Source organism: Paenibacillus sp. FSL R7-0345, assembly GCF_038595055.1.
GTDB lineage: Bacteria > Bacillota > Bacilli > Paenibacillales > Paenibacillaceae > Paenibacillus_AQ.
Genome location: NZ_CP152002.1, coordinates 2181273 through 2238943 on the forward strand (window position 1 = coordinate 2181273; position 57671 = coordinate 2238943).

Annotated in this window: 47 protein-coding genes (2 of these 47 cut by a window edge); 31 read left to right on the forward strand and 16 right to left on the reverse strand. The window is 52.2% G+C overall.

The window, feature by feature from the left end:
* Positions 1-174, forward strand: the end of a protein-coding gene (locus NST84_RS09070; protein ID WP_342565268.1) for a pullulanase. It extends 7413 nt beyond the left edge of the window; only the last 174 of its 7587 coding nucleotides appear in the window; its start codon lies off the left edge, out of view; its stop codon occupies positions 172-174.
* Positions 175-711: 537 nt separating this feature from the next.
* Here NST84_RS09070 and NST84_RS09075 read toward each other — a convergent pair.
* Positions 712-2457 carry an alpha-glycosidase gene (locus tag NST84_RS09075; RefSeq protein WP_342565269.1) on the reverse strand — a complete coding sequence of 582 codons (1746 nt, stop codon included), beginning with the start codon at positions 2455-2457 and terminating at the stop codon, positions 712-714.
* An 807-nt stretch (positions 2458-3264) separates the two neighbouring features.
* On the opposite strand from NST84_RS09075, the gene NST84_RS09080 reads away from it, so the two are divergent.
* From NST84_RS09080 to NST84_RS09105, 6 genes are all read left to right on the forward strand, one after another.
* A complete protein-coding gene (locus NST84_RS09080; protein WP_342565270.1) occupies positions 3265-4590 on the forward strand; it encodes a maltose ABC transporter substrate-binding protein in 1326 nt (441 codons plus the stop codon).
* Positions 4591-4707: 117 nt separating this feature from the next.
* Complete coding sequence (locus tag NST84_RS09085) at positions 4708-6021, forward strand: ABC transporter permease subunit (RefSeq protein WP_342565271.1); 1314 nt, start codon at positions 4708-4710, stop codon at positions 6019-6021.
* Positions 6018-6863, forward strand: coding sequence for a sugar ABC transporter permease (locus tag NST84_RS09090; RefSeq protein WP_342565272.1), 846 nt, complete (start codon positions 6018-6020; stop codon positions 6861-6863). The genes NST84_RS09085 and NST84_RS09090 overlap by 4 nt, the downstream gene beginning before the upstream one ends.
* Positions 6864-6959: 96 nt before the next feature.
* A complete protein-coding gene (locus NST84_RS09095; protein ID WP_342565273.1) occupies positions 6960-9014 on the forward strand; it encodes a methyl-accepting chemotaxis protein in 2055 nt (684 codons plus the stop codon).
* 202 nt (positions 9015-9216) lie between these two features.
* On the forward strand, positions 9217-10140 hold the full coding sequence (locus NST84_RS09100; protein WP_342565274.1) for an AraC family transcriptional regulator: 924 nt from the start codon (positions 9217-9219) through the stop codon (positions 10138-10140).
* 108 nt (positions 10141-10248) lie between these two features.
* Positions 10249-11754, forward strand: a complete 1506-nt coding sequence (locus NST84_RS09105) for an alpha-glucosidase/alpha-galactosidase (protein WP_342565275.1) — start codon at positions 10249-10251, stop codon at positions 11752-11754.
* Positions 11755-11832: 78 nt separating this feature from the next.
* Here the strand turns inward: NST84_RS09105 and NST84_RS09110 are convergent, their stop codons facing one another.
* From NST84_RS09110 to NST84_RS09135, 6 genes are all read right to left on the reverse strand, one after another.
* Positions 11833-12414, reverse strand: coding sequence for a DUF2812 domain-containing protein (locus tag NST84_RS09110; protein WP_342565276.1), 582 nt, complete (start codon positions 12412-12414; stop codon positions 11833-11835).
* A complete protein-coding gene (locus NST84_RS09115; RefSeq protein WP_342565277.1) occupies positions 12411-12740 on the reverse strand; it encodes a helix-turn-helix transcriptional regulator in 330 nt (109 codons plus the stop codon). The genes NST84_RS09110 and NST84_RS09115 overlap by 4 nt, the downstream gene beginning before the upstream one ends.
* 171 nt (positions 12741-12911) lie before the next feature.
* On the reverse strand, positions 12912-14072 hold the full coding sequence (gene yhbH / locus NST84_RS09120) for a sporulation protein YhbH (protein WP_342566381.1): 1161 nt from the start codon (positions 14070-14072) through the stop codon (positions 12912-12914).
* Between the two features lie 108 nt (positions 14073-14180).
* Complete coding sequence (locus tag NST84_RS09125) at positions 14181-15836, reverse strand: DUF11 domain-containing protein (RefSeq protein ID WP_342565278.1); 1656 nt, start codon at positions 15834-15836, stop codon at positions 14181-14183.
* A 26-nt stretch (positions 15837-15862) separates the two neighbouring features.
* Positions 15863-22582 (reverse strand): hypothetical protein, encoded by a 6720-nt coding sequence (locus NST84_RS09130; protein WP_342565279.1) that lies wholly within the window; start codon positions 22580-22582, stop codon positions 15863-15865.
* A gap of 179 nt (positions 22583-22761) precedes the next feature.
* Positions 22762-23406: a methyltransferase domain-containing protein gene (locus tag NST84_RS09135; protein ID WP_342565280.1), complete on the reverse strand. Its 645-nt coding sequence runs from the start codon at positions 23404-23406 to the stop codon at positions 22762-22764.
* A gap of 164 nt (positions 23407-23570) precedes the next feature.
* On the opposite strand from NST84_RS09135, the gene NST84_RS09140 reads away from it, so the two are divergent.
* Both NST84_RS09140 and NST84_RS09145 read left to right on the forward strand, forming a co-directional pair.
* Positions 23571-25163, forward strand: a complete 1593-nt coding sequence (locus NST84_RS09140; RefSeq protein ID WP_342565281.1) for an amidohydrolase — start codon at positions 23571-23573, stop codon at positions 25161-25163.
* Between the two features lie 130 nt (positions 25164-25293).
* Positions 25294-26184 carry a hypothetical protein gene (locus tag NST84_RS09145; RefSeq protein ID WP_342565282.1) on the forward strand — a complete coding sequence of 297 codons (891 nt, stop codon included), beginning with the start codon at positions 25294-25296 and terminating at the stop codon, positions 26182-26184.
* Positions 26185-26263: 79 nt separating this feature from the next.
* Here NST84_RS09145 and NST84_RS09150 read toward each other — a convergent pair whose 3' ends face one another.
* Positions 26264-26725: a hypothetical protein gene (locus NST84_RS09150; protein WP_342565283.1), complete on the reverse strand. Its 462-nt coding sequence runs from the start codon at positions 26723-26725 to the stop codon at positions 26264-26266.
* A 169-nt stretch (positions 26726-26894) separates the two neighbouring features.
* Here NST84_RS09150 and NST84_RS09155 point away from each other — a divergent pair, with 169 nt between their 5' ends.
* Complete coding sequence (locus tag NST84_RS09155) at positions 26895-27272, forward strand: DUF423 domain-containing protein (protein ID WP_342565284.1); 378 nt, start codon at positions 26895-26897, stop codon at positions 27270-27272.
* Positions 27273-27370: 98 nt separating this feature from the next.
* Here the strand turns inward: NST84_RS09155 and NST84_RS09160 are convergent, their stop codons facing one another.
* The gene (locus tag NST84_RS09160; RefSeq protein WP_342565285.1) at positions 27371-27901 is read right to left on the reverse strand and encodes a hypothetical protein; all 531 of its coding nucleotides are present in this window, start codon (positions 27899-27901) and stop codon (positions 27371-27373) included.
* 205 nt (positions 27902-28106) lie between these two features.
* On the opposite strand from NST84_RS09160, the gene NST84_RS09165 reads away from it, so the two are divergent.
* The 10 genes from NST84_RS09165 to NST84_RS09210 all read left to right on the forward strand — a co-directional run bounded on the left by NST84_RS09165 (position 28107) and on the right by NST84_RS09210 (position 39973).
* Positions 28107-28409 (forward strand): DUF1805 domain-containing protein, encoded by a 303-nt coding sequence (locus NST84_RS09165; protein ID WP_342565286.1) that lies wholly within the window; start codon positions 28107-28109, stop codon positions 28407-28409.
* Positions 28410-28670: 261 nt separating this feature from the next.
* Positions 28671-29135 carry a Dps family protein gene (locus NST84_RS09170; protein WP_342565287.1) on the forward strand — a complete coding sequence of 155 codons (465 nt, stop codon included), beginning with the start codon at positions 28671-28673 and terminating at the stop codon, positions 29133-29135.
* Positions 29136-29359: 224 nt separating this feature from the next.
* On the forward strand, positions 29360-29917 hold the full coding sequence (locus NST84_RS09175) for a DUF1802 family protein (protein WP_342565288.1): 558 nt from the start codon (positions 29360-29362) through the stop codon (positions 29915-29917).
* Positions 29918-30149: 232 nt separating this feature from the next.
* On the forward strand, positions 30150-30932 hold the full coding sequence (gene sufC, locus NST84_RS09180; protein ID WP_342565289.1) for a Fe-S cluster assembly ATPase SufC: 783 nt from the start codon (positions 30150-30152) through the stop codon (positions 30930-30932).
* 30 nt (positions 30933-30962) lie between these two features.
* Positions 30963-32264 (forward strand): Fe-S cluster assembly protein SufD, encoded by a 1302-nt coding sequence (sufD, locus tag NST84_RS09185; protein ID WP_342565290.1) that lies wholly within the window; start codon positions 30963-30965, stop codon positions 32262-32264.
* Entirely contained in the window at positions 32261-33487 is a 1227-nt protein-coding gene (locus NST84_RS09190; protein ID WP_342565291.1) for a cysteine desulfurase, read from the forward strand. Before sufD ends, NST84_RS09190 begins: the two co-directional genes overlap by 4 nt.
* Positions 33474-33911 carry a Fe-S cluster assembly sulfur transfer protein SufU gene (gene sufU, locus NST84_RS09195; RefSeq protein ID WP_342565292.1) on the forward strand — a complete coding sequence of 146 codons (438 nt, stop codon included), beginning with the start codon at positions 33474-33476 and terminating at the stop codon, positions 33909-33911. Before NST84_RS09190 ends, sufU begins: the two co-directional genes overlap by 14 nt.
* Before the next feature lie 18 nt (positions 33912-33929).
* Positions 33930-35327: a Fe-S cluster assembly protein SufB gene (gene sufB / locus NST84_RS09200; RefSeq protein ID WP_039871626.1), complete on the forward strand. Its 1398-nt coding sequence runs from the start codon at positions 33930-33932 to the stop codon at positions 35325-35327.
* Between the two features lie 1006 nt (positions 35328-36333).
* Positions 36334-38109 (forward strand): ABC transporter ATP-binding protein, encoded by a 1776-nt coding sequence (locus NST84_RS09205; RefSeq protein WP_342565293.1) that lies wholly within the window; start codon positions 36334-36336, stop codon positions 38107-38109.
* The gene (locus NST84_RS09210) at positions 38099-39973 is read left to right on the forward strand and encodes an ABC transporter ATP-binding protein (RefSeq protein ID WP_342565294.1); all 1875 of its coding nucleotides are present in this window, start codon (positions 38099-38101) and stop codon (positions 39971-39973) included. The genes NST84_RS09205 and NST84_RS09210 overlap by 11 nt, the downstream gene beginning before the upstream one ends.
* A 55-nt stretch (positions 39974-40028) precedes the next feature.
* Here the strand turns inward: NST84_RS09210 and NST84_RS09215 are convergent, their stop codons facing one another.
* The 4 genes from NST84_RS09215 to NST84_RS09230 form a co-directional block, all read right to left on the reverse strand.
* Positions 40029-40514, reverse strand: a complete 486-nt coding sequence (locus NST84_RS09215) for a VOC family protein (protein WP_342565295.1) — start codon at positions 40512-40514, stop codon at positions 40029-40031.
* 80 nt (positions 40515-40594) lie between these two features.
* A complete protein-coding gene (locus tag NST84_RS09220; protein ID WP_342565296.1) occupies positions 40595-40843 on the reverse strand; it encodes a hypothetical protein in 249 nt (82 codons plus the stop codon).
* Positions 40844-41000: 157 nt separating this feature from the next.
* Positions 41001-42044, reverse strand: coding sequence for an HD-GYP domain-containing protein (locus tag NST84_RS09225; protein WP_342565297.1), 1044 nt, complete (start codon positions 42042-42044; stop codon positions 41001-41003).
* Positions 42045-42124: 80 nt separating this feature from the next.
* Positions 42125-42838: a molybdenum cofactor biosynthesis protein MoaE gene (locus NST84_RS09230; RefSeq protein ID WP_342565298.1), complete on the reverse strand. Its 714-nt coding sequence runs from the start codon at positions 42836-42838 to the stop codon at positions 42125-42127.
* Between the two features lie 139 nt (positions 42839-42977).
* On the opposite strand from NST84_RS09230, the gene NST84_RS09235 reads away from it, so the two are divergent.
* From NST84_RS09235 to NST84_RS09275, 9 genes are all read left to right on the forward strand, one after another.
* Positions 42978-44417, forward strand: coding sequence for a bifunctional UDP-sugar hydrolase/5'-nucleotidase (locus NST84_RS09235; RefSeq protein WP_342566382.1), 1440 nt, complete (start codon positions 42978-42980; stop codon positions 44415-44417).
* Between the two features lie 81 nt (positions 44418-44498).
* Positions 44499-45326 carry an undecaprenyl-diphosphate phosphatase gene (locus tag NST84_RS09240; protein ID WP_342565299.1) on the forward strand — a complete coding sequence of 276 codons (828 nt, stop codon included), beginning with the start codon at positions 44499-44501 and terminating at the stop codon, positions 45324-45326.
* 97 nt (positions 45327-45423) lie between these two features.
* Positions 45424-46524 (forward strand): HD-GYP domain-containing protein, encoded by a 1101-nt coding sequence (locus tag NST84_RS09245; protein ID WP_342565300.1) that lies wholly within the window; start codon positions 45424-45426, stop codon positions 46522-46524.
* Between the two features lie 272 nt (positions 46525-46796).
* Positions 46797-47933, forward strand: a complete 1137-nt coding sequence (gene yfkAB, locus NST84_RS09250) for a radical SAM/CxCxxxxC motif protein YfkAB (RefSeq protein ID WP_342565301.1) — start codon at positions 46797-46799, stop codon at positions 47931-47933.
* A gap of 18 nt (positions 47934-47951) precedes the next feature.
* Positions 47952-49310 carry a hemolysin family protein gene (locus NST84_RS09255; protein ID WP_342565302.1) on the forward strand — a complete coding sequence of 453 codons (1359 nt, stop codon included), beginning with the start codon at positions 47952-47954 and terminating at the stop codon, positions 49308-49310.
* 183 nt (positions 49311-49493) lie between these two features.
* Complete coding sequence (locus NST84_RS09260; RefSeq protein ID WP_241781541.1) at positions 49494-49718, forward strand: spore coat associated protein CotJA; 225 nt, start codon at positions 49494-49496, stop codon at positions 49716-49718.
* 4 nt (positions 49719-49722) lie between these two features.
* Positions 49723-49992, forward strand: a complete 270-nt coding sequence (locus NST84_RS09265; RefSeq protein ID WP_068720479.1) for a spore coat protein CotJB — start codon at positions 49723-49725, stop codon at positions 49990-49992.
* A 33-nt stretch (positions 49993-50025) separates the two neighbouring features.
* Positions 50026-50595 carry a manganese catalase family protein gene (locus NST84_RS09270; protein WP_342565303.1) on the forward strand — a complete coding sequence of 190 codons (570 nt, stop codon included), beginning with the start codon at positions 50026-50028 and terminating at the stop codon, positions 50593-50595.
* A gap of 108 nt (positions 50596-50703) precedes the next feature.
* Complete coding sequence (locus NST84_RS09275) at positions 50704-51528, forward strand: protein kinase (RefSeq protein ID WP_342565304.1); 825 nt, start codon at positions 50704-50706, stop codon at positions 51526-51528.
* A gap of 67 nt (positions 51529-51595) precedes the next feature.
* Here the strand turns inward: NST84_RS09275 and NST84_RS09280 are convergent, their stop codons facing one another.
* Positions 51596-51808, reverse strand: a complete 213-nt coding sequence (locus NST84_RS09280) for a hypothetical protein (protein ID WP_342565305.1) — start codon at positions 51806-51808, stop codon at positions 51596-51598.
* A gap of 174 nt (positions 51809-51982) precedes the next feature.
* Positions 51983-52525, reverse strand: coding sequence for an NADPH-dependent FMN reductase (locus tag NST84_RS09285; protein ID WP_342565306.1), 543 nt, complete (start codon positions 52523-52525; stop codon positions 51983-51985).
* A 390-nt stretch (positions 52526-52915) separates the two neighbouring features.
* On the opposite strand from NST84_RS09285, the gene NST84_RS09290 reads away from it, so the two are divergent.
* Positions 52916-54052 (forward strand): response regulator, encoded by a 1137-nt coding sequence (locus tag NST84_RS09290; protein WP_342565307.1) that lies wholly within the window; start codon positions 52916-52918, stop codon positions 54050-54052.
* A gap of 328 nt (positions 54053-54380) precedes the next feature.
* Positions 54381-56825, forward strand: a complete 2445-nt coding sequence (locus NST84_RS09295) for an S-layer homology domain-containing protein (RefSeq protein ID WP_342565308.1) — start codon at positions 54381-54383, stop codon at positions 56823-56825.
* Positions 56826-56934: 109 nt separating this feature from the next.
* Here NST84_RS09295 and secA read toward each other — a convergent pair whose 3' ends face one another.
* Positions 56935-57671, reverse strand: the 3' portion of a protein-coding gene (secA, locus tag NST84_RS09300; RefSeq protein ID WP_342565309.1) for a preprotein translocase subunit SecA. The gene runs 1636 nt beyond the window's last position; only the last 737 of its 2373 coding nucleotides appear in the window; the start codon falls outside the window, past its right edge — the gene reads right to left on this strand; it ends in the stop codon at positions 56935-56937.

Consider the following 57671-nt stretch of genomic DNA (forward strand, 5'->3'; position numbering starts at 1 on the left):
GCTTCCGCAGGCTTTGCGGATGCTGGCAGTATCAGCCCATGGGCAGCGGTGTATGTGAATACAGCCGCAGGTCTTGGACTGGTGCAGGGCAGAGAAGGCAACCAGTTTGCGCCTAAGGCCAATATGACCCGCGCAGAAAGCGCCCAGGTTATTTACAAGTTGCTGGCTAAGTGAAATCAATAGCTGATTAAATGAACGAGCAAAGCAGCGATCCCAATGTACCGGGGACCGCTGCTTTGCGTTGTATGGATTAGTCATGATGAGAAAAAACCTGATTAGAGGGATCTGGATAAAAGGATCTGATTATGAGGGTCTGCAGATGCTGCAGATAAATACCAAATGCTATTCTGTGGTAGATGAGCTTATCTCGGCCGACGCGTAACAGCACTCTTCGATTGTTGAAGAGTGCTGTTTGGCTTGGATTTGTTTCGGGAAGCCAGCTTGATCAATGCAGGGAGAATGCTGCCTGCACGGCAGGTGCTGACTTAGCTAAGTGGATTTTCGCAGCTTAATTCATAAACATTTGCCTTGTTTGAGATTTTAGGTGGAAAAACGCCACTTAATTTTGCAGAATGAGCTCCGGAAGGCGGGTTTCGCCTGAATTAGATGGCATTTTTCCACTTAGGCATCAGAGATATTGGAAAATAATAGAATTAAGTGCCGAAAATCCAACTAGTTTACCGGCCAGCTCTTGAGTGGCAGACGGCAGTCTTACAAAACCGCCTTAATCGCCGTGTACCCGTATGCCGGGAGCTTCACAGACAATGTGCCGCGTTCCGCGCGCAGGGAATCGCCGGTGAACAGGTTCTCCCAGCTGCGCTCCTCGACGCTCAGCCGGAAAGTCTGGGCAGTTTCTTCCGTATTCATCAGGACAATGATGATTTCATCGCCCATGCTGCGTTCGAAGGCAACCTTGCTTCCGCCGCGGCCGGCTTCAAGGAATCTGAAGGATCCGCTGCGCAGGGAAGGATGACTGCCGCGGATCGAAATCAGCTTCTGATAGAAGCTGAACAGATCATGATCCTGCTTGGCCGGGTCCCATTCCATGCATTTGCGGCAGCCCGGATCGTTATCACCGTCCAGGCCGACTTCATCGCCGTAATAGATGCAAGGCGTGCCCATGAAGGTGAACTGGAACAGCGCAGCCAGCTTGAACTTCTTCTTGTCGCCGCCGGCGAGAGTCAGGAGGCGCGCGGTATCATGGCTGTCCAGCAGGTTAAAGGCGACTTCGCTGGCCTGCAGCGGATAACGCGACAGCTGCTTGCCGATCGCATTGGCAAAAGCTTCAGCATCAAGCGAGCCGTTGATAAAGAAGTCAAGCACAGCATCCGTGAACGGGTAGTTCATGACTGCGTCGAACTTATCCCCCTCCAGCCACGGGGCAGACTCATGCCAGATTTCACCGAGAATGTAGGCGTCGGGGTTGGCGGCTTTGACAACTTTGCGGAATTCGCGCCAGAAGCCGTGATCCACTTCGTTGGCCACATCCAGACGCCAGCCGTCGATGCCAACCTCTTTGATCCAGTACTCGGCAACCTTCAGCAAGTATTCCTTTACCTCAGGATTCTCTGTATTGAGCTTAGGCATATGCGGCTCAAACGAGAAGGCATCATAGTTTGGAATGTTGTCCACAACCTGAAGCGGGAATTCGCGGACATGGAACCAGTCCTTGTAACGGGAGTTTTCACCGTGCTCCAGCACATCCACGAATGGGGCGAAGGTTCTTCCGGAATGGTTGAATACTGCGTCCAGCAGTACGCGGATTCCGCGTTCATGGCAGGCGTTGACCAGCTTTTTGAGCGTCTCCACATCGCCGAAATGCGGATCAACCTTCATATAGTCTTCCGTATCATATTTATGATTGGTGGTTCCGGCAAAGATTGGTGTGAAATAGATGCCCGTAATCCCCAGCTCTGTCAGATGATCAAGGTGATCAATCACACCCTGCAGATCTCCGCCGAAGAAGTTGTCCGGTGTAGGTGTTCCGCCCCAGGGAAGGACATTTTCCGGATTCAGGCTGGCATCACCGTTTGCAAAGCGCTCCGGAAAGATCTGATAGAATACAGCATCTTTAACCCAGGCCGGAGGAGTAAACACATCGCCGCGGTTTATGTAAGGGAATTCAAACAGCCGGTTAGGATTGCCCGGGCGCTCTGTCTGGAAGTCACTCTCCGTCATCCAGATCCGCTCATGCCCCTTTTGCAGCAGAAATCCGTATTTCAGGCGGCGGTATAAGGGAACGGATTCACATTCCCAGTAATCGAACATCGCATCACTGGTGAACAGCTTCATTGGAATCAGCTCTTTGGTAGTATCCCATGCATATTTATCCCCGGCCCAGGCGAATACTTCTGTCAGATCTCCTTTTTTGGCACGCAGACGCAGATGAATGGTTTCATAGTCATAGGCATAAGACCAGTTTAAGCGCGGGCGGTGATATACAGCTTCAAGTAACATGATAATTCCTCCTAAATTAAATGATTTGTGAGCTTGGCTTCCCGGAATACTTCGTACAAAACTTGCTTGGGAAGCATGGGCTTAAGTTTTGTGAGCATAGCGCCTTGAGATTCTTCGTACAAAACTGCGATAAAATGGGAAAGGAGCGCATTATGCCTGTATGGCACTTTTTTTGCGCCACAGTTGCACACAATTTTATGAAATGTGCCCACAGCAAAAAGGCACAACTCCAGTCTAAGCTTGTCCGAGGTTGTCCCTGATCAGTAACATGGCCTTTTAGTTGTTGTAAGAACAAGGGCGCGTGCTTTCACTGCCGCCGGAGGGCGGGCTGCTCATAATGGTTTGGATTATAGCATGGAATAAATGCCCGTACAATACTCTTGTTCAAACCATTGCACTATTTTTCACGAGTGACACTGCCATTCTGTCATGAAAATAAGGCGGCGTGTAAGCATATTGCTATATTTTGCTGAAGGAGCTGCCGGATTTGGCTGATCTTCAGGACAAGTATGGCGTATACAGAAATAAATAAGAGGAATCGTGTGAATTCTAGAGAGAAAGGATGATTAACTCGTGTTAATTAGCCAAAATGGTCAAATATACACTGTGCAAACGTTTTAACAATTAACATTACTGTTGTATTATGAATTTATGAATGAAGCGCTTTCTAGAACTTGTTGAAGCGTATTCAGAAGGATGGTTAGCAGACACATACATTTTTTTTGAAACTTCTGAAATCGTTTGCGCATGTTCTGCAGCATCATCTTAATCACAAAAGCGATATACAAATCGGGAGGGGTTAAAGTAATGAAGTTGAAACAACTCATGGTCATCACCGCAGCAGTCTCAATGGCAGCGTCCATTACCGCATGCGGCTCCGGCAACAACAATAACGGGGGAAATGCAGCAGCGACGAATGCGCCTGCAGATACTGCAGCCACTAACGCACCTGCTACAAACAGCGGTGAAGCTGTAAGCGGTGAGGTTCTGCCTGAAGATGGCGCATCGCTGGTTGTCTGGGAAAGTAAAGAAGAAAGAAAGTTTGCTGAAGAAGTTGCTAAGCAGTTCACAGAGAAATACAATGTTCCGGTTAAGATTGAGGAAATTCCGCCGCCAGATCAGGTGGGCAAACTGACTCAGGACGGACCTTCCGGACTGGCAGCAGACGTTATTCTGATCCCGCACGATAACCTTGGTAAAGCCGCAAGCGCAAGCCTGCTGCTGCCAAATGATATTTTTGCCGAGCAGACCAAAGCTGAGAATACCAAAGCTTCAATCGTAGGCTCCTCCTATGACGGTGAGCTGTACGGATACCCAAGAGCGGCTGAAACGTATGCGCTCTACTACAACAAGACACTGCTGCCTGAAGCACCGAAAACCTTTGATGACGTTCTGGCATTCAGCAAAACTTTCACTAATAAAGACCAGAACAAATACGGCATTATGTGGGAAGTCGGCAACATGTACTACGGCTACACCTTCATTGCCACTACCGGCGGCTACCTGTTCGGTAAAGACGGTACTGACAAGGATGACATCGGTTTGAATAACGAAGGTGCTATCGAAGGTCTGACTGCATTCGCCAAGCTGAAAGAAGCACTGCCGATCAAGAGCGGTGATATCAGCGCTGACATTAAACGCAGCTTGTTCACTACCGGCGATGTAGCGATGGACATCACCGGTCCTTGGGAACTTGCAGCATATAAAGAAGCACTTGGCGACAACCTGGGTGTTGCTCCGGTTCCAACGATTAATGGCAAACCGGCCATTACATTCTCCGGTATCAAAATTTTCGGGGTTAACGCTTATACGCAGTATCCGAACGCAGCCAAGCTGTATGCCCGCTTTGCTTCCAGCAAGGATTCCCAGCTGACTCTGAACAAGCTGGTCGGCTCCATTCCTACCAACAATGAAGCACTGGCAGATCCGCAGATCACTGGCGACCCTTATGTATCCGCCTTTGCTGAACAGGCTAAGAGCTCGCAGCCAATGCCTTCGATCCCTGAAATGGGTAACGTATGGGCTCCTGTAAATGCGGCGCTTCCGGAAATCTGGGATAACAATGCTGATCCAAAAGCAGCAATGGACAAAGCAGTTCAACAGATCAAAGATCTCAACAACGGTGCCCAGTAATACCCTGAATGCTTAGCAATTAACAACCAATAGCAAACTGTGGAATCAAATCGCCCGCCGAAGGTTCACCGGCGGGCAGTTTCCTGAATTCCGCGCGGAGAGGAGAACGGAAGGGAAATGCAGCGACACCGTACGAGAGCCGCAATACTGTCGACCGTATTTATGGGATTGGGACAAATATATAACCGCCAATTCATCAAGGGTCTTATCTTCTTGGCCGTAGAGGCACTAGGCCTTATTTATATGATTAATAACTTGGGAAGAGCTCTTTGGGGCATTGTGACACTGGGAGATTCTCCAAGCCGGCTTGAAAAAGTAAACGGTATTGCCAAAATGGTTGCAGGTGACCACTCGATCTTTATTATGATTGAGAGTTTGATTACTCTCCTGTTCTTTGTCATTTTGCTGTTTGCCTGGGTTACAAACATTAGAGATGCCTATAAGATCGGAGCGGCACGGGATGCCGGTCTTGAATCCAATACATTCAAACAAACGATCCGTTATATTCTGGATTATAAATTTGCCCAATCGTTTCTGATTCTTCCCGGCATAGGCATTCTGTTCTTTACGATTATGCCGATTATCTTTATGATCATGCTTGCCTTCACCAACTTTGCCGCACCGGATCACATCCCGCCTGCCAGGCTGGTGGACTGGGTCGGATTTGAAACCTTCCGCAATTTGCTGTTCCTGAAAACATGGAGCGAAACTTTCTATGGAGTATTAACATGGACGATCATCTGGGCGGTGCTCTCGACGGTTACTACATACTTCGGCGGCGTGCTTGTGGCGCTGCTGGTTAACCAGAAAGGGATCCGTTTCAAAGGCTTCTGGAGAATTATTCTGATTGTTCCTTATGCTGTGCCGCAGATGATCTCGCTGCTGCTTATGCGTAACCTTTTCAACGGACAGTTTGGTCCGATCAACCAGTATCTGGGGTATTTCGGGCTTGGCGGACTGCCTTGGCTGACCGACCCGTTCTGGGCTAAAGTAACGGTTATCCTCGTCAATATGTGGGTAGGGATACCGGTATCCATGCTGCTGGTAATGGGTGTACTGACTACCATTCCGCGTGATATGTATGAAGCTGCTGAAGTAGACGGTGCTACGAATTATCAGAAATTCCGGATCGTCACACTGCCGATGATTCTTTTCTCAACCGCACCTACACTGATTATGCAGTTTGCCGGTAATATCAATAACTTTAATGCCATTTACCTGCTTACAGGCGGCAGCCCGGTTAACGGTAACTATCAATATGCCGGCTCAACTGACCTGCTGGTTACATGGCTGTACAAACTAACGTCTGACCAGAACAAAAATAATATGGCTTCCGCAATCGGGATTATCATCTTTATCATTGTAGCCGGATTCTCCCTGTACAATTACCGCCGGACCAAGTCATTTAAAGAGGAGGATATGATCCAATGATCGGACGCAAACTCGCAAACTTTGTACGCCTGGCTGGCAGCTATATCATTCTGATTGTTTTGGCGGTTGCAGCGCTGTATCCGGCTCTGTGGATTCTTTTGGCCTCCTTCCGTCCGGGTAAATCGCTGTACAGCAAAACGCTGATTCCTGAGAAGTTCACACTCTCCCATTATAAAGAGCTGTTTACTTCAGATGTTTACATGTTCGGCACCTGGTACACCAACACATTGAAGATTGCCGTATTCTCCATGCTGATCGGTGTTTTGTTAACACTGCTTACAAGCTACGCTCTGTCAAGATTCCGGTTCAAAAGCCGCAAGACTACGATGTCAACACTGCTGATTCTCGGTATGTTCCCGGGCTTCATGAGTATGATTGCCATCTACCTGCTGCTGAAGGAATTTAATCTGCTCGATACGCATCTGGCTTTGATTATTGTATATGCAGCGGGAGCGCCGCTGGGCGGGACGCTGATAGCCAAGGGCTTCCTGGATACCATACCGCGTTCGCTGGATGAAGCGGCACGGATTGACGGAGCGAGCAACTTCGGGATTTTTACCCGGATTATCCTTCCGTTATCGCGTCCGATGATCACCTATATGGCACTGACCCAGTTTGTCGGCCCATGGGTGGATTTCATCTTCGCCAAGCTGGTTCTGCGGACCAAGGAAAACTGGACCGTTGCAGTCGGCATGTGGGATATGGTTAACAGCCAGCAGAATTCGAACTTTACGCTGTTCGCAGCCGGCGCGGTAATGATCTCCGTTCCGATTATGATCCTGTTCGCATTCCTGCAGCGGCTTCTGGTTGACGGTCTGACCGCCGGCGCCAGCAAGGGATAAAAATTACAGCTTCACATTTCCATGAAAACAGGGTACACCTTTATGCAGTTCAGTAAGGGGGTACCCTGTTTATTTCTGTCATGAGGAGAGAACCTGATGAAACGGCCGCGAAACGTACAATTGAAATCGGTAGGCGTCAAATTGTTTGTTATTCTCTTCAGTACCATTGTCCTGCTGTCCACCGTGCTGGGATTGACCTCTTATTATGCAGCTAAAGGCATTATTACGGATGAAGTAGCAGCAGCCTCATCGCAGTCTATTGTTCAGGCAGCGGATAAGCTGGATTTTTTATTTGCGGAATATGAAGCGCTCTCAAGACAGTTTGCTGTTGATTCTACGCTAAAAGCCGACATGGAGCTGGTGAACAATTCAGAGGCCGGAACGGTGGCCAAGGTGGCAGCCGAAGACCGCATCCGCCGTAAACTCGACTCGGTAAAAGGGTCAGACGACCGGCTCGTAGCCATAAGGCTCGTCTCCCGGAGCCTGGTGGATGCAGAATCCTATAAATCGGCTGGAGTCAGTGCTGTCCGCAGCGGTGAGGATATTCAGGCAAGAATCAACAGGATCGATGAGGGTAAGGGCCAGCCGGTCTGGTTCCCCGTGCTGGATAAAGGGTTCTTCGGAATGTACAGTGAGTCCTCCATGACGATGGGCCGGCTGCTGCGCAATATCCAGAACCCGGCGGCCGAATATTATATGCTGGTAGAGATTAAAGGAAGCGCCTTGACGGATGTGCTGTCCAATCTGCATATCGGGCAGTCCGGGGAGATCCGGATTCTGGACCCGCAGGGCAGCATTGTATATGGAGCGGAGAATGCGCTGCTTGGACAGGCCTCATACATACAGGTGAACGGAGAACAACCGGACGGGCAGGAGCAGTCCTTTACAGCCAATGATGAACAGGACAAGTCCCAGCTCGTAGTCTACCAGCCGCTGGCTACTGGAGGATGGACCTTGATCGGCTACGCTCCGGTCAGAGATTTTACCAAATCGGCTGACAAGCTGCTCTATATAACCTTCGCAGTAGTGCTGGCAGCAGCCCTGATCGCGCTGCTGATCGGTTATGTTCTTGTCCGCCTGATCGGACGTCCGCTGGGCAAGCTGGCCCGGCTGATGGAAGAGGGAGAGCAGGGCAATCTCCAGGTACGGACAAATTTCAAAGGCCAGGATGAGATCGGGCGTCTGGGCCACAGCTTCAATAAAATGATGGAGCAGATCTCCCTGCTGGCCAGCCAGAGCAGCAGGTCGGCTGCGGAAGTGCTGGCAACGTCAGAGCAGCTGGTCACAGCTTCCGGGGCAACCGCAAGCCACGCGAGAGAGGTGGCCGAAGCGACCGGGGAGATTGCGCAGGGTGCAGCCAGTCTGGCGGCGGAAGCAGAGGCCGGCAACCGGAATGTGGAGCGGATGGGCGGCAAAATGCGCGAAGTGGCCGGGATTAACACCATTATGGACAGCTCTGCGGAGCGGGTGCTTGCTGTCAGTGAGCAGGGAGCCGGGCTGATGAAAATGCTGGTAGCCCAAAGTGAGTCAACAGTGCAGATGATGAATCTGATTCAGGAAAACTCAGCCAGACTGCAGGAAAGCACGCATCTGATCCGCAATATCCTGAGTCCGATGATTGCCGTCACCAAGCAGACGAATATTCTGGCATTGAATGCTTCCATCGAAGCAGTCCGGGCAGGAGCAGCCGGCAGAGGGTTTATTGTCATTGCGAACGAGATCAGAGGGCTGGCGAACCAGTCCAGCCAGTCGATTCAGTCTGTTTCCGGCATTATAGAAGAGATCAGCCGGCATATTGAAAATACGGTTAAGGTCGTAAGCGAGGCTGACCCGCTGTTCCGGGAACAGATTACATCCGTGCGGGAATCTTCTGTTATATTTGAGAGTGTACGCAGCGAGATGGAGGCTTTGCTTGAGTTAATCAGCCAATCATCATCATCCGTTGCTGAACTGGACAGCTACCAGCACCAGTTAGGCGAATCCATGGCCAGTGTCACCTCCGTTGTGCAGCAGACCAGCGCCTCTACCCAGGAGGTGGCCTCGATGTCATCGCAGCAATTCATCGTCAGCGAGGAGCTGGTTGCCCTCTCGGCGAAGCTGGAGGAGCTGGCTGAGAATCTCAAGCAGTCGCTGGTTTCTTTTGAGGGCTGACTGTCCCAAATGGATAATAACGGCTGAACCGGGAACAAGCGAACTATTTGCCTAATATAACAAGCCTCTGTCTCCGTAACCATTACGGCAGATTTGAGGCTTGTTTGCTGACCAGGTGATATTGTATTGTACGGAGTACAGCGCAGCTAAGCTAGCGGCATACCTGCAAGTACCGTCTGCAGCCTGAAAAGGAGTGAACAGCATGAGTGAGCTAAGCGGAAGCCTGTTTCAGCAGTCTCTGCTTGAGAAGGAATACAGTCCGCATTTTTTTGCCTACTATTATAAGCAGTGGGATCAATATACGATGCCGTTCCATCAGCATAACTCGACGGAAATTATGTATGTCATCTCCGGGAGCTGTGCGGTCGATGTGCGCAGCGCAGGACAAGCGGATCGGTTCAGGCTGAAGCGCAGTGAGCTGATTATACTCGACGCCAATGTCCCGCACCGGCTGATGGTTGAGCCGGGCAGCGGCTGCCGGATGCTGAATGTGGAGTTTGGCTTTGCGGAGTACAGGGGCGTTGCGCCGTCACTCAGCAGGCTGGCCTGTGAGGAGGAGGAGCTGGCTGATTTTTTGCAAAAACCGTTCATCAGCCTTGTGCTGTCTGATCCGGAGGAGGTCTTTCATGTGCTGAAGGCACTGGTGCTGGAGCTGGATCAGTACGGCAAGGAGGGCGGCAGCCTCGTTCAGCTGCTGTTCGCTGAGCTGCTGCTCCGGCTGTCCAGGCTGCACCGCGAACGGCTGATTGCCAGCCAGCAGCCCTCCCAGCTGTATGTACGCCGGGCAATCGAGTTTCTGCACCAGAATTATGACCGCAGCATTCAGGTCAAGGAGGTCGCAGCGGCTGTCAATGTACACCCGGGATACCTGCACCGCATTTTTAAGGCACAGACCGGCAGAACGCTGACCGATTATCTGAACCTGCTGCGGATGGAGAAGGCCAAGATGCTGCTCGGGCAGAACGAGATTCCGGTAGCCGAAATTGCTGACTATGTCGGAATCAGCAGCAGGCAGTATTTTCATCTGCTGTTTAAAAAGTATGCCGGCATCACCCCGGTCGAATTCCGCAACTCCATTGAACGTTATTCCTGGAGTGAAATCAGCTCGTTTACGGATGAAAGGTGAGGATTGTTGACAGTCTGACTGCAAACCGGTCATGATATTGGTTACGCTTCCGTTAGTCTCCTTGCTACAATGGACAGGTAGAATAACCTTTAACGGAGGATGATAACGATGTCTTTTAAAGTGACCTTTATCGGGGCGGGCAGTATCGGATTCACCCGCGGACTGCTGCGAGATCTGCTTACTGTAGCGGAATTCCGCAATATTGAAGTATCGTTTATGGATATTAACGACCACAATCTGCAGATGGTGACCGAGCTGTGCCAGCGGGATATCACAGAGAACGGCCTGCCGATCCGGATCAAGCCCACCACGGACCGCAGAGAGGCGCTGAAGGATGCCAAGTACGTATTTTGTACAATCCGCATGGGCGGGCTGGAGGCTTTTGCCACCGATGTGGATATACCGCTGAAGTATGGTGTTGACCAATGTGTGGGCGATACGCTGTGTGCCGGAGGGATCATGTACGGACAACGCGGGATTGCTGAAATGCTGGAAATCTGCCGCGATATCCGTGAGGTTGCCTCGCCCGATGTACTGCTGCTCAATTACTCCAATCCGATGGCGATGCTGACCTGGGCCTGCAACCAATACGGCGGCGTCCGGACGATCGGCTTATGCCACGGCGTACAGCACGGACATCACCAGATCGCTGAAGTCTACGGACTGGAGAAATCCGAGGTGGACATTATCTGTGCGGGCATTAACCATCAGACCTGGTATATCTCGGCGAAGCATAAAGGCAAGGATCTGACAGCAGGCCTGCTGGAAGCCTTTGAGCGTCATCCGGAATTCAGCCGGACAGAAAAGGTACGGATTGATATGCTGCGCAGGTTCGGCTACTACAGTACGGAATCCAACGGCCATTTGAGCGAATATGTGCCGTGGTACCGCAAGCGCAGCGGTGAAATTATGGACTGGATCGATCTCGGCAGCTGGATTAACGGTGAAACAGGCGGATACCTGCGGGTGTGTACGGAAGGGCGTAACTGGTTCGAGACTGATTTTCCTAACTGGATGAAGGACCCGGCACTGGAGTATACGGCGGAGCACCGCGGGGAAGAGCATGGCTCCTATATTATAGAAGGACTGGAGACCGGCCGGGTGTACCGGGGACACTTCAATGTTGTGAACAATGGCGTAATCGCCAACCTGCCGGACGATGCCATTATTGAAGCGCCGGGCTATGTGGATCATAACGGGATCTCGATGCCGCTGGTCGGCGGGCTGCCGCTCGGTCCGGCCGCTGTCTGCAACGTCAGCATATCGGTACAGCGTCTGGCGGTGGAGGCAGCCGTGCACGGGGACGACCAGCTGCTGCGTCAGGCGTTCATGATGGACCCGCTGGTCGGGGCAGTCTGCAATCCGAAGGAAATCTGGCAGATGGTCGACGAAATGTTAGTTGCCGGGGAGCAGTGGCTTCCGCAATATAAGACGGCAATTGCTGCTGCCAAGGAACGTCTGGCTTCAGGGAATCTGATCCCTACACGTACAGACAATGAGGGAGCTGCACGCCTCAAAGTGAAAACAGTGGAGGAAATGCAGCAGGACCGCGATGCCGCCAATAAAAATGCCGGTGAATCCGACAAGGGCAAGGACCGCGAGAAGGTGCATTAAATCGAATAGAAGGCCGGAGGCAGGGACGTCTGCTTTCGGTCTTTTTTTACATGAGAGAACTTTGCCTTGACGGATATCTCACTCCCGGATCAGCTGGTCATGTTGCAGCTTGGTAATCTTTTTGCGGATAGGCATACTGATCCAAAGAAAGAATACGCCCAGAACGATGAGCAGCAGGCCTACGACAAGGTTAATCCGGTTAATGGCAGTAGGATTGTTCACGAACATGAGGGATATATTGAAAAAGCCGACAATCAGCTCCATCACCGCCACGGAAAGCCATAGACTGTTAATTCTTTTATAGTGTTTGATTTTGGAATCAATATCGGAATAGATGGTGAATGCGCCCTCGGACGCTTTCCTTCTGAAGATTACCCAGCGCAGGTTATTGTATTTCAGCTTGCCCCATAACCAGTTGCCAGTGGGCACCTGCTCCGCTCCGGCCTCCTCCATAAACTGCAGATATTCAGCAGCCTCGGCTCCCTTCGGATCATTCTTCAGCAGCTCAATACGGTAGATATATTCTCCCTTGCCGCTTTCCTCAAATGTGTAACGTGCCAAGGAGTATTCGCTTAGCGCGAGCCCTTGGGCGGCCATCTCATTCAGCCATTGCTCTTCTTTTTCAAAATCACTGAAAAATCTGCGTTTTACGAGACTCATTCCGGTTCGCCTCCTATAAGCTTTTTACCGTTTGCCAGCAGCTCCTCAAGTCTGGCCATCTCAGTCCGGACAGCAGTCCGGCCGTCCTCTGTAATCCGGTATTCCTTCTTGCGGGAATCCTGCTCCCCCTGCAGCAGCTCGATCCAGCCCCGTTCCACCAGTGTGCTCAGCGCACCGTATAATGTGCCTGCGCCCAGCTCAACCCGCTGATTGCTCAGCAGCTTCACGTTCTGCATAATGCCGTAGCCGTGCATCGGGGTGAACAGGGATAAGAGAATATAATATACGCCTTCTGTTAAAGCTCCGTAATCTTTGTTATCCGGCACTCCCGTTCACCTCTCTTCTTGCTATACCGTTCGGCGCTATAACGTTTTACGTTATATCGTCAACCGATATATTGACTATATCGTCTGCCGATATAGATGTCAACAGGCAACAGCACAGCAAAAAACCTCATCCGCAGAGGGAGGAGGTTTGTGTTTTTATCGTAACTGAGCTTACTTCACCGGAGTTCTTTTGCCAAAAAAGGTCTTGAGCGCCTGATACACTTCTTTTTTGTCCTTGATGACATAATGCATGAACTGCTCCTGCTTCATATGGCGGTAGGCGGACATCAGCGTGCTGCTGCGGTTGTACTGGTTCACCTCGCCATAGCCGAACATGTTGCTGCGCTTCAGCAGCTCGCCGATCAGCTTGACGCAGCGTTCGTTATCCGAGGTCAGGTTGTCGCCGTCGGAGAAGTGGAACGGGTAGATATTATATTTTGCCGGCGGATAGCGGCTGTCGATAATCTCAATCGCCTTCTGGTAGGCCGAGGAACAGATCGTGCCGCCGCTCTCGCCCCGGGTGAAGAAATCATGCTCGCTGACTTCCTTGGCTTCGGTATGATGGGCCAGGAAGACGATATCAACCTTCTCGTACTGGCGGCGCAGGAAGCGGGTCATCCAGAAAAAGAAGCTGCGGGCGCAATACTTCTCAAAGGTACCCATACTGCCCGACGTATCCATCATTGCAATGATAACGGCATTAGAGTGGGGGATCGTAATATCATCCCAGGTTTTGTAGCGCAGATCATCCGGGCTGATGCTGTGGATGCCCGGCCGGCCGCTGCTGGCGTTACGCCGCAGGTTCTCCAGCAGGGTACGCTTCTTGTCGATGTTCGACATCATGCCTTTTTTACGGATGTCGTTGAATACAATGGATTTGACCTCGATCTCTTCCTTATCCTTGGGGGCCAGATGCGGAAGTTCCAGGTCCTGAAACAGAATATCCTCCAGATCCTCCAGATTGACCTCCGCCTCAACCGTGTCCTGGCCCGGCTGATCACCGGCCTTGTCGCCTTTGCCCGGCTGGGAGGACTGGGAATCACGGCCGAGCACATCGCCCACCTGGCTGTCGCCGTCGCCCTGGCCGACGTGTTTCTGTTTGCGGAAGTTATAAATAATCCGGTATTCATCCAGACTGCGGATCGGTACTTTTACAATCTGCTTGCCGTCGGACATGATAATGTTCTCTTCGGTAACAAGGTCGGGCAGATTATCCTTAATGGCTTCCCTGACCTTCTGCTGGTGACGTTCCTGATCCTGATGGCCTTTACGGTGCAGGGACCAGTCTTCTTTTGAGACTACAAACGCGTACGGTTCCGGTGATTGCGGCAGGATGACCACCTCCCATGAAATATAATTCAGTCGATGCACAAGCCTTAGTCCGCTGAAAGGGTTGTAACTAAAGTATATTCATGGGAGTGGGGGATATGTGAACTGTCTTTACTCGCTGATCTCTTCAATAATCAGGCGGTAAGCGTTGGATCTTGCTTCACCTGAATAACGGCGGTCTTCAATGGTATACGTATACAGTGCTGTTGCATAGCCCTGGAGGGTATTGCCCATGTAATCGATATTGATTCTGACCCTGTAGGTCAGGTGGACCGTCTGTCCCGGCTCAAGAACACCGAGCGGTACAGCGCCGCTGTATGAATTGCCAGGTACCGTGACTGAGCTGATCGTTACAATATCCGGTTCAATAACCGTGCCCTGCGGCACAATCCGGATTACGGTTACATCAGCAGGATAATTTCCGCTGTTCATTACATGGATATTGAACTCGGCAATGCTTCCATGTTCGACAATTGGCGGCTCACCGGTCATCTGAATGGTGATAATCGGGGCGTACAGCAGGGTAATCACGGTGTTGGACCGGGAATACTGTCTGACATTCCGGCCGTCCGGCAGTGTATAGGTATATCCGGCACTCCCCTGGTTGCGGATTGCCGGCAGCTCACGGATATCGGTAGCGGCGGGTACAGACACGAGAAACCCTACATGAACTATGGCTCCCGGTCTTAAGGTGCCAAGCGGAATGCCCTCCCCGGGACGGACACCCGGCCGGGGCACCCCGTTTACCTGTATGCTGTCCCAGATAAACAGGGTACCGGCGGGGATAGTATCGGCAAGAACGGCTTCAACAGCCAGGTTGCCGCTGTTGGTAACTGTAAATTCATAGCGCAGGTTATCGCCCGGAGTGGCACTGTGCCGGTCTACCTTAAGACTGACATTGATGCCTGCCTGCACAACGGCCACGTTTACTGTGTTGCTTTCCACCAATTCGGGATCCTCGTCGACGACGTAGGAGAGTGCCGCATTCGTTACAAGTACGGATTCCGGCGGGACTGTGCTGACCCGTACCCGGAAGGAGATTTCCGCAGCGGCGCTGGCGGCCAGGGTTCCCAGCGGAATGCCGGCAGCAGGGTCCGCTTCCGGTGAATAGACTCCGCCGGCGATTACGCTTCCGGGGATAAACACGGTCCCCTCCGGCACAGGGATGACTGCAGAAACAGCGGCTAAAGGCCGTACCCCCTCGTTTCTCAGCAGGAGCGTGTAGGTGATCACATCTCCGATGAAGGAGGTCGGGGTGTTGACAGTAAGCAGAATGGAGAGCTGATAGGACAGCAGAGGTACTGTGACAATGTTCGAGCGGATTTCCCCCTGTATCATTCTGCCGCCCGCAGTAAGAAAGGAGTATTGGCCGGTTGCGGCATTCTGCAGCTCAAGTGACGGCGGAAGCGAAACGACGATCACCTGGAAGGCTACGGTAACCTGGCTTTGCGGGGCAACCGCATCAAGCGGAATGCCGCCTTCTGGAGATACACCGGGCAGCGGCACACCATCTCTTATGACGCTGTTGGCAATAAACGATACCCCTGCGGGAAGGGCATCCATAACGGTAACCAGCGCAGGAAGATTGCCGCTGTTGCTTGCCGTGATGGTATAAACCAGTGTTTCCCCGAGGGAAACACTGGTTTTGTCTGCGCTTTTGGCCAGAGAGAGAACAGGACCTACAACCTGGGTATTGACGGTGTTGGAAAAAGTAATTCCGTCAATCCCCGCCGCTGAGCTGAACAGCACCATGGATTGATTCGTCACGACGGGTTGCAGATTCGGTCCGGGTGTCATATGGCGATTACCTGTACCTGGAAGGTTACGGTTGATGAAGCTCCGGCTGCAATCGTGCCGATTACGATACCGGCCGCAGGGTTGGCAGTCGGGCGCTGAACGCCGTCAACGGCCACGCTTCCGATGACGAACTGGCTGCCTGCCGGAATCGGGTCGACCAGTACAACATTATTGACCGCAACAATACCGTTGTTGGTGACAACGATTGTGTAATTGATGATGTCGCCGACCACCGCATCTATTGCCGGAGTACTCTTAACTGCTGTAACATCCGGAGAAGATACCGGAATCACAAGCACGTTGGACAGTGAGGAACCGGAAAGCAGACGTCCGTCCGGCGGAGTGAAGGTGAAGGTGGCCGCCGCCTGGTTGACGAGCTGCTGCGGTGAAGGCAGGGAGGCCACGGTTACCTGCAGCGTAACGGTTATGGTAACGCTGGCTCCGGCTGCAACCGTACCTACGGCGATTCCCGCCGTTGGATCTGCACCCGGCTGCGGTACGCCATTGATCAGAACGCTGTTTGGCACAAATACAGCGCCAGGAGGAATCGCGTCTGTTACAGTGACATTGGCCGGCAGGTTGCCTGTGTTGTTCACATTCAGGAAGTAAGTGACTGTATCGCCGACAGTGGCGTTAGCTGTATCTGCACTCTTAACGACATTGATGAACGGCTGGTATACCGGTGTAATCAGGTTGTTGGAATAGGATGCACCGGAGAATGCGCCGGAGGTGAAGCTTACCGAAGCCTGATTGTTCAGGACGGTACTTGCAGGCAGTGCGTTAACAAGGATATTGAAGGTAATGGTGGACGAAGCTCCCGGTGCAATCGTGCCGACTGCGATACCATTAGCCGGATTAGCTCCCGGTACCGGGGTACCGTCAACATTTACGCTGCCGGTGACAAAGGAAGCACCTGCAGGTATCGGGTCACTGAGCACGACGTTGTTGATCGGCGCGATCCCGTTATTGGTGACGACGACTGTGTATGGAACGGTATCACCGATGACGGCATCGATAACGGCAGTGCTTTTGACGACCGCAACGTTAGGTGAAGATACCGAAATCAGATTAATGTTGGAGGCTGCAGTCTGGTTGAAGGTCCGGCCGTCAGGCAGCGTATAAGCCAGGGAGAGAATAGCCTGATTGCTCAGCTGCTGGCTTGGCGGCAGGGTATCGATCAACACAGAGAAGGTAACGGTCAGGGAAGCCCCTGCGGCAATGGTGCCGAGCGGAACACCGGTGGCCGGATCGCTGCCCGGAACCGGCTGGCCGCCGACCAGGACACTGTTGGCTACAAGGACGGTACCGGCAGGAATCGTATCCGTCAAAGTGCCTGTGGCCGGATAATTGCCGGAATTATTAACAGTAACAGTATAAGTAATGGTATCACCGACAGTTGCACTGGTGACGTTGGATGATTTAACGGCGGCGACAATCGGCTGATAAACCGGTGTAGTAACAATATTGGAGAAGGCTGCATTGGCAAGCGCTCCGGAAGTGAAGCTGACGGAGGACTGATTGTTAAGCAGTCCGGTTGCCGGCAGTGAAGTTACGCTGACTGTAAAGGCAACTGTGACAGAAGTGCCGGGTGCAATGCTGCCGATATTCACGCCGGTAGATGGTGAGGCGCCCGGACGCGGCACGCCGTCCACCAGCACACTACCAGTTGTAAAGGCAGTTCCCGCTGGAAGCGCATCTGTGAACACAACATTATTGACAGTGGCGATCCCGTTATTGGTCAAAACTACTGTATAAGTGATGGAATCTCCAACAGTCGTAGCGGTAGTAGCGGTACTCTTGACCACGCCCAGATTCGGGTTGGACACCGGAATGGTGAACGTATTCGACGTCGCCGACCCGCTGAGTGTCCGTCCGTCCGGTAAGGTGAAGGTATAAGCGGCTGTTCCCTGATTGACCAGAAGCTGCGGTGAAGGAAGAGAGGTAATAACAACCGAGAACTGTACCACTACGGTTCCAGCGGCAGGAATAGTCCCGGCAGCAATTCCGGCAGCAGGATCAGCCTGCGGCAGCGGCAAGCCGTTAATCAGCACGCTGTTCGGTACGAAGGTTGTGCCGGCAGGGATGTTATCGGTCACGGTCAGAGCGGCAGGATAGTTTCCGGTATTGTTTACAGTCAGTGAGTAGGTTACCGTATCGCCGACTGTAGCATTGAGGGTGCTGGCACTTTTGACGACAGCAATATTTGGCTGAAAGACGGGCACAGCTACTGGATTTGACCAGGTTGAACCTGAGAATACCCCTGAGGTATAAGTTACAGTCGCCTGGTTATCAATTGAGGCGTCAGCCGGTACGGAGGTTACCCGTACATTGTAGGTAACCACTGCGACGAAACCGGCTGCCAGTGTACCGATGGCTATTCCAGTAGCCGGATTGGCATTTGGAAAAGGTACGCCGTTGACAGCCACACTGCCGGTTACAAAGGTGGTACCGTCAGGCGTAGGATCATTAATCAGCACATTATTGACCGGATCGATCCCGTTGTTGGTAATCGTCACCGTGTACGGGATGGTGTCGCCGAGTGCGGCGGCGGTGAAGGTGGTGCTTTTTACTAAGGCAAGGTTTGGTGCAGATACAGCGATGGTTACGGTATTGGATACTGCTGTTCCGGTCAGCAGACGGCCGTCCGGCGGTGTGAAGGTGAAGGTGGAGCTGGCCTGGTTGACGAGCTGCTGCGGGTTCGGCAGGGAGACGATAAACACAGTGAAGCTGACCGTTACACTGGCTCCGGGAGCGACGGTGCCTACGGCGATCCCGGTGTCAGGGGCCGAACCCGGCTGCGGAAAGCCGCCGACAATGACACTGTTCGGATCAAAGGTGGTTCCTGCCGGGATATTGTCGGTCAGGGTTACGTTTGCTGCCAGATTACCGGTGTTGCTGACGACGACGGTATAAATAATCGTATCGCCGACGGTTGCGTTTAGATCATTTGCGCTTTTTACCAGCGAGATCTGCGGCTGTATGACCGGGGTGGTCGTTACATTGGAACTGGATGAACCGGAAAAGACCCCTGAGGTAAAGCTGACGGTTGACTGGTTATTAATCTGTGAAGGAATCGGCATTGTAATCCTCACCTCGAATGTTACGGCAACTGTTGCCCCTGGGGCCAGACTGCCGATTGGAATGCCGGTGGACGGAACTGATAGCGGCTGGGAGACGCCGCCTACAATTACGGTTCCGGGAATGAAGACTGCATTCTCAGGCAGAGGATCGCTGAGAATGATGTTATTGACAGCAGCAATACCGGTGTTCGTCAGCACGGAGGTGAAGGTCAGGATGTCGCCTGTGACGGCGTCGATGGCATTGACGCTTTTGACAACATTGATATTGGGTGCGGAGACAGGAACAGCCAGCGTGTTCGAAACGGTGTTCCCTCCAAGCTGCCGGCCATCCGGCAGGGTGAAGGTATACGAGGCTGCTGCAGAGTTCAGCAGCTGCTGGTTCGGCGGCAGGGCTGTGACGGTGACAAGAAAGCTCACCGTGACGCTGTCGCCGGGGGCAAGCGGGCCGACCGGCACGCCGTTCACCAGATCATAGCCCGGCAGCGGTGTGCCGCCGACGATGACACTGTTCGGCTCAAAGGTGACCTGAGGCGGCAGGCTATCGGTCAGGTTCAGTGTAGCGGCGATATTGCCTGTGTTGCTGGCCATAATGGAGAAGGACAAGGAGCTGCCCACAGAAGCCTGGGCGGCATTTGCGCTTTTGACCAGACTGATTACGGGCGTAAAGACAGGTGTATTGATGGTACCGGACAACGCCGTACCGCTGAATGAGCCGGCGGTAAAGGACGCGCTGGCCCGGTTGCTAAGCTGTCCTGACGGCGGTACAGAGGTTGCATTGACCTGGAAGGTGACGACAACAGTAGCGCCTGCAGCGATGGTTCCCAGGTTGATGCCGGCACCGGGATTAGCCGAAGGCGCCGCAGTACCGTTAATAGTGGTGCTTCCGGCCACAAATGCCCCTCCGGCCGGAATCGGATCAGACAGGACGACATTGCTGACGGCGACACCGCTTGGATTGGAGAGAGAAACGGTATAGGTGATATATTCTCCGACGGCAATGGCAGTCAGGCTGGCGCTTTTCAGCAGATTAATATTAGGCGCAGAGACCGGAATGCTTACCGTATTGGATACGCTTGTGCCGGCCAGGGAACGGCCGCTGGGCAGCTGATAGGTATAGCTGCTGCTGCCCTGGTCCGTTAATACCGCCGGTGACGGAAGTGACTGTACCGAAGTCAGAAAGGTTACCGTCACAGTAGCTCCCGGCGCTACAGATCCCAGCGGAATCCCGGTGAGCGGGGAATCCGACGGACGGACGACATTATTTACAATAACACTGCCGGGAACAAAAGATGAGCCCGCTGGAATGTTATCACTTAGTGTAACAACTGCAGCAATGTTACCTGTATTTCTTACCTGCAGCGTGTAGAGGACATTGCCTCCGACGGTAGCACTGGAGGGGCTGGCGCTTTTTACGATAGTGATCACCGGCTGGAAGACCGGGGTTGTTACAATATTGGACTGTGTAATGGCAGTGAACGCCCCGGAGCTGTAGGAGGCCGAGGAGCGGTTTGAGAGCTGGGCGCCTGCCGGGACTGAAGTAATGCTCACCTGAAAAGTGACAGTGACACTGGCGCCGGCGGCAATGGTTCCGACCGTAATTCCTGAAGCCGGATCGGCAGCCGGCGGGGCTGTCCCGGCTACAACCACACTGCCCGGTACAAAGGTGCTGCCGGCAGGGATCGGATCGGACAGCACAACATTGCTGACGGCAGCAATGCCGTTGTTGCTGATGACCGAGGTATAGAGCAAGGTGTCTCCAACAGCAACATCAGGCAGGCTGGCGCTTTTGACAACGGCTACGTTAGGCAGGGTTACAGGTATAGTCAGTGTATTTGAAGCGGCAGAACCGGAAACGGTCCGGCCGTCAGGCACCAGGAAGGTGTAGGCAGCGGTTGCCTGGTCAACAAGCTGGGGCGGTGACGGCAGGCTGTTCACCACAACCCGGAACTGCACGGTTGAGCTTCCTCCGGCGGCAATGGTGCCGATCGGAATCCCGGTGGCCGGATTTCCGGCTACAGGCGTGCCGTTAACAGTGAAGCTGCCGGGGACATAGGTGCTGCCTGCCGGGATATTATCAGTCAGGGTAGTGGTTGCCCCGATATTCCCGGTATTAGAGATCTGTATCGTGTAGGTAATCTGATCGCCGACGGTGGCATTGGTGGTGTTGGCGCTTTTAACAAGTCCCAGTACGGGAGAGTATACCGGCAGCGTGTTCGTATTAGACGGAATAACACCGGATACAATCGGGCCGCCGGCCACACTTTGGAACGTAAACGCCGCATTGGCGGCATTCGGAACAAACTGCGGGTTAGGCAGTGAAGTGACCCTCGCCTGATATGTAATGGTCACAGAGGTGCCGAGCGCAAGCGAGCCTAAGGGAATACCTGCTGTTATATCAAAAGTGGGCCTGGATACCCCGGCAACGACGACGCTTCCGGGAACAAAGGTCAGCCCGGGCGGCATAGTATCCGACAGCACAACACTGGCGGCACTGGCTGTACCGGTATTGCTGACAGTTACAGTATAAGTTACGGTGTCACCGACAATCGTTCCCGTTACATTGGACCCTTTGGTCAGACTGATTTTGGGAGCATTGATATCAATCTGCAGTGCATTTGCATTAACTACATAGGCATCACCTGAAGTTGTCAGCGTCAGCAGGGCGGAAGACTGGTTATTAACCAGCCTGGCTGACACATCAACATTGGTGATATCCCAGCCCTGACGGCCGCCGATAATATTACTGCCCGGACTGCCGTTGGTCTGGTTGCGGTTGCCGAAGGTTCCGGTGGTATTCAGCGCGCCGGCATCATTGTTAATCTGTGAGGCAAAAAAGTTGTTGGCAAAGTTATTAGGCCCGGACAATGCCACCTGGGTAGCGGATGTAGGGCCGAACAAAGCCTGGTCACCGGACCGGTTGGCATCCCCTTCCTGCGCGCTGAACAGAATACGTCCGCCGAGCGCCCCGGATACAGGGGTGGCAAAGCCGGTAATCGTAGTGACGACAGGAGCTGAAGTGGATTGGACCAGTACTGCTCCGGCGCGGAGAGACATGTTGCGGAAGGGCAGGTTCGGGTTCTGATAGATAACGCCAAGCGTCCAGCCGGCATGATTGGCTGTCGAATCACCGGAGATGACAATGGTGCCGACTACCCCGCCAACAATGTAAGTCCCTGCTCCGCCTGCCTGAATGGTGCTGGTCACATTATTGGAACGCACATAAGCTGCAGCCCCGCCGCCCAGATCAACCGTATTATTGGTGGCCGGATCCGGAGACACACTGACCGTATTGCCGGCCGGTGTTGTCAGCGAAACCGGGTTATTGATGGCCGCGCTAAGATTGACGGAACCGTTAATATAGGAGCCGCCCCAGATCAGTTCAGCATACAGCACCGTACTTCCGGCGGGAATGGTCAGAATGGCTGCAGAGCTGTTGCTCTGATAAAGGCTGGTCGTTCCGGCAGGATAAGTACCAAAGACAGAGGCGGTATTAACTGTACTGAAGGCGCCTATACTGTCCTGTGTTCCGGGCACGCCTATAGTATCCGAACGGCTTAAGCCGAGCGTGTTGCCTGTAAACGTTATTGCACCTGTTGCATTGATTGTAGACCGGACGACTAGAGGAATAATTTTCACCTCCTTTTAATGAAACTGCCCATAAGCTGAAACGAAAAAAAGCAGACCGTCACCTGCAGAGACGATGTGCCATCTTTCTTGTGATATATTAGCCTATGAGGGAGTGAGAGGTTACTTGTTTGTCCATCAGCAACTTTTTTGAAATATACAGGACAGTTTGCGTTACGGCGGCAGCAGTCCTACATCTGTTCTTCTCTAAGTCTGGCGAGGCGTCTGCGGTCCAGCAGAATATGCGGCTCCGGATAAGGGGTACGGCTCATCGCTTCCAGCTCGGCATAGGCGATCTCCTTCTTGACCACGACGAAATGGTACATAATTTCATGAACGACATTCGCCTGAAGCGTTTTGAGGATATCCAGCTCTTCCGTTTCATACAGCGACTGGTCAAAAGGATACTGGTAGAATAGCTCCATCCGGAGCAGCCGGTAATCAAACGGAGGTGCAGGAGACGGATAATCGGGCAATGCCGGCGAGAGCGTGCCAGCGGATGGCTGATAAAAGCTGCCTGTGAAATAACGCGGGGTATACTCATCGAACTTTTGCTTGAAAAAAGGATTGGAGCTGTGCGGATAGCTGTGCGCATAAGGAGCCAGGATGCAGACAACCGCCTTATGACAGCTGATCCGGTAAATTTCCGCCATAACCGCCATCAGATCGTCCACGTACGGCAGCACGCGGCTGGCCATGACGAATTCAGCGGTGTTGTCCGGCAGCGGAATCCCTTCATTAATATCACAGACGATATCCACTCCGGGGTACGGGGTCCGGTCGATTCCCAGATAACCTGATTCTTTGGCGGAGCCGCAGCCGATATCGATTTTCAAGGCAACCACTCCTTCGGGGGATAAAATAAGGCTCTTCACTATAGTATTATTTCCGCAGGCTCCTGCTTCCGGTAGATGCCTATGGGCCGGGGAAGAAACCGGATTTCAGCCTTTTTCTTCCTATTCATTTCAAAAAGACTTCAATATTAAAGGAGCGGATACAAATGGCGTTAACCTTGTTCAAAAATGGGAATCTGAGCGCGGCCGGCTACTCCGGGGAGGATGCTGTACTGGTGGAGGACGGCTTTATCCGGGCCATTGGTAAAAGCAGTGAGCTGTCCCTCCAGCTGTCCGGACGGGGTGCGCAGGTTATTGACTGGGACGGCGGCCAGGTCCTGCCAGGTCTGGTTGATGCGCATGTGCATCTGGGCATGCATGGCATGAAGCTGGACATGCTGGATTTCACGGGTATGGCCTCCAAGGAGGAGATGCTGCGGGCGATCAGGGAGCGGGCGGCGGTTACACCGCCGGGGGAATGGATTCTCGGCCTCAACTGGAACGAGAATGAGTTCATTCCTGCCGCCGCTCCGCACATCTCAGAGCTTGATGCAGTGACGCAGCAGCATCCGGTGTTCCTGACCCGGACCTGCTTCCACGCTTTTCTGGGCAACAGCGAGGCGTTCCGGCTTGCAGGCGTCACGGCTTCCACGCCTGACTTTGCCTCCGGCGCTTACGGCCGCGACAGCGGCGGAGAGCTGAACGGCTGGATCTACGAGGACGCCGTCCAGCCGTTCAACGAGGTGCAGCCGGCCCCGGATTATGCCGTCCTGAAACAGGCGGTGCGCCGCGGCATTACGGACGCGCTTTCGCTGGGGCTGACTGCGGTCCATACCGAGGACCTGCGTCTCTTGGGCAGCGTAGGGACGATGCTGCGCATTCACCGCGAGCTGCGCGAAGAAGGGCTGCTGTTCCGTACCCATCAGCTGCTCTACTATGCCTATCTGCAGGAAGTGGAGCAGCTGGGGCTGGCCGCAGGCAGCGGGGATGAATGGCTGCGGCTTGGCGCAGTCAAGCTGTTCGCTGACGGAGCGATCGGCGGGCGGACGGCTCTGCTGGAGCAGCCTTACAGCGATGCGCCTGAAACCTCAGGCATCGCGATCCATTCCCGGCAGGGGCTGAATGATATCGTCAGCTCAGCCCGCAGGCTGGGGTATCCGGTGGCGGTGCATGCCATCGGCGATGCGGCGGCGCGGGTGACGCTGGCCGCGATGCGGCATGTGCCGCTTGCACCGGACGCGGCGCTCCCGGACCGGTTCATTCACGCCCAGGTGCTGAACAGCAGCCTCGTTCAGCAGATGGCCGCCATGCGGCTGATTGCCGACATTCAGCCGCGGTTTGTCGCGAGCGACTTTCCATGGGTGCTGGACCGGGTCGGCCCTGAGCGGACCGGCCATCTCTACGCATGGAAAAAGCTCCTGGCCGCAGGCATTCCCTGCGCCGGAGGCAGCGATGCCCCGATCGAGCCGCTGAGCCCGTTCCTGGGCATGCATGCGGCTGTTACCCGGTGCAGGCCGGGCGAGCATCACGGGGGTTATCTGCCTGAAGAGAAGCTGAGTCCGCAGGAAGCGCTCCGCCTGTTCACGGAAGGCAGTGCTGCTGCAGCCGGGGAGTCAGCGGAACGGGGGCGTATCGCTCCCGGCTACCGGGCAGATTTTACAGTGACAGACCGTGATATCCTGGGAGATACGGAGGAACTGCTTAAGGTTAAAGCGCGGATGACCGTAATTAACGGTGCTGTGGCTTACAGTGCAGATTAAATAGGATCTGCTTGGCAAAGAGGCATCTATTCCCGATGGAAGCAGAACAAGTTTATGCAACCCATTGAGCGGGTTAAACGTTAATAAGGGTAGTGTATTACAGATCTGCAAACCTAAGGAGGCCGTCAACATGAGACTACAACGTTCTTTACCGGCAGCTGCAGCAGTTGCTGTCCTGATGCTGGCCATTACAGCCTGCGGGGGCCAAAGCCCGGCAGAAGCGCCCGGCGAGCCCTCAGCAACGGTTGCCCCTGTGCAGACAGAAGCCGCGGCAGCCTCGCCTTCCCCGGCGCCTGTGTCAGAGCCCGTGCAGGCCATTCAAGGTACGGGTACCTATATCGGCCAGATTGACAATCATTCCGTGGAGATAGAAACAGAAGAAGGGCCGACTGCCTTTGAACTTGGAGCAGGTACAGAAGAAGCGCCTGCCCTGCTGGAAATGGATGATACAGTGATTATTGAATATGTGGAAAAACCGGTGGAGGGCGATCCCGCCATTGTACAGCGGGTGCTCTCCAGACTGGAGAAGGCTGACGGGGGGGAAGCTTCTTCCGGAGAAGCCTTGCCGTCAACCAGGGTATTCAAGCTTACCCTGGAAGGCATGGAGGAGGAGAAAGCGGCAGCGCTGGCGGAAGGAGACGGCTATTCCCTTTATGTCTTTGATATCTTTACCTTTGATCGGGCCGCAGGCAGGCTGGCAATGAAGGTCGATCCGGGTTATTATGCTGACATTACCAAGCTGCCTTCCGATTTCAACCTCGATGCGCTGGAAGCTGAAGGACGCGAGGCGCTTTCGGCTGTTGGCGAGGTTATCAACCTGAGCCAGGATGAGCGGGAGCAATGGATGTCCGGCGTGAGGCTGTACCTTACAGCGATGGGCCCGGGACTAACCGACCAGTATATCGTAAAGGAGGTTGACGGCCAAGGCTATATCATCCGGCTGAACATCCCGCAGCGTGAAGCTTCGGAAGGGTTCGGGCCGCATGTATATGCCTCGCTTGATTCGCTTGTGAACCGTTAACAGCCAGATAACGCAACAAGAGCCGCTGCGGTTTCATCCGCTGCGGCTCTTTTCTGCACTTATGGAACAGGGTTAACGATCAGGCTCCCGCGTTCACCAGCACGGTAGCAATCAACAGCATGAACAGAATCAGAATCACCGCATTGATAACGGTACCGATAATGGCAAATACTTTTTTGCGTCTGCGGAGGGTAAGTCCGATAATGCCGGTAACGGCACCAATGACATTAACAGCAGCCAGAATCAACACAGTCAATCCGAGCAGCATGATAGCCTGCGAAGAGTCGTTGATAACATCATTACTGCCGCTGAGGATTGTAGTAGCCTGCATGCCTGCATAGACAAAGGAAATGGCATAGCCGATTACAGTAACCAGGGCAATGATGAACGAGGCGATGCCGGGTCCGGAATGCTTGTAGTCGCGTTTGTTCTCCTGAAACACATATTCTGGTTCTGTTTCTGCCGGCATACCTGCGGCGTTCAGCGGTGTATCCGGCGGATATGCCGGCTGGTCTGTTTTGGACGGGTAATTGGATTCCATACTTAGCACTCCTTGTGATGGGATGAATACTTTATAGTTCCACTTTTTCACAATACAGCTGTAAAAGCAAGAATTAACCGCGAATAATCCGGAAGTCTCCCGAGCTGGAATTCACAGGCATCCATAAGTTAAGATAAGGTGAGCTTAATGAAGAGGAGTTGTGACTGCAATGCAGCGAAAATTTATGGCCTGGGGAGCCCTGCTGGCCATGCTCTCGGTAATGATTGGCGCCTTCGGCGCTCATATGCTGAAAAGTGTAATCAGCAGCGAGCATCTGGCAGTTTACGAGACAGGTGTTCATTATCACATGGCTCATGCCATTGGCCTTCTTGTTATTGCCGTGCTGATCGGCCAATGGGGAGAGAGTACCCGGCTGCGCTGGGCGGGCTGGCTGCTTATCGCGGGAATCGTCCTGTTCTCCGGCAGCTTGTACGTGCTCAGTATTTCCGGTATCAGCATCCTGGGGGCTATTACCCCTTTAGGCGGCGTATGCTTCATCGCCGGATGGGTCAGTCTGGCCTGGGAAGCCCTGTCCCGCAAGGGCTAATCCCGGCAGCTGACTCCAACAGCGCAAAAAAAAAGCACCTGCCCGTACACTGATTCGCGGGAGGTGCTTTTTTTTGCAGTTTGCTGTAAAGAATACCCTTACACAAATTCATCAATTTCATAAATTTTAAAGGTATACACTTGTTTTTCGTCGACATGATAGACGCTGATCGTAGAGGCGGCTTCATCGAAATTTAGAATCCGGCAGGGCATGGATACCTGCTTGCCGGGCCTGTTTGTCCTTAAACGGACCAGCTGGTTATTCTGAATGTATTGCCTGATCTTGGCAAAAGCATCTTCAGAGGCTGGCTTAACCGGGCTTGGTTTCTCGGCCTTTTCAATCACAGCTTTCTCCGCTACGGTTTTCTCAAGCGCCGGCTTCAACGGCAATTTGAATGGAACCGGCTGCGGAGTCTCCTGATTTAAAGCGGCTTTGGCTGAGCGGAGGAGCGCATCAATGCTTCTTCCCAGCTCAAGACCCGAAACGATTTTAAAGTCCGTAACCTTATCGCTGTTGCTGTTCAGCATTTCCAGCAGATATTGCAGAGCAAGCGGGTTGGTACGGGCGTTAATCAGGATGTCGACGTTAAACAAATAATTACCGTCCGTATTTTGCAGTTTCTTGTCCATAAATCCCCCAGCTTTTTCATCAAATCAATTCGTAAGCCAAGTAAAACTATACCACTAAACCTCTAATAAGCATACCCTTGTTTGTCTAAATGAAAGAGCAGAAAATCGTGGATTTTATAGGCCGTTTGGTCCATACGTCCACACCGTGTCCCGGCGCGGTGCATACACATACATCGTAAATGTGATAATAAGGAGGAAATGCAAAGTGGTGACATTGGAGCCTGTTCAAGTAGGCGGTCATACGCTGGTCGGAGTCGAAGTAAAGCTGCCCAAAACAACTCTGCTTACCGTAAGCACAGACCGGGGATATATTATGTGCGGAGCACTCGATGTAGGACTGCTTAATGAAAGGCTGGGTGAGCGGAAGATTATTGCGGCCAGAGCGGTAGGTGTGCGTACGCTTGCTCAACTGCTTGCTGCTCCGCTTGAGTCCGTTACTATAGAAGCTGAGAAGCTGGGGATCGTTCCGGGAATGACCGGGGAAGAAGCCCTGCTGCTGATGATGTAGGCATAACCGTTTACCTTTGATAAAAGCTTTAGAGGGGCCGTTCCGGCCCCTTTTATTCTGCCTTGTCCATAAGCGGATAAGGCTGCGTTACATGGTCATCCTACATAGAGGAAAAAGCCTGTTTCTGACCCCGGCCAGCCAAGTACAGCGGGGCTCCATTTGTTTCGTACCTGACAATCAAGGGTACAATGAATATAGACAACTGCTGCCGGAAGGTGAACATGCAGCCGGCAAATATTATGGACAAGGATGGGATTATCAATGGCTAAAGCAACCAACAAAGTCGAGACAACTTCACTGGAGCAAGTACTTAACCGCCAGGTGGCTAACCTGAACATTCTTTATGTTAAGATCCATAATTACCACTGGTATGTAAAGGGGGAGCAATTCTTCTCCCTGCATGTGAAATTCGAAGAGCTGTATGATGATGTTACCCTCAAAATGGACGAAGTGGCTGAACGGCTGCTCAGCATTAAAGGCCGTCCTGCCGCAACGATGAAAGAATATCTGGAAATCGGCACGATTCAGGAAGCTACAGGCAAAGAAGACACCCGCAGCATGGTGCAGACCCTGATCGAGGACTTCGCGACTGTATCGGAAGAGCTGACTGAGGGCATTGAGCTGGCCGAGGAGAGCAGTGATCAGCCGACAGCAGACCTGTTCATCAAGATCCGCAGCGACTTGGAGAAAAACCAGTGGATGCTCCGCTCCTTCCTGGGCCAATAAGACTGCGAAAGTATAACAGCTGGATAACGGAATAGGGCCTCCCTTGCGGAGGCTTTATTTTTTTGCGGTCAAACGTCATTAATGACGCTAAACGGCTGATTTTTCTGCTGCAGGTGTGATCCAAGCAATTTGTAGACTGCTGCTGCAAGTTATATAATCCATAGTAAACCTCCTGTTAAGTAACCGGAGCCGGAAAGGGGAGACTGCAATTGCATATAAATTCTGTGGCGTTAAAAGAATGGGCATCGGCTGTGCATGCCCTGGCCGGGGGAGATCAGATCATCCTGCTGCGAAAAGGGGGGATTGCGGAAGAAACCCGGCGCTTTGAACTGAAAAGCCATTCCTTCTTTCTTTATCCTACCTACGAGCATCAGCGTGCAGAGCTGCTGAAGGAGCCTTACCGCCCGCTGGTTGCCCAGACTCAGGCTGATGATGCGGCGGGCCGCGGAACTGTACCGCTGATTGCATACGCCGAGGCGGTTGACGATATGGAAGTCCGCGACCTGGAGCAGCTTGAACTGCTGTATCCGTTCCATATCTGGAGCGGGCAGCTTGCCGCTGAGCGCCTGCGCTGGAAGGCCAAGGAGCCGCTGCATGTCCTGCTGCTGCGTGTATATGTGAGCAAAGCTTCGGCAACCATACCGGTGCTGCCGGAATACTCAGGCTGCCGCTCCTGGATCGAGCTGGAGACAGTGCCGCCGAAGCAGCAGTGGAGACCGGTTCTCAGTGATGCCGAATTTGAGCAGCGGAGGCTGGAGATTCTGTCAGCGCTGGGCAGATAACATGCTGTTGTTCTATGTCGGATCACGTAGAACAGCAGTGGAAATTGAAAAGCAGCATTTGTAAAAAGACAGCCTTTGTAATAAAATTAGTGAGAATCATTGATAATCAGTTTGATTCTGTTTATAATCATTACAATATGATATAAAATATAATTGTGCTGGCAATCAGGGAAATCCTGTGACAATACAACTTTCTGATTTCGCAAATTGAATAGTGGAGGGAATATTAATTATGGCAGCAGATTTTGTCATTGAGGGACTGAAAGCGAACATTGAAGGAAAAGAAATTCTGAAGGGGATTAATCTTCAGATGAAGGGCGGAGAAATTCACGCCATCATGGGACCAAACGGTACCGGTAAAAGTACACTGGCTTCAGCACTGATGGGTCATCCCAAGTATGAAGTTACTGAAGGTACAGCCGTTCTTGAAGGTGAAGACCTGCTGGAAATGGCGGTAGACGAGCGTGCCCGCGCCGGCCTGTTCCTGGCTATGCAGTATCCGAGTGAAATTGCCGGAGTAACCAACTCCGACTTCCTGCGCAGCGCAATCAATGCCCGCCGTGAAGAGGGCAATGAAATCTCCCTGATCCGCTTCATCCGTCAGATGGAAGCAAAGATGAAGGAACTGGAGATGAATCCGGAGTTCCTGCACCGCTATCTGAATGAAGGCTTCTCCGGCGGTGAGAAGAAGCGTAATGAGATTCTCCAGATGATGATGCTGGATCCGAAGATCGTCATTCTTGACGAAATCGACTCCGGCCTTGATATTGATGCTTTGAAGATTGTAGCTGAAGGCGTAAATGCCATGAGAAGCCCGGAACGCGGTTTCCTGGTCATTACCCACTATCAGCGCCTGCTTAACTACATCAAGCCTGATTATGTTCATGTCATGATGCAGGGACGGATCGTTAAATCCGGCGGACCTGAGCTGGCTGAACGTCTGGAAGCAGAAGGCTACGAATGGGTTAAAGAAGAGCTTGGCATTGAAGATGAGACTGTAGGACAGGAAGCTTAATCAGAACACCAGGAAGGAGGAAAACCACTTATGACGACGCAAACCATTCTTCCGGTGGATGCCGAGCGGCTCAGCGAACTATCGCAGAGCAGCGGCGAGCCGGGCTGGCTGAAGGACAGCCGCCTGCAGGCGCTGGCGCTGGCAGCCGAACTGGAACTGCCAAAACTGGAGAAGACGCGGATTGACCGCTGGAACGTGAACAACTACGGAAGCTACAAGGCAAGCAAACCGCTTGCTGCACTTAACGAAGCACCTGCAGCGATTGCTGCACTAATTAAGGACCAGGAGGAAGGCAGCCTGATTATTCAGCAGAATTCAGGTGTTGTCTACACCCGCCTGGCACCTGAGCTGGCTGCGCATGGGGTAATCTTCACCGATCTGCAGACAGCTGCCAAAGAGCATGGCGACCTTGTACAGCGTTATCTGCATAAGGCTGTACTGCCGGGCGAGCATTCCATTGCTGCACTGCATGCAGCGCTGTGGAACGGCGGGGTATTCCTCTATGTTCCCAAAAATGTGGTTATCGATACGCCGCTGCAGGCTGTATTGCTTACTGACGATGCCGAAGCTGCATTTGTTCCGCATATTCTGGTCGTTGCTGATACCAACAGCTCTGTTACCTACGTAGACAACTATGTATCCGACAAAGCTGAAGCAGGCCTGCACAACGGCGCAGTTGAAGTGTTTGTCGGCGGCGGTGCTACAGTTCGTTATGCTACAGTACATCAGCTGGGCGTAGACACAACGGATGTTACTTACCGCCGGGCGGTTGTAGAGAATGACGGCACCATTGAATGGATTGTCGGTGAAATGAACTATGGCGATACGGCCAGCGACACCAAGTCGGTGCTCAAAGGCAACGGATCCAGCTCGGATGCCAAAGTCATTGCTGTAGGTACAGGATCCCAGAAACTGAATTACACTACCCAGGCACAGCATTTTGGCAAAAATACGCCAAGTGACATGATCACCCGTGCGGTTATGCGCGATTCAGCCAATTCCATTATTAACGGAATTACCAAGATCGAGAAGGGTGCTACAAGAGCTGACGGCCAGCAGACTGAAAAAGTACTGATGCTGAGCCCGAAAGCGCGCGGAGACGCCAACCCGATCCTGCTCATAGATGAAGATGATGTAACAGCCGGCCATGCCGCTTCCGTAGGACAGGTCAATCCCGAGCAGGTATATTACCTGATGTCCCGCGGAATTACACGGCATGATGCAGAGAAACTTATCATATACGGCTTCCTGGCACCTGTCGTGTCGCAAATTCCACTTGAGGGACTGCGTAATCAGCTCCAATCTCTTGTGGAAAGGAAGTTGGGACAATGATCAGCAGCAATATCCGGGAGCAGTTTCCCATCCTGAACCAGAAGATAAACGGGCATCCGCTCGTTTATCTGGACAGCGCGGCGACTTCACAGAAGCCGCGCCAGGTCATTGAAGCGGTCAAAGCTTACTATGAATGGGATAATTCGAACGTGCACCGCGGTGTTCATACGTTAGGCAGCCGGGCAACCGATGCTTACGAAGGCGCACGGGAGAAGGTAGCAAAATTCATCAACGCCCGCAGCATCAAGGAGATTATATTCACCCGCGGAACAACAACAGGGCTGAATATTGTTGCTTCCTCCTATGGCCCTGCTGCAGTTGGCGAGGGCGATGAGATCGTAATCACCCAGATGGAGCATCACAGTAATTTCATTCCGTGGCAGCAGCTGGCCAAGCGGACAGGGGCTACCCTGAAGTTCATCCCGCTGCAGCAGGACGGAACGGTGACGCTTGCGGACGCGGAATCAACAATTACGGATAAGACCAAGATTGTAGCTATCGCTTACGTTTCCAATGTAATGGGTGTTACGAATCCTGTAAAAGAGATCGCTGCTATTGCCCACCGCCATGGTGCAGTCATTGTAGTGGACGGTGCGCAAAGCACTCCGCACATGAAGGTGGATGTCCAGGATCTGGACTGCGATTTCTATGCCTTTTCCGGCCACAAAATGCTGGCACCGACCGGTATCGGCGCCCTGTACGGCAAGAAATCTTTGCTTGAGGCGATGGAGCCGGTTGAATTCGGCGGTGAGATGATTGATGATGTGGGCCTGTATGACTCGACCTGGAAAGAGCTTCCGTACAAGTTCGAAGGCGGCACACCCATTATTGCCGGTGCTGTCGGTCTTGGAGCCGCTATTGATTTTCTGCAGGAGGTCGGGCTGGATAACATTCATGCTCACGAAATGAAGCTTGCCGCTTATGCGGAACAGAAGCTTTCGGAGATCAGCGACCTGTCGATCTACGGGCCGCGCAACCGCCAGGTGGGTGTAGTCACCTTTAATCTGGGTGATGTCCATCCGCATGATGTGGCTACCGTGCTCGATGCCGAAGGCATCGCGGTGCGGGCCGGACATCATTGCTGCCAGCCGCTGATGCGCTGGCTGCAGGTCAGCTCAACCGCCCGGGCCAGCTTCTATCTCTACAACACGGAAGAAGATGTAGATGCGCTGGTTAAAGGCTTAATCAAGGCAAAGGAGTACTTCTCTTATGAACTTGGATGACCTGTACAGACGCGTTATTATGGATCATTATAAAAATCCCCGGAACCGCGGTTCTTTTGAAGATGATGCACTAAAGATCGAACTGAACAACCCTACCTGCGGCGACCGCATTACGCTGCAGCTCAAAGTAGAAGACGGTATCGTCAAGGATGCCCGCTACAGCGGTGAAGGCTGCTCGATCAGCATGTCGTCTGCTTCCATGATGACGGAAGCAGTCAAAGGACAGACGATTGATCGTGCGCTTGAGCTTGCCGACAGCTTTTCCTCTTTGATGAAGGGTGAAGATGCAGATTTCGGAGACTATGAAGATATAGAGGCCCTGTCCGGTGTAAATAAATTCCCGGCGCGGATCAAATGTGCCACCCTGGCCTGGAACGCGCTGCGTAAAGGAATCGAAACAGAAGAAGGGCACCAACAACATTAGAACAAGGAGGCTGACACCATGGCTAAGAAAGCGCCTGATATGGAAGAGTACCAGTACGGGTTCCGTGATGAGCACAAGTCGATATTTCAGTCTGGTAAAGGACTCACGGAAGAAATCGTCCGCGAAATCTCCGCCATCAAAAATGAGCCGGAGTGGATGCTTAACTTCCGTCTGAAGTCTCTGGAGCAGTTCCGCAAAATGCCGATGCCTAAATGGGGCGGCAATCTGGACGATCTGGATTTCGACGATATTCAATATTATGTAAGACCTTCCGAGAAGCAGGGGAAGACCTGGGAAGAGGTTCCTTCCGAAATCAAGGAAACCTTTGATAAGCTCGGTATTCCGGAAGCGGAACAGAAGTTCCTCGCCGGTGTCTCGGCACAGTATGAATCTGAGGTTGTCTACCACAGCATGCAGAAGGACCTTGAGGATCAGGGCGTTATCTTCACAGATACAGATACCGCGCTGCGCGAGCACCCTGAGCTGTTCAAGAAATTCTTCGGCACGATCATTCCTCCGGCTGACAACAAATTTGCCGCACTTAACAGTGCAGTATGGTCGGGCGGAAGCTTTATCTATGTTCCAAAAGGCGTGAAGTGCGAAGTGCCTCTGCAGGCTTACTTCCGCATCAACTCCGAGAACATGGGACAATTTGAGCGTACCCTGATCCTTGCGGATGAGGACAGCTTCGTGCATTATGTAGAAGGCTGTACAGCACCGATTTACAGCACGAATTCCCTGCATAGCGCAGTTGTTGAGATCCTGTGCATGAAGAACGCCCGCGTTCGTTACACTACGATTCAGAACTGGGCACCAAACATCTACAACCTGGTAACCAAACGTGCGGTAGCCGAAGAAAATGCCACCATGGAATGGGTTGACGGTAACATCGGCTCCAAGCTGACAATGAAATACCCTGCGGTTGTCCTCAAAGGACGCGGAGCCAAAGGTTCGGTATTGTCCATCGCGGTTGCCGGCAAAGACCAGCACCAGGATGCAGGCGCCAAGATGATTCACCTGGCACCTGACACAACATCGACCATCGTTTCCAAATCCATCAGTAAGCACGGCGGCAAGGTAACTTACCGCGGTCTCGCTTCCTTTGGCCGTCAGGCAGAAGGCGCGAAGGCTAACATCAAGTGCGATACGCTGATTCTGGATAACCAGTCTACTTCAGATACCATTCCGTACAACGAGATCATGAATGACAATGTCATTCTTGAGCATGAAGCTACGGTATCGAAGGTATCCGAAGAGCAGCTGTTCTATCTGATGAGCCGCGGCCTGACCGAAGCCGATGCCACTCAGATGATCATCATGGGCTTCATCGAGCCGTTCACCAAAGAGCTGCCGATGGAATACGCCGTTGAAATGAACAGACTGATCAAGTTCGAAATGGAAGGGTCGATCGGCTAAACCTGTGCTTGCAGGTTTAAATGCCTCCACCCCTATGTAATAAAGAAGTGTCCGCTTTGCTCTCGACATTCATATGTCTGAGACGGGCGGACACTTTTTTTGCTTTTCAGTTTTGATTTTTATAAATATGTTAGTGAAATTGCACGGGTACTTTGGCTCCCGGATATTTCGTTGGATTTCAGACATTTAATTATATTGATTTCCTTAATTTTCTATAATTAGCTGGAAAAACGGCGCCTAATTCACGCTGTTTATCGCTCCGGGGACAGTTTTGGCGAAGTTAAGTAGCGTTTTTCCAATTAGTTTACCGATTGTGAGGTTCCCTGCTGAATTAAATGGTGATTTTCCTCTTAGCTCACAGAACATTCTATACCTTCTCCCCCAATGAAGAGTGGGGTCCCAAACCGATAGAATTTAGCAGTTACCTGTCGTGAGATGGGTGATCAGAGCGGGATTTGCCGGAATATTGCCGAGGAAATAACGGTGCTTATATCCATAGGCAGGTGCTTATGCAGCTTTACCCGATATTAGCAAAATAATGATAAGCTATTACTTATGATCATTAGGCTTGAAATAAATACATATCATTATTTTGTAGTATAAGTTGAATTATGCTAAATCTAAATTGAGCAGCATTTGCGAGGAAACGGGAGCAATTAAAGATACGACAGTCATTATAGACCATGTTAAGCCTGATTTAACCGGAAAAAACCTGTAAAATGGTCATTTCTCCCCTTTGCCGCATTAAAACATGGGTGTTAAACTGCATAAAGTCCCTAAATTGAAAGCGCTAATCAATATGGCTTGCGATGTGAGGTTTGCATCGCAAGCCAACTGTATCTTACAGCAAAAGCGCCAAGAGGAGAGGAACGCCAGAGTATGCTTACGGAGCCGGTACTATTTCGGGCAGCCAAGCTTGTGCTTACATAGGGAGTGTTGGTTTACAGAGCCGGGTTTACGCTTACGAAGTAGGCTTTTGCTGCGTAAAGCTTTAAGGAGGAGAGACATGGATGTTCTCAGGCAACTGCGGGGCTTTTACCGGGAGAAGCTGCATTATTTAATTCTTTCGATTATAGCTTTAGCCGCCGCAACTGCAGTGGGGCTTATAACCCCAAACTTACTTAGAAGACTGATTGATGATGTAATTGTTCCGCTGAAGTTTGCCGAGGTGCCGGTGCTGGCACTGAGTGTTGTAGCTGTAGTAATCGTAAAAGCCTGCCTGCAGTTTGCACACGGATTTTTTGGAGGACGGCTGGGTAATTTTCTGGCCTACCGTCTGCGCAACGCCTGTTATGAGAAGCTGCAATTCCTGTCTTTCCGTTATTATGACACCGCCAAGACAGGTGACCTGATGTCCCGGCTGACCGGGGACCTCGAAGCGATCCGTAACTTTATCGGGTTCGGCTTCGCCCAATTGCTGAACGTATTTTTCATGGTGCTGTTCGGCTCTATTATGATGTTCACCATCAATTGGCAGCTTACGCTAGTTACGCTGGTTACTATGCCGTTTCTGGCAGCTGTAGCCTTCAAATTCGAATCGCGGATTCATCCGGCCTTTCAGGAGATGCGGCTTGCCTTGAGCTCCTTGACCACGGCTGTTCAGGAGAATATTACCGGTGTGCGGACAGTCAAATCTTTTGCCAGAGAGGACTATGAGGTTGAGAAGTTCTCGCACCGTAACGAACGTTATAAGGATAACCAGATTTTTGCCGCTGAGCTGTGGAGCAAGTTCTTTCCGGTAATGGAGCTGCTGGCTTCGGTCAGTATTGCGATTCTGCTGGGTGTCGGCGGGACGCTGGTTATTAAAGGAAATATGTCACTGGGTGAGCTGGTAGCCTTCTTCAGTCTGATCTGGTACATCATCGGCCCGGTATGGGGGCTTGGTTTCCATATCAATAACTATACGCAGTCCAAAGCCTCTGGAGAACGGGTGCTCGAGGTACTCAATCAGCGGATTGATGTGCAGGATAAGGCGGATGCCCGTGCGCTGGAATCTTCCGAGGTAAAAGGCGAGGTTATTTTCAACCATGTAACCTTTGCTTACGGCAACAAAATGCCGGCTGTTAAGGATATTCATTTCGAGGCAAAGCCAGGGGCGGTAATCGGCTTCCTCGGCGGAACCGGCTCTGGTAAGTCAACGATTATCCAGCTGATGATGCGTGCTTACGATGTGAATGAGGGCAGTATCACGCTGGATGGTACAGACATCCGTGAGTTCAATGTGCGCAGTCTGCGTTCACAGATTTCAACCGTGTTCCAGGAGACGTTCCTGTTCTCCTCGTCTATCCGTAACAATATTTCCTACGGTCTCAAAAATGTTAGCATGGAGGAAATTATCCGTGCAGCCCAGCTTGCCAAGGCGCATGATTTTATCATGGAGATGCCGGAAGGGTATGATACGGTGGTCGGCGAGCGGGGAATGGGGCTCTCCGGCGGCCAGAAGCAGCGGATTGCCATCGCCAGGGCATTGCTGAAGGATCCGCGGATTCTCATCCTGGATGATGCGACAAGCGCCGTCGATATGGAAACAGAGCATGAGATTCAGGCCGGTTTCCAGGAGGTTATGCGCGGGCGCACCACATTGATTATTGCCCACCGGATTTCCTCGCTGCGTCATGCCGACCAGATCATTGTGATGGATCAGGGGTGCATGGTGCAGAAGGGAACGCATAACGAGCTGATTGAGATTCCGGGACCTTATCAGGATGTATACCGGATTCAATATGCCGATTATCTGGCCAGGACGCAGGATAGAGGGGAGGGAACGGAGCATGGAGCTTGAAAAGAAACAAGCGGCGGGAGGACCTGCCGGCAAACCCGGTAAACCGGGCAAGACTGCCGCGGGGCAGCTCCTGGAAGAACGGTTTGTATACAAGGACGATGACCAGATCGACAAAGCATTTGACTGGAAGCAGTTCACCCGGCTGTTCGGCTACATGAAGCCTTATGCCAGGCAGATGCTGCCGATCGTCTCGGTGCTGATGATTCTGGGTACGATAACCAAGCTGACCGTTCCTTTCTTGACCAGTATGGCCATTGATAAGGCGATTGCACCCAAGGAAGGGAGCCCCAGCTTAACCCTGTTGTATACATTGACGGCGAGCGTAATTGTACTCTATCTGATCCAGTGGATCGCCGGGGTGTACCGGATCAAGTATACCAATGTGATCGGCCAGCGGGTTATTTACGACCTGCGTTCAGATCTGTTCCGGCACATCCAGAAGCTGTCGTTCAACTTCTTTGATAAAAGACCGGCCGGCTCCGTACTGGTACGGGTGACGAATGATATCAACTCCCTGCAGGACCTGTTCACGAACGGGGTTGTCAATCTGATGATTGACTGTGTGCAGCTTGTCGGGATTATGGTCATCCTGCTGCTGATTAACTGGAAGCTCGGACTTGCTGTTATGATTACTGTACCGATTATGTTCTTTGTGTCTACCAAACTGCGTCAGAAAATCCGGATCGCCTGGCAGGATGTGCGGATGAAAAATTCGCGGATCAACTCCCATCTAAATGAGTCGATTCAGGGTATCCGGGTGACTCAGGCGTATACGCAGGAACAGGAGAACATGCATTATTTTGACGCGATGAATATGGATAGCCGTAAATCCTGGAACAGGGCTTCGGCGATGAACCAGGCGTTTGGTCCGATCATCGAGGTTACCGGCGGTATCGGCACCATGATTCTGTTCTGGTTCGGGGCTTACCTGATTCAGTCAGGCGACCTGACCGTGGGTTATCTGGTGGCGTTCAGCACATATGTCAGCAATTTCTGGGACCCGATTAACCGGCTGGGCCAGATGTACAATCAGCTGCTGGTGGCGATGGCTTCTTCTGAGCGTATTTTTGAGTATCTGGATGAGCAGCCTGCGGTTCAGGATAAGCCGGATGCGAAGCCGCTGCCGAAGATCCAGGGGGATATCAGCTTTAAGAATGTTGTATTTGAATATGAAAAAGGTCGTGCGGCGCTCAAGGGTATCTCGCTTAACGTCAAGGCAGGCCAGTCCATTGCGCTTGTCGGGCATACCGGCTCAGGGAAGAGCACCATCATCAACCTGATCGGACGTTTCTATGATATTAAAAGCGGCGAACTGACGATCGACGGCCGGGATGTGCGGGATGTTAAACTGCAGAGCCTGCGTGAGCAGATCGGTATCGTGCTGCAGGATACATTCATTTTCTCGGGTACGATCCGTGATAATATCCGTTTTGGACGGCTGGATGCCACCGACCAGGAAGTTGAAGAGGTCGCCAAAGCGGTGGATGCACATGAATTTATTATGACGCTGCCTAAGGGCTATGAGACCGAGGTAGAGGAACGGGGAAGCGCCTTGTCGATGGGACAGCGCCAGCTGCTCTCCTTTGCCCGGGCACTGCTGGCCGACCCGCGGATTCTGATTCTGGATGAGGCAACAGCCAGCATCGACACCGAGACAGAGATCAAAATTCAGGATGCGCTGAAAATTCTGCTGCAGGGCCGGACCTCCTTCATTGTTGCCCACAGGCTCTCCACGATCCGCCATGCTGATAAAATCGTTGTGCTGGATCACGGTGAAATCAAGGAAGAGGGCAACCATGCCGAGCTTACTGAACGCGATGGTATTTATAACGGATTAATTGAAGCACAATTCCGCTTCCTGTAGCCGTAAACAGCAGCAGCCCGTTCCTGGTTATCAGGTTACGGGCTGCTGTTTTATGTTACTCTGCAAAGGAAGAGGAGGCAGGCAGCTCTCTGCCGTGCAGCCGTTCCCATTCTGTCCAGGGCATAATCTCAAGCTCCGGTCTGGACGCATCCGGCAGCATGGCAATCAGCTCCAGGGAATGGCCGTCCGGATCATCGAAGTAGATCGATACCGCCGGCATGAAGGGGAAGACCAGCAGCTCTTCAACGCTCTCCCCCCGGAAATTCTCGGCCTTGATGCCCAGCCCTTCAAGGTAGGTGCGGGCCCGCAGCATATCCTCCAGCTCTATTCTGAAGGCGAAATGCTGGCGCTGGACGAGCGGAGACGGATAATTCTCCCGTATGCCCAGCATAGCCTCCCCGGGTTGGCCGACCCAGTAAAATTTAGACTTGCGGACAGGGTCGTCAAGCAGCGGAATAATCCCTAGCAGCTGCTCATAAAATGCTGCTGACCGAATATAGCTGTTAACATTAATATGGGTTTCAAAAATGCCAGTAATCATAGTGTTCAACTCCCGGATGCATTATTCCTTTATCGTGCCTTTATCATAAAACATGAGCTTCAGGCTGCTCAAGCCCGCTGCTATTTGCGCCTTTTGGCAGCTTTGCCGCTGCTTTGTACCTCCAGCAGCTGTGCCCGGATCTCCTCCTGCCAGACCGTATCCCCAGTCTGTGCTGCGAGCTGTCCCTCGATGTTCAGACGGCCCATTTCCCAGCAGTATACAGCATTGGCTTGCAGGCAGTGCTGCTGTTCGCTGGTTTCTTCCGGAGTGAGCGGCCGCTTGCTGCTTATAGCATATAGCTCAGCCAGCCGCTGATGAATCAGTAACATACTCCACCTCCGTTATTTTAGCTGTCTTAACAGCCTGGCCAGAGAAACAGGAGTTCAAACAACTGCTATACAAGCCGTCAAATAGGATTGCTTAATGACCTCTATGACACAAAAAAAGAGACTCCAGCTGCCGTCATCTGCTTAGGAGTCTCTTTCCTTATTCCATGTAAATTTCCACTACATTCACATGGCGTTCACGGGACAAATCCAGAAACTTGCTGTCAATCTGAACCAGCGGACGGAAGACATCAAGCGGATTGTTCATAATGATAACACCCGTATCTCCAGTATTGAGCAGCACTTTTTTGTTGATGAAATTAGGCATCAGATGTTCGATAAAGGCCTGTACATGTCTCCCGTTCAGCTTGCCGAAGCTGAGTGAATGAAGCTCCCGCAGGACGGAGAGGAATTCCTGCTTCGACTGGTAGGCCCGCTGTGAGGTCATCGCACTGTATGTGTCCGCAACGGCAGCAATCTGGGCATAAGGATGAATCTCTGCTCTGGTCAGATTGTGCGGATAGCCTGTGCCGTCATCCCGCTCATGATGCTGCAGGGCAATAATTGCCGTTAAAGGGTCATTCATGGAGCTGCGGATAATTTCATTGCCGTATAGGGTATGTAGCTTTACTTCTTCATATTCCTGGGTTGTAAGCTTACCTGGTTTGTGTAGAATAGACGGGGAAATCTGGCAATTACCGATATCGATTAAATATCCGGCCCTTCCGATTTCATAACACTCCTGCTTGGAATAACCGAGCCATGATGCAATATAATAGGATAGCATGCCAACCTGCAGAGAATGGTTATAAGTGTAATTATCTTCCCTGTCCAGCATCATCAGCAGCGTTACTACATCTTTGTGCTGGTCCAGTGCCTGCAGGGTAGGCTGAAGAATATCATCGACCACCGACTGGTTGAAGCTTCCCCGGGTCAATGCTTCCAGATATAAGGATTCAAAGCCTTCAATACTGCTGTCAAAGTTTGCGTTTACAGTCTCAATGACCGAAGAGCTGCCCGAGGGAATGACGGGCTGTTCCCGCATACTCTCGATATCCACATAATCAATGCCGTGTTGTATCAACCGGGTGATTTCCTTTAGCCGGAGGCGCGATCCTTTTCGTAAAATATGTAGGCCTCTCGAACTAAAAGTATCCGACCGCAGATAATCACCTGCTTTAAGGTCCGTGACGTGTACTCTCAATGCTATGCCACCTTACTTATAGTAATTTGTACCCAGCATAGCAACAAAAAAGAAATTATTCAATGGTTTTGCGATAAGGATTACAGGGATTTGTAGTCTTTTGCTTTCGGATCAGAGTCTACCCAGGCTTCACCGGATTCATTGATATCCTTCTTCCATACCGGTACATCAGCTTTCAGCTTTTCAATGGCATAGCGGCTTGCTTCATAACAGATATCACGGTGGGCGGCGGAGACGGCAATAATTACACTGGCCTCCTTAAGTCCTACAAGACCCGTACGGTGTGCAATTGCGCAATGGGCATTCCAGCGGGTCTGGACATCATTGCCGATTTCCTGGAGCTTGGCAAGTGCCATAGGAGTATAGGCTTCATAATGAAGGGCTGTAGTTCTTTGGTCACCGGTCATTTCTCTGGTTGTGCCTACAAATACAAGGGAAGCGCCGTGATTCTTATCCAGCACCTTGTCCAACAGCACTTCTGCATTCAGTGGCTGGCCGGAAATGATGAATAAACCGTCGGCTGTCTCCCCGTCCGTTCCGGCAGGCTCTCCGCCGGATACCGGCGGGATCAGCGCCACTTCGGAATCTGCTGTGACAGGTGTATCATCAGGCGCGTATTCATGGTCAATGGCTACAAGTGATGTGCTGATCTGCGGCGCAGCCTCAGGATAGGAGGCGGCAAGCAGCGCCTTCAGCCCGCCTGCGGTCAGCGGTGCTTCGGGTACCTGATATTTCAGGGTTGATGCGCTGAACAGCTCGGCCAGGCCGGCGAACAGGCGGATGGTAATCTGCATTGTTCATTTCACCTCAGGGTTCTAATAATGATTCCAATATACCATATTGCCCCTGAAAATGTTATGCTAGGGCTACATAAGATTACATGCCTGCCGCTTCTGCCGGAACGGCTTTATAGAAGGAAGGGAACTAGTGCTCATGGAGTCTGCACCGCAAAGACTGACGATACTGCATACCAATGATATACATAGCCACTTTGAGACCATGAGTCCCATTGCTGCCGGAATTGCCGGTCTCAGGGCTGCAGCAGGCGAGGAAGCAGTGCTGCTGGTGGATATCGGTGACCATATGGACCGGGCCGCCGTGGAGACAGAAGGGACAATGGGCCAGGCGAATATAGACATCCTCAATCTGACCGGATATGATGCTGTGACCATCGGTAATAACGAGGGTCTGACTTTTTCGCCGGAAACGCTGGCCGCCATATTCTCTGGACTGCAGTGCCCCGTAGTATGCTGTAATTTTCTTGATGCCGCCACCGGAGAGCCTCCGCATTGGATGAAACGACATGCCATTGTGGAGAAGAACGGCATCAGAATCGGCATAACCGGGGCTACTGCTGCGTTCACTTCCTTCTATGCCCTGCTGGGATGGGAGGTCAGGGACCCCGAGGAAGCGCTGCGTGAGCAGTGCCGTCTGCTGGCACAGCAGGCCGATATCGTCATTGTTCTTTCCCACCTGGGCCTGCCTGCGGATAAGCGGCTTGCCGGGGTGCTGGAGGGCGTGCATGCCATCCTCGGAGGCCACACCCATCATCTGCTGGAACAGCCGCTACTGATTAACGGGACCGCAGTCTGCGGGGCCGGCAAGTTCGGACGTTACCTGGGCCGGCTGCAGTTTGAGCGTTCTGAAGCCGGAGCACCGTTCAGGCTGCTCAGCGGCGGCTGTGTGGAGCTGGATCAGCAGCTTGCCGATGCCATGATAGCTCCGGCGGCTGCAATGCATCTGCAGCAGGGGCATGAGGCACTGGAGGAAACTGTAGCGATTACCGGGCGGGAGCTCCCGGTGGATTGGCTTGGCGAATCACCCTTCGGCAACCTGCTGGCCCAGGCGGTACGCCGGTTTACAGGCACCCGGCTGTCGCTGGTTAATACAGGCCAGCTGCTCGGACCGCTTCCGGAAGGCAATATAACGGCAGGCATGCTGCATGCGCTTTGCCCGTCGCCGATCAACCCGTGCATTATAAAGCTTACGGGCAGAGACATCCGGACAGCCCTTGTGCAGAGCCTGACAGAGGAGTTCTGCATGAAGCCTATTTTCGGTTACGGCTTCAGGGGGAAGGTGCTAGGCAGCCTGGCTGTCGACGGATTAAAAATCTTGTACGATCCTGCAGTGATGCCGTATGATAACAGTGTTGCAGTTTTTGTCGAAGGGAAGCCGCTGGAGGACGAAACAGAATATGAGGTCGGTACCCTGGATATGTTCACTTTCCGTTCCGGCTATGAGAGTATTGCCAGCGGGCGCGATCCGGTGTATCTTGTGCCCCACTTTCTGCGCGATCTGCTGCGGATGGAGCTGCAGCGTCCGGGAAGTCTGGAAGAAAGCTCCGTCATACGCTGGGTAAACACAGCGACTTAATAGCTTTACCTACATAGATACACAGCAGGACAGGCAGTAGCTTTGAAGCAGGGTTTTATTTTTCAAGATCAGGAGGAAGCTATGGATACAATTACAGCAATAATTCTTGCTATAGTAGAAGGAATTACCGAATTTATTCCGGTATCTTCTACCGGGCATATGATCCTTACCACCAAGCTGCTTGGCTTTGATGAGCAGTCGCCGATTATGAAGACGTATGAAATCGTGATTCAGCTCGGCGCCATTCTGGCCATTGCGCTGGTCTACCGCAAGCGGGTGCTGGATCTGCTCGGCATCGGACGGAGCAACCGGGTCAGAGGCGGCGTCATGCCGGCCTCCAGGCTTAATCTGATCCACGTGATTCTCGGAATAGCTCCGGCGCTGGCTGTGGCTTTTTTTGCCCGGGACTTTATTAAAGGCCTGTTTGGAGCGACTACAGTGCTCTGGGCGCTCGTTGCCGGCGGGATTCTGATGATTGTGGCGGAATGGTGGAACAAGCGCAAATCGCGTGTCACGGCGCATGAGCTGGATGATTTGTCCTACGGACAGGCGCTGGCCATCGGTCTTTATCAGATTATTTCGGTGCTCTGGCCGGGATTCTCCCGTTCGGGATCAACGATTTCAGGCGGTATGCTGAGCGGGGTAAGCTACAAGGCGTCTGCCGACTTTTCCTTCCTCATTGCCATACCGATTATGTGCGCCGCATCCGGTTATGAGCTGCTGGATTCTTACAAATATTTCACGAAGGATACCATTTGGGATTTCGCGATCGGCTTTGTGATTGCTTTTGTGGTCGCTTATGTGGTGGTGGTATTGTTCATGAAGCTGATCCAGAAGATCAGACCGACGCATTTTGCCATTTACCGCTTTATACTGGCAGCTGTTTTCTGGCTGTTTATTATGCGTTAATCCGGGTTCGTGAAGATAACGGTATAGACACAGGGTGCAATTGTAGCTTTAGAAACATAAACAGTAATTTACCGTTAAAGGCAGGAGTGAGCCAAAGGTGCGTTTAGTATCCGTGAATCGGCTTCAGGCGGGGATGAAGCTCGGCAAAAAGATTTATAATGATGAAGGACTGGTTCTGCTCGCTGACGGGATAGAACTAACGGATGCGTTAATTAAGCGGCTGGCTAAGATCGACATCGGCTATGTTTATATAAAAGACGCTGACACAGATGATGTCGTAATTACCACAATGCTGCATGATGAAACGCGCAACCAGGCGCTCAAAGTAATCCGCAACCAGTTCCAGGAGATGTCCACCACATCAAGCATTACCAAAGGCTTTTATCATCTGGACAAAAAGTTCTCCAAGGTCATGGATTCCATACTGGATGATATGATCTCCCAGGAAGATCCGATGATTATGCTGGCCGATATGCACACGGCAGATAATTACCTGTATGTTCACTCGCTTAACGTATGTCTCTATACACTGGTGCTTGGCATTGCTCATGGTTACAGCAGGGAAGAGCTGCGGGTGATTGGTCTCGGCTCGCTGCTGCATGACATTGGCAAAACCCAGATTCCGGTCAAAATCGTCCAGAAGCCCGGGATGCTGAGCGACGAGGAATTCCGCCATATGCAGGCCCATACGGAAATCGGCTACCGGATTCTCAAGGATGAGCCGAACATCCCGCTGCTGGCTGCACACTGCGCACTGCAGCATCATGAGCGTATTGACGGCTCGGGCTATCCGCGCGGGCTGACCGGTCCGCAGATTCATGAATATGCCAAATGGCTGGGTGTCGCTGATTCTTATGATGCAATGACCTCTAACCGGATCTACAAAAAGGCGATGCTGCCCCATCAGGCGGTTGAAGCGCTGTATGTCGGCTCCGGTACATTATATGAGCAGAAGCAGCTGGAGCTGTTCCGGGACCGCGTGGCGATCTATCCGCTCGGACTGACAGTCAAGCTGAGTACAGGTGAAAGCGGCGTTGTGGTCAAGATTGATCCCAGCATCCCGCACAGGCCCGTAGTACGGGTGTTTACAGGTCAGGACGGGGAAAAGGTTACGCCGTATGAGCTTGATCTGGGTACGGCGCTATCCGTAGTCATTTCCGATGTCACGGACAATGACGGGCAATCCGGGCCTGATTGAAGGACCGAAATGGCAGCAGGAGGCTTCGCATGAAGCGCCCTGCCTCTTAGCAGCGAGGAGCGAATAACGGGCAGCCGCAGCATTGCGGCCTGATCATGCCTGCTATCGTCCCGCTGTTTTTCGTTAGCAGCGGTTTTAGGGGTGACCCGGCTTCCGGAGTTTCAGAGTGTGCAGGTTTTTAGCCGGGCGTGGTATGATAAAGGGTAAGTTGCCTATCTTTTTCATTTATTTGGGTTAATAATAAGGAATACGCATTAAAGGAGCAAGCAAAAATGAATATATTAGAACCTTCATCAAGAACAATAAGGGAACTGTCGCCAAGCTATGATCCGTGGGATCCGATTACCTCACTGCGCCAGCATGGACGGCATGTATTGACCAGTGTGGAGATGACGGTTACCAATCTGTGCAATATGCGCTGTGAGCACTGTGCGGTCGGCGATAGCCTGACTATGAAGGAAGGGGACATGCTGCCGCTTTCGAACATGCTGAAACGTCTGGACGAAGTGGAGCATCTGCAGACCATCAGTATTACCGGAGGGGAGCCGATGTTTCGGGCTTCTACGGTAGATAATATGATTGTGCCGCTGCTGAAGTACGCGCATGAACGGGGTATCCGTTCACAGATCAATTCCAATTTGACCATGCCGTATGCCCGGTACGAGAAGCTGCTGCCTTACCTGGACGTTATGCATATCTCGTTCAACTATGTGAACGGCGATGACTTCCATGAGGTAGGCTTTGCGAACAGCGGGCATCCTGTCGCCAGGGAAGCGGCATACCGGCTGTATGAGACGATGATTGATAATTCGCGCCGGCTCAGTGAGGACGGGATGCTGATCTCGGCAGAATCCATGATCAATTACCGGACTCATAATAAGCTGCCGCAAATTCATAAGCTGATTGGTGACATGGGAGCGAAACGGCATGAGGTACATCCGATGTACGCGTCGAGCTTTGCCGCTTCATTGCCGGTATTATCGCTGAAGGAGATGAGCGATGCGATTCATTCCCTGCTGGATGCCCGTGATCCGGAGATGTGGATGCTGTTCGGCACGCTTCCGTTTTTTGCCTGCAGCTCGCTTGAAGAGGATCAGAAGCTGCTGCGCAGACTGCGGACAGAAAAGAATGTGACACTGCGCAATGATCCTGACGGACGGAACAGGGTAAATGTGAACATGTTTACCGGCGATGTGTTTGTAACGGATTTTGCCGATATTTCGGCATTTGGCAACATTGGTACAAGCAGGCTGGATGATATCTTCGCCGACTGGCAGAACAGTCATCCGCTGAACCAGAAGGTGAACTGCTTCTGTGACGCTGCAGGCTGCTGCGGACCCAATCTGCTGGTTGCAGATATGTACTATCCAAAGGTCGATTTCAAATCCAGAAAGGCGATCACTCTGTAGAATCGAGGCGTTGTTATTGTGCATACGGAATTTGATATAGGAAGCTTACTGCTTAATCTGTTGATTGTTCTGGTGCTTGTCTTGTTAAACGGTATCTTTGTTGCAGCAGAATTCTCGCTGGTAAAGGTCAGACAATCCCGTCTGACCCAGCTGGTGAGTGAAGGGAATAAAATGGCCGGATATGCGCTGAAGGTTAACAAGAAGCTCGATGCATACCTGTCCGCCACCCAGTTCGGAATTACGCTGGCCTCACTCGGACTCGGCTGGATCGGGGAGCCGGCGATTTCGGAGCTGCTGGTTGAGCCGCTGATGTTTCAGCTCGGGGTTACCGACCATACATTAATCTCTACGGTGTCCGTGGTCATCGGATTTTCCATTATTACTTTTTTACATATTGTACTTGGGGAGCTTGCCCCGAAATCCCTGGCTATTCAAAAAACGGAAGGCTCTGCGCTGCTGCTGTCGGCACCGCTGATGTTCTTTTACAATCTGTTCCTTCCGTTCATCTGGATTCTGAATGCCTCGGCAAATGCGCTTCTGAGACTGGTTGGCGTAGAGCCGGCCAGTGAAGCCGAAGCTGCCCACTCAGAGGAAGAAATCCGCATTCTGATGAACCAGAGTGCGAAAAGCGGGGTCATTGATCAGGATGAGATGAAGCTGATGGATAATATTTTTGAATTCTCGGATTTGCTGGCCCGTGAGGTCATGCTGCCGCGCACCGATATGGATGTGCTATACAGCAATCTTTCGGTGGAAGAGAATATGCGGATTATTACGGACACCAAGCATTCCCGGTATCCTGTAGCCAATGAGGATAAAGACCGGATTATCGGCTTTGTTCACATTACCGACCTGCTGTTCGCTCCGCTGGATCAGCAGAATGATCTGGCATCGCTGGTACGCCCGATCCTGAATGTTCCGGAATCGATGGAGATCAGCCATGCGCTGCGGCTGATGCAGAAGAACAAAGCCCAGCTGACGCTGGTGGTCGATGAATACGGCGGAACGGCCGGTCTGCTGACTGCCGAGGATATTCTTGAAGAAATCGTCGGCGATCTGCATGACGAGTTCGAGAATGAGCGCCCGGATGTTGAGCAGAGCGGGGAATATATCTCGGTCGACGGGCGGATGCTCATTGAGGATGTCAATGACCTGACCGGAGTCATCATTGAAGATGAAGAGGTTGATTCCATTGGTGGCTGGCTGTTCAAGGAGCTGGAGGGAAACCCGTCGAAAGGTAAAAGCATTGTTGTTGGCGATGTGAGCTTTGAGGTGGAGGAGTCGACCCGCCTGCGTATTACAAGAATCAACATCCACCGGAAGAATCCGCCGGAGTCGGAAGAGACAGACGGCGCTGGTGAGGAGGACAAGGAATAGCGAAGCCTCGGGATGAAGCTGGAGCCCATGGAATAAACCGTACTGCTGCACTCAGGTCTTTGACCAGATGCGGCGGTGCGGTTTATTTTGCGTATGCGTTCTGATTGAGTGGTGTAGCATCATAAAATAGCTACGGAGATAATAGCAGGAATAAGCTATCAGCCAATGAGGAGGGGAACACTATTGAACTCCCAGGAGCGTGTATGGGCCACTTACCGCGGACCGTTTGATCCTTGCCCGCCGGTGCCGTTCAAAACGTACGTTGTGCCGCCGAACCAGTATATTAACTTCCAGCCGCCGGGCCTGCCGCAGTATCCGCTGCCGGAAGCCCTGAGGGCAGGGACATTATGGCCCGCCTTCTACAGTCCTTACGAATCCAAAGCCGGAAAAGGGAAAGGGGGCATCTAGGCCGATGGAGCAGCCAAATGCATGTGAGCCGCGTTATTATGAAATGCTGGAGCAGCTGCAGGTGCTCGATTTTGCACTGGTCGAGCTGAATCTGTATCTGAATACCCATCCGGAGGATTTAAAGGCAATTGAGCAGTTTAATCAGCTGACCCAGGAGCGGACCCGGCTGGCCAATCAGTTTCAGGAGCTGTACGGGCCGCTGCAGAACTTCGGGCGGGCGTATTCCAAATGTCCGTGGGAATGGAACCAGAGCCCATGGCCTTGGCAAGTGTAGCGTCAATACAACGATTAGGAGGGAGGCTCCCGGATGTGGATTTATGAAAAGAAGCTGCAGTACCCGGTCCGTGTCAGTAAGTGCGATGTAAGGATGGCACGTTACTTGATGGAGCAGTACGGAGGCGCTGACGGGGAACTGGCTGCAGCGCTGCGATACATGAATCAGAGGTATTCGATTCCGGATAAGGTAATCGGTGTGCTTAACGATATTTCGACAGAGGAATTTGCCCACCTCGAAATGATCGCCACGATGATCTACAAGCTGACCAAGGATGCATCTGTGCAGGAGCTGGAAGCGGCCGGTTTAGGGCCGAACTATGCACAGCGTGATCATGCCCTGTTCTACCAGAACTCGGCCGGAGTTCCATGGACTGCCAGCTATATCCAGGCGAAGGGAGATCCAATCGCTGACCTGTATGAAGACATTGCTGCCGAGGAAAAGGCCCGGGCTACATACCAGTGGCTGATTGACATGACGGATGATGTAGACCTGCAGGACAGCCTGAAATTCCTGCGTGAGCGGGAAATTATTCATGCGATCCGGTTTAGGGAATCCGTGCAGATCCTGATGGAGGAGAAGGACAAGAAAAGAATTTTCTGATTAGGGTAACGCCTGCTGCACCGGCATCTTAATGCCGGTGTATTTGGCGCGTACAGCTCTGGTATGATAACCTTGTTCCATATCGGGACAGACGGGAGCTGGAGAAATATGGTGTTGGTGCGGGAACGCTGGCGCGGATTCATCCGGGCCTGGCAGGATTACCCGTTCACGGAGGGAAAGCTGATCGGCGGCCGTTATGAAATACAGCATCTGCTTGGAGAGGGAAGCTACGGGCTTACCTATTGCTGCCGTGATACAGCAGACGGGGAGCTCTATGCGCTGAAGCAGTCCAGGCCAAGTAAGAAGGCGGCGGGCCGGATCCTGCTTGAGAAGGAGTACAGCATCCTGCAGTCCATGGATCATCCGAAGATCCCCGCCTGCCGGGATTATCTGGAGTTTAAGGGCTCAAACTGGCTGATCAGTGATTATATAACGGGAAAAACACTGGAGGATCTTATATTTGATGACAAGATCATCTACGGGGAACGGGAATGTCTGGCTGTTATTTTAAAGCTGGCGGAGCTGGTCAGGCATGTTCATTCGCGCGGGTATGTCCATCTGGATCTGCGGATTCCTAATGTTATTCTGCGGGAGGATGACTTGTATCTGATTGATTTTGGCCTGGCCAGAGTAATTGAAGAGCCGGACGAGGCAAGTGTGCAGAGAGCCATTGATGCCGATCAGCTGCCGGAGCGGATGCCGCCGGTGATTGCCTCGGATCTGTATGATATGGGCCAGCTGATGCTGTTCATGCTGTATTCCGCTTACGAGCCTGAACGGGGAACCGCAGAGCGGAGCTGGCGGGAAGAGCTGAATGTATCGCCGGAAATGCTGCGGCTCCTCAGCCGGCTGCTTGGAGAGCAGGCTGAGCCTTATCCGGGTACATCGGACTTTGTACGGGAGGCTGCAGCTCTATATCAGAGCCTGCTGTAATATCAAAAAGGAGGCGCCTTCAGCTTGATCAGGAAGGCGCCTTTTAGGCAATTCCGTCAGCAGACGTTTAGCTTGAGCTGCCGTAACGGTTTTTATAATATTTGTGGCCGCTTCCGCCGCGGTGCGCATCGGATGACGAGTACCGCTTATAGCTGCGGCTGCTGCTTGAATGTCTGCCGTAAAGAGGCCTCCCTTTGTGACTGCTCGAATATTTGCGGTGTCCGCCCGGCCTGGAATGCTCTACAGAATGTAACACTTTACCAAGTAATTTTCTTAGCATCTTGTGTCCTCCTTAAAAGATATATTCAGCTTATAATATAAGTTTACTCTATAATTACCCTTTAGTACGCCTTGACTACATTAAGGTTTCATGAGGTTTTTTTCATTTAACGATGTTTAGAACAGCCAACAGCCGCTTCCGGCCGGAAGCGGCTGTTGGCTGTATTTATAGGAATTACTTGCGCAGTGTCTTCAAGGCACCGCTCCAGGCCAGTACCTGATCCAGCATCGCATTGACGTTGGCGGTGTGCAGATCAGCCGGCTTGAAGACTGTGCCGTTCTCGAAGTCAGTGAAAAGGGAAAGGAGCGGATGTACCCGGACGTCGGCTACCTGCAGTTCGCCGAGGATTCCGCGCAAATGCTCAGCCGCACGCGCGCCGCCTGCCGAACCGTAGCTGACAATCCCGGCAGCCTTGTTGTTCCATTCATCACGGGCGGAGTCAAGCGCATTCTTGAGTGCCCCGGTAATGCTGTGGTTATATTCCTGGGCGATAAACACAAAACCGTCCAGTGTAGCCAGTTTAGCTGCCCAGGCTGCAGCAGGGGCATAATCGTCGCTTTCCCCCAGCAGCGGAAGTTTGAAGTCAGCAATATCTACAATCTCATAGTTGGCGTCTCCGCGTGCGTCTGCAATGCCTTTGACCCATTCTCCGACCTGCGGGCTTACCCGGCCCTGGCGTGTGCTTCCCAAAATAATCCCGATGTTCAATGTTGTCATTTGAAATTCCTCCTAAGTTTAATGTATTGGAATTCGTGTTGATCTTTATGAAATTTATTATAGCATATTACTTTTATAAAGCAAGTGAAAAATTGAAACTAAAATATTTTTTTGATTCAGATAGATTGAGCTGAAACATGAGCATTAATCCTGCCGGTTAAGCTTTTGGAAGCGGATTTACAGGCAAAACGCTTCGTGATAAACTAATAGCCTGAATGTTTATTTTGAAATTTAAGTAATTTTCGGCCGGTTGTAATTTATATATGATTTCACCTTAACGATCTATGTATTCAATACAATTATATGATGTTAGAGCAGCTCGAAAGTACTAAGCGTATCCGCCGCAGCAAGGGCAGGTTTTTACAGCAAGATGTACACTGGGGGAAAATTATGATAAGAGTGGTAATCATCGACGACGAAAAGCCTTCGCTTGATTTATTGGGCAACATGCTGCTAAAGGACGGGCGTATCGAAGTGATCGGTGCTTTCCGTAGGCCTTCGGATGCTATACGGGAGATTGCGGATCTGAAGCCGGATGCCGTGTTTCTGGATATGGAAATGCCGGGGATGAACGGGGTGGAGCTGGCATTGGTATTGCTGGAGCTATGCGGAGAGCTGAATATTATTTATGTAACCGCCCATCCATCGTATGCCGTAGATGCTTTTAAAGTGGAAGCCGTAGATTATCTGCTGAAGCCCTTGATTTCTGAACAGCTGAACCGCGCGCTTACCCGGCTTCAGAAGAGAATGCTGCTGAGGGAAGCGCTTGAGACTAAGGTGACTTATCAGCAGGAAACACGGATTGTCGGCTTCGGCGGGCTGAAGCTGCTGAATACATCCGGCATGGAAGAGGAAGTGAAATGGAGAACCTCCAAGACGAAGGAGCTGATGTCCTTCCTGTTTCTGAAAGGGTTGTCCGATGTGCACAAGGGGCAGATCATTCAGGCGCTCTGGCCGGACTGCAGCGAAGAACAGGCCCAGTCTAATCTGCACACCACCATGTATAAATTGAAGAAAGCATTGAAAACAACAGGGATTGATGCAGATATTCAATTTAAAAGCGGAAGATACCGGATGGCGCTTGACCGGGCTACAGGGGATGTCTGGGAATTCGAAGATTTTGTCAGAGGGAATATGCATGTAGATTCAGCGAATGCTCTTCATTATGAACGGGTGCTGGAGCTGTACACCGGGGATTTATTTGCCGACTCAGATTATCTGTGGAGCATCTCCAAACGAGAGGAAATGCTGGGCTTCTATATTAAGCTGTCAAAAAGGCTGTACAGTTACTATGCGCGGGAGGAGAGACTGGAGGAGGCAATCCAGCGTATCGGGAAGCTGCTGCAGCATGCTCCGCTTGACGAAGAAGCGCATGAACAGCTGCTTGACCTGTATTTCCGGCAGAAGGACCGGATTAGCCTGATTCGTCATTATCATTCTATGAAAGAACTGCTTAATCAGGAGCTTGGGCTTGAGCCGAGAGAGTCAGTCAGACAGCTGTATAACGATATGCTGTACAAGCTATAACCGTATATGTGTAAAAAGAAAACACCTTTCCTTAGTGGAAGGTGTATTTGTGCGGTGCTTTAAAGAATCTCGGCGCGGAAAGCAATTATTATATCCTGAAGCAAACAAAAAAACTGTCGGAAAATGTCCAGAAAATGTCCATAGTCCGATGATACATTTAAACAGTGTATACATTTTTCGACAGGGGTATTATCTGCTGCAAAAAAATATCGAATCAAAACCTATCAGTTAATTGTAGTGGTTGAATACCTATTGAGCAGTAACAATTATCACATATCCTTAAATAACGGTTATCGAAAAACATTCACATTTTGAACGGGGGATTCTTTTGAAAGACAAGAAAAAAGCAATTATGACCGGTCTCAGCTTCAGCCTGTTCCTGTCCAGTGCAGCTCAGGCAGCCGCTGCTGCCAAAGCAAGCTTTACTGATCTGCAGCATGTGAAATGGGCTGAAAAGCAGATCACACAGATGAACCTGCTGGAAGTCATTGAGGGCCGCGGCGACAGCACCTTTGCCCCCCAGGACAATGTAACCAATCAGGAAACGGTTATCATGATGATCCGGCTGATGGGGTTGGACAGCCAGCTGTCTGCGGGGGTGAGCGGTTACCCGGCTGATGAGTGGGCACAGTCTTATATCAAGCTTGCTATTGATCTTGGGCTGCTTGACCAAGACGATCTGGGTCCAGGCTGGGGAAGAGCTTCGGCCAGCCGTGAAACCGTTACAGAGCTTGTTGTCCGCGGCATACAGTCTGCAAACCAGATCAGCGGGTTGACTGCGGATTCTTCGCCCTTCACTGATATCGGTAATGCTTCAGCCAATCTTGTAAATGCCATTCATGTCGCAACCGAGCTGAAAATCGTGAACGGTTTTCCGGATAATGAGTTCAAGCCTCTGCAGAATGTAACCCGCGCCCAGATGGCCAAAATACTTAACGCCTCACTGCCTTATCTGGCACTGGATGAAACCTCTCCTGTAGCCCAAAAGGTAAAATATGGCGTAATTAGTGAGATTACGGCCGACCGTCTTGTAATTGATACTGATGGTGTCAAGACGACCTACAGTCTGACCGAAGGGTTGGCGGTCTATGGACTTAACGCTGCAGCGATTAATCTTTCGCAGCTTAAGGTTGGACAGCCTGTATCGCTTGTTTCTGATGCAAGCGGTCTGGCGATGATTGAAGTAACGAGTCAGACTGTTTCCTTGCCGCAGATTAAGGCCCAGCTCGCCCAGCTTGCAGTCAAAGGCGAAACTGGCGCAACAGGTGCGACAGGCGCAACCGGACCTGCCGGCCCGACTGGGGCAACAGGGGCAACGGGCTCCGGCGGTAACCCTGGTTCTCAAGGTCCGATAGGCGCAACAGGAGCAACCGGACCCGCAGGAAGTGATGGAACAGCTGGTGCGACAGGAGCAACCGGACCGGTAGGAGCGACGGGCGAAACGGGTGCGACAGGAGCAACCGGACCGGTAGGAGCGACGGGTGAAACGGGTGCGACAGGAGCAACCGGACCGGTAGGAGCGACGGGTGAAACGGGAGCGACAGGAGCAACCGGACCGGTAGGAGCAACCGGACCGGTAGGAGCGACGGGTGAAACGGGAGCGACAGGAGCAACCGGACCGGTAGGAGCGACGGGCGAAACGGGTGCGACAGGAGCAACCGGACCGGTAGGAGCGACGGGCGAAACGGGTGCGACAGGAGCAACCGGACCGGTAGGAGCGACGGGGGTAACTGGAGCGACGGGAGTGACTGGAGCGACGGGAGTAACTGGAGCGACGGGAGTAACTGGAGCGACGGGAGTAACCGGTGCGACAGGGGTAACTGGAGCGACGGGAGTAACTGGAGCGACGGGAGTGACTGGAGCGACGGGAGTAACTGGAGCGACGGGAGTGACTGGAGCGACGGGAGTAACTGGAGCGACGGGGGTAACTGGAGCGACAGGTGTGACTGGAGCGACGGGGGTAACTGGAGCGACAGGTGTGACTGGAGCGACGGGAGTAACTGGAGCGACAGGTGTGACTGGAGCGACGGGAGTAACTGGAGCGACAGGGGTAACTGGAGCGACGGGGGTAACTGGAGCGACAGGTGTGACTGGAGCGACGGGAGTAACTGGAGCGACAGGGGTAACAGGAGCGACGGGAGTAACAGGAGCGACGGGAGTAACTGGAGCGACAGGGGTAACTGGAGCGACGGGAGTAACAGGAGCGACGGGAGTAACTGGAGCGACAGGGGTAACTGGAGCGACGGGAGTAACAGGAGCGACAGGTGTGAATGGAGCAACAGGAGTAACCGGGGCAACCGGGGCAACCGGGGCAACCGGGGCCACAGGTGTAACGGGTCCGGCGGGAGTTACAGGACCAGAAGGAGGGAGCGGGTACGCCAGTGGGGTCGCTTCAGGCGGAACTATTGCTGTTGTACTTGGCGGTACCCGTGTGCCGCTGTTAATTGACACACAAAGCTCTGCTGTCAGCTTCAGCAACAGTACTTTTACAATTAACACTGCCGGAACCTACTATATTCAATATGATATAAATTTGAATACCGCCTTATTGGTCAGCTCGAGGGTGATGCGAAACGGGATACAGATCAATGCGAGTGTAATTAATCCTAACGATAGCAGATCGCAATTCAATAACGGATTTATTGTTCAATTGTACGCTGGTGATACTTTGGAGCTGCAATTATACAATTTGCTGGGAGCTGCTACTTTGACACCCGGAGACGGGGCATCGATGAATGTCATTTATATCGGACCGGGCACACCTCCGATCTAAGTGAGCAGTTAATAGAAAAGATCTGCTTTATAAAAAGAGAAGGGCAGCCGCTCCGGTTCATTCCGGTGTGCGGCTGCCCTTTTTCGTTAATTGTGTTATACCGGGTCAATCAGCCTTCCGTGCCGGAGTGCAGCGCCGGCGAGATCTTAACCTGGAGCAGCTCCCTGCATACGGCTTCCCCGATATTGCGGATCATGGCGAGAAACATCTCATGTCCCTCGTACTGATACTCCTGGAACGGATCGTTGCCGGAATAAGCCCGCAGATGAATGCCCTCCCGGAGCTGGTCCATTGCATCGAGATGCTCCATCCAATTACGGTCCACCTGACTCAGGATGATGAACTTCTCGAGATTGCGCATTGCGAAGCTGCCGACCGCGGCTTCTTTTCTGCGGTAAGCTTCGCTCAATCGCTCTGTGAGGCATGATTGCAGCTGCGGCTGGTCCATCCCCCGCAAATCCGTTGTATCTACCTGCAAGCCGGAATCAAGCAAGGGATTCACGGCGGATTGCAGCACCTCAAGCTTCCATTCCTCGGGTACTTCTTCAACAGGACAGTGCAGACTAATAAGATCCCTGCACCATTGCTCCAGCATAGTCCTGACCAGACTTCCGTCGGTCCGGCTTAACAGAACTTCTTCCCGGTCCCGGTAGATCAGCTTCTGCTGCCGGTTTATTACATCATCATACTGAATGACATGCAGCAGCGTGTCATAATGGATTCCTTCAACTATATGCTGTGCGGATTCAATGCTCAGGCTGACGAGCCTGCCTTCAAGCGGACTGTTTTCATCATGGCCCAATTTCAGCATTTTGCGGCTAAGCGAATCCGAACCGAAGCGCTGGA

Coding starts and splice junctions, on each gene's coding strand:
- NST84_RS09075 (WP_342565269.1), bottom strand. CDS start 2,457: ATGTTACTTGAAGCTGTATATCACCGCCCGCGCTTAAACTGGTCTTAT.
- NST84_RS09080 (WP_342565270.1), top strand. CDS start 3,265: ATGAAGTTGAAACAACTCATGGTCATCACCGCAGCAGTCTCAATGGCA.
- NST84_RS09085 (WP_342565271.1), top strand. CDS start 4,708: ATGCAGCGACACCGTACGAGAGCCGCAATACTGTCGACCGTATTTATG.
- NST84_RS09090 (WP_342565272.1), top strand. CDS start 6,018: ATGATCGGACGCAAACTCGCAAACTTTGTACGCCTGGCTGGCAGCTAT.
- NST84_RS09095 (WP_342565273.1), top strand. CDS start 6,960: ATGAAACGGCCGCGAAACGTACAATTGAAATCGGTAGGCGTCAAATTG.
- NST84_RS09100 (WP_342565274.1), top strand. CDS start 9,217: ATGAGTGAGCTAAGCGGAAGCCTGTTTCAGCAGTCTCTGCTTGAGAAG.
- NST84_RS09105 (WP_342565275.1), top strand. CDS start 10,249: ATGTCTTTTAAAGTGACCTTTATCGGGGCGGGCAGTATCGGATTCACC.
- NST84_RS09110 (WP_342565276.1), bottom strand. CDS start 12,414: ATGAGTCTCGTAAAACGCAGATTTTTCAGTGATTTTGAAAAAGAAGAG.
- NST84_RS09140 (WP_342565281.1), top strand. CDS start 23,571: ATGGCGTTAACCTTGTTCAAAAATGGGAATCTGAGCGCGGCCGGCTAC.
- NST84_RS09145 (WP_342565282.1), top strand. CDS start 25,294: ATGAGACTACAACGTTCTTTACCGGCAGCTGCAGCAGTTGCTGTCCTG.
- NST84_RS09150 (WP_342565283.1), bottom strand. CDS start 26,725: ATGGAATCCAATTACCCGTCCAAAACAGACCAGCCGGCATATCCGCCG.
- NST84_RS09155 (WP_342565284.1), top strand. CDS start 26,895: ATGCAGCGAAAATTTATGGCCTGGGGAGCCCTGCTGGCCATGCTCTCG.
- NST84_RS09160 (WP_342565285.1), bottom strand. CDS start 27,901: ATGGACAAGAAACTGCAAAATACGGACGGTAATTATTTGTTTAACGTC.
- NST84_RS09170 (WP_342565287.1), top strand. CDS start 28,671: ATGGCTAAAGCAACCAACAAAGTCGAGACAACTTCACTGGAGCAAGTA.
- sufC (WP_342565289.1), top strand. CDS start 30,150: ATGGCAGCAGATTTTGTCATTGAGGGACTGAAAGCGAACATTGAAGGA.
- sufD (WP_342565290.1), top strand. CDS start 30,963: ATGACGACGCAAACCATTCTTCCGGTGGATGCCGAGCGGCTCAGCGAA.
- NST84_RS09190 (WP_342565291.1), top strand. CDS start 32,261: ATGATCAGCAGCAATATCCGGGAGCAGTTTCCCATCCTGAACCAGAAG.
- sufU (WP_342565292.1), top strand. CDS start 33,474: ATGAACTTGGATGACCTGTACAGACGCGTTATTATGGATCATTATAAA.
- sufB (WP_039871626.1), top strand. CDS start 33,930: ATGGCTAAGAAAGCGCCTGATATGGAAGAGTACCAGTACGGGTTCCGT.
- NST84_RS09205 (WP_342565293.1), top strand. CDS start 36,334: ATGGATGTTCTCAGGCAACTGCGGGGCTTTTACCGGGAGAAGCTGCAT.
- NST84_RS09210 (WP_342565294.1), top strand. CDS start 38,099: ATGGAGCTTGAAAAGAAACAAGCGGCGGGAGGACCTGCCGGCAAACCC.
- NST84_RS09215 (WP_342565295.1), bottom strand. CDS start 40,514: ATGATTACTGGCATTTTTGAAACCCATATTAATGTTAACAGCTATATT.
- NST84_RS09220 (WP_342565296.1), bottom strand. CDS start 40,843: ATGTTACTGATTCATCAGCGGCTGGCTGAGCTATATGCTATAAGCAGC.
- NST84_RS09230 (WP_342565298.1), bottom strand. CDS start 42,838: ATGCAGATTACCATCCGCCTGTTCGCCGGCCTGGCCGAGCTGTTCAGC.
- NST84_RS09235 (WP_342566382.1), top strand. CDS start 42,978: ATGGAGTCTGCACCGCAAAGACTGACGATACTGCATACCAATGATATA.
- NST84_RS09240 (WP_342565299.1), top strand. CDS start 44,499: ATGGATACAATTACAGCAATAATTCTTGCTATAGTAGAAGGAATTACC.
- yfkAB (WP_342565301.1), top strand. CDS start 46,797: ATGAATATATTAGAACCTTCATCAAGAACAATAAGGGAACTGTCGCCA.
- NST84_RS09265 (WP_068720479.1), top strand. CDS start 49,723: ATGGAGCAGCCAAATGCATGTGAGCCGCGTTATTATGAAATGCTGGAG.
- NST84_RS09270 (WP_342565303.1), top strand. CDS start 50,026: ATGTGGATTTATGAAAAGAAGCTGCAGTACCCGGTCCGTGTCAGTAAG.
- NST84_RS09275 (WP_342565304.1), top strand. CDS start 50,704: ATGGTGTTGGTGCGGGAACGCTGGCGCGGATTCATCCGGGCCTGGCAG.
- NST84_RS09280 (WP_342565305.1), bottom strand. CDS start 51,808: ATGCTAAGAAAATTACTTGGTAAAGTGTTACATTCTGTAGAGCATTCC.
- NST84_RS09285 (WP_342565306.1), bottom strand. CDS start 52,525: ATGACAACATTGAACATCGGGATTATTTTGGGAAGCACACGCCAGGGC.
- NST84_RS09290 (WP_342565307.1), top strand. CDS start 52,916: ATGATAAGAGTGGTAATCATCGACGACGAAAAGCCTTCGCTTGATTTA.